The following is a 56,575-nucleotide window of genomic DNA, read 5'->3' as shown; positions in this document are numbered from 1 at the left end:
CCCGTCATCCTCAGGGTTACCCAGACTAAGGAACCGTCATGAGCGTATTTAACCCCGTCGACCATCCGCATCGTCGTTATAACCCGTTAACCGGGCAGTGGATTCTGGTATCACCGCATCGCGCCAAGCGCCCCTGGCAAGGGGCGCAGGAAACGCCGGCAAAGCTGACCTTGCCGGCGCACGATCCGGATTGTTTCCTGTGCCCGGGGAATACCCGCGTCACCGGCGACACTAACCCGAATTACACCGGTACCTACGTGTTTACCAATGACTTTGCGGCATTGATGACCGATACCCCCGATGCACCTGAAAGCGACGATCCGCTGATGCGTTGCCAGAGTGCTCGTGGCACCAGTCGGGTCATCTGCTTCTCGCCAGATCACAGCAAAACGCTGCCTGAGCTGAGCGTAGAGGCGCTGGAAGGCGTGGTTAAAACGTGGCAGGAACAGACCGCCGAGTTGGGCGAACGCTACCCGTGGGTGCAGGTGTTTGAAAATAAAGGCGCGGCGATGGGCTGCTCCAACCCGCACCCGCACGGCCAGGTCTGGGCCAACAGCTTCCTGCCAAATGAGGCCGAACGCGAAGATCGTCTGCAAAAAGCCTACTTCGCTGAACAAGGTTCACCGATGCTGGTGGATTACGTGCAGCGTGAATTAGCCGACGGCAGCCGGACGGTGGTGGAAACTGAACACTGGCTGGCGGTGGTGCCTTACTGGGCCGCGTGGCCATTTGAGACGCTGCTGCTGCCGAAAGCGCACGTGTTGCGTCTGACCGATTTAACCCCAGCGCAGCGCAGCGATCTGGCGCTGGCGCTGAAAAAGCTGACCAGCCGCTACGACAACCTGTTCCAGTGCTCATTCCCCTATTCCATGGGCTGGCACGGCGCGCCGTTTACGGGCGAAGACAATCATCACTGGCAGCTGCACGCTCACTTTTATCCGCCGCTGTTGCGCTCTGCGACGGTGCGCAAATTTATGGTCGGCTACGAAATGCTGGCCGAAACCCAGCGTGACCTGACGGCAGAACAAGCCGCCGGGAGCCTGCGGGCAGTCAGCGACGTCCATTTTCGCGAATCCGGAGAATAACAATGAGTCTGAAAGAAACCACCCAAGCCCTGTTTGCTGAAAAATTTGGCTACCCTGCCACCCACGTCATTCAGGCGCCGGGGCGCGTCAACCTGATCGGCGAACACACCGACTACAACGACGGCTTCGTGCTGCCCTGCGCCATTGATTACCAGACGGTGATCAGCTGTGCGCCGCGTACGGACCGTATCGTGCGGGTGATTGCCGCTGATTACGATAATCAGACCGACGAATTCTCCCTGGATAAGCCAATCGTCAGCCACGACAGCCAGCAGTGGTCAAACTACGTCCGCGGCGTCGTGAAACATCTGCAACAGCGTAACAACCAGTTCAACGGTGCGGATCTGGTCATCAGCGGCAACGTCCCACAGGGGGCGGGCTTAAGCTCCTCCGCATCGCTGGAAGTGGCGGTCGGAACCGTGTTCCAGCAGCTGTACCATCTGCCGCTGGACGGCGCGCAAATCGCCCTCAACGGCCAGGAAGCAGAGAACCAGTTCGTGGGCTGCAACTGCGGCATCATGGACCAGCTGATCTCCGCGCTGGGTAAGAAAGATCACGCCCTGCTGCTCGACTGCCGTACGTTAGGCACCAAAGCCGTCTCCATGCCGAAAGGCGTCGCGGTGGTGATCATCAACAGTAATTTTAAACGCACCCTCGTGGGTAGCGAATACAACACCCGCCGCGAGCAGTGTGAAACCGGCGCGCGTTTCTTCCAGCAGCCGGCGCTGCGTGACGTCACCCTTGCCGAATTCAATGCCGTCGCCAGTGAACTGGACCCGGTGGTGGCAAAACGCGTCCGCCACGTGCTGACTGAAAACGCCCGCACGCTCGAAGCCGCTACCGCGCTGGAAAAAGGCGATCTGAAGCGCATGGGCGAGCTGATGGCCGAATCGCATGCCTCAATGCGCGATGACTTTGAAATTACCGTGCCGCAAATTGACACCCTGGTAGACATCGTTAAAGCCACCATCGGTGATAAAGGCGGCGTACGCATGACCGGCGGCGGATTTGGCGGCTGCATCGTGGCGCTGGTGCCGGAAGATCTGGTGGCGACCGTTCAGCAGGCCGTGGCGCAGCAGTATGAAGCCAAAACCGGCATTAAAGAGACCTTCTACGTGTGCAAACCATCTCAGGGGGCCGGCCAGTGCTAAACCAGACAACAGACCGGGCGCCCGACGGGCAGCCGTGGAATCTGATCGTCCTGCGCAATACTGGCGGGATGGTCGTTACCCTGATGGACTGGGGCGCCACGTTGCTCTCCGCGCAGGTCCCCCTGGCCGATGGCGAAGTCCGTGAAGCGCTGCTCGGCTGTGCTGTGCCGGAAGATTACACCCGTCAGGCGGCTTATCTTGGCGCCTCCGTGGGCCGCTATGCCAACCGTATCGCCAACAGCCGCTTTAGCCTTGATGGTCAGACCGTCAATCTGATCCCCTCTAACGAGGCCGGACATCAGCTGCACGGCGGGCCTGACGGCTTTGACAAGCGTCGCTGGCAAATCGTCAGCGCCGATGAACATCAGGTGCTGTTTGCTATAACCTCCGATGACGGCGATCAGGGGTTCCCGGGCAACCTGACGGCTACCGCGCACTATCGTCTTACGGAAGATAACCGCATTGCTATCGAGTATCGTGCCACGGTTGACCAGCCCTGCCCGGTTAACCTGACCAACCACGTCTATTTCAACCTCGACGGCGGGCAAACCGACGTGCGCAACCACCTGCTGCAAATTTTCGCCGACAGCTATCTGCCGGTTGAGAGCGACGGCATTCCCGGCGGCACGTTGCGGAATGTGACCCTGACCAGCTTTGATTTCCGCACGCCGAAAGCGGTGGCGGACGATTTCCTGCGCGATGAAGATCAGCGCAAGGTGAAGGGCTACGATCACGCCTTCCTGCTGCAGGCGAAAGGCGATGCTCGCAAGGCGGCAGCCCATGTCTGGTCACAGGATCAAAAACTGCAGATGACGGTGTATACCTCCGCCCCGGCGCTGCAGTTTTATTCCGGCAACTACCTGGGTGGCACCCCGTCGCGAACGGAGCAACCCTACGCTGACTGGCAAGGCCTGGCGCTGGAAAGTGAATTCCTGCCGGACTCACCTAACCATCCGGAATGGCCGCAACCCGACTGCGTGTTACGCCCGGGCGAGGAGTATGTCAGCCTGACGGAATATCAGTTTATCGCCGGATAATCCCCCGCCCTCCTGTTGGAGGGCTTTTTTTGGCCTTTTCGTTGAAAAATACGCCACTTACCGACAAAAACATAACCGTCGATTTACAAGGATCTTACACTGAGCCACTATTTTCGCTATGGTTAGGGATAAGCGTTGCCGTGATGCAAATGACGGCAATATAATGAGAATAGTTATCAATCAATAAACATATGCACTACCGTTTTCGGGTCGCCTCAGGCGGCGCGGAGGATGGCGTGTATTGAGGAGTAAGTGTATGGCTGTAACTAAGCTGGTACTGGTCCGTCACGGCGAAAGCCAATGGAACAACGAAAACCGTTTCACCGGTTGGTACGATGTTGATCTGTCTGAGAAAGGCGTTGGTGAAGCAAAAGCCGCTGGTAAACTGCTGAAAGATGAAGGCTTCAGCTTCGATTTTGCTTATACCTCTGTGCTGAAACGTGCCATCCACACCCTGTGGAACGTGCTGGATGAACTGGATCAGGCCTGGCTGCCGGTTGAGAAGTCCTGGAAGCTGAACGAACGTCACTACGGTGCGCTGCAGGGTCTGAACAAAGCAGAAACCGCAGAAAAATACGGTGATGAGCAGGTTAAACAGTGGCGTCGTGGCTTTGCCATCACCCCGCCAGAACTGACCAAAGACGATGAGCGTTTCCCGGGTCACGATCCGCGTTACGCGAAACTGACCGATAAAGAGCTGCCGGTCACTGAGAGCCTGGCGCTGACCATCGAGCGCGTCGTACCGTACTGGAACGAAACCATTCTGCCGCGTCTGAAAAGCGGTGAGCGCGTGATTATCGCCGCTCACGGTAACTCCCTGCGTGCCCTGGTTAAATACCTGGACAACATGGGCGAAGACGAAATCCTCGAACTGAACATCCCGACCGGCGTACCGCTGGTTTATGAGTTCGACGAAAACTTCAAACCGATCAAACACTACTATCTGGGCAACGCGGATGAAATCGCCGCTAAAGCCGCTGCGGTAGCAAACCAGGGTAAAGCGAAGTAATCGTCGCTGGCTCCCATAAAAAAAGCGTGGATTCGTCCACGCTTTTTTATTTGCCCGCCGTTATTGCCGCCGGGCGATAGTCAAAACGATTAACCGCGACGGGCTTTTACCGCTTCCGCCAGCTGGCGCAGGATGGTATCGGTATCTTCCCAGCCAATACAGGCGTCGGTGACGCTTTTGCCGTAGGTCAGCGGCTCACCGCTTTCCAGGCTCTGGCTGCCTTCCACCAGGTGGCTTTCAATCATCACACCCATAATCGCCTGTTCGCCGTTGGCAACCTGCTGGCAAACGTCCGCCCCCACTTCCATCTGCTTTTTAAACTGCTTGCTGGAGTTCGCGTGGCTGAAATCGATCATGATCTGCGATGGCAGACCGGCTTTTGCCAGCCCGACTTTCACTTCAGCCACATGCTTCGCGCTGTAGTTCGGCTCTTTACCGCCGCGCAGGATGATATGGCAATCGCTGTTCCCGCTGGTGTTCACAATCGCTGAGTGACCCCATTTGGTCACCGACAGGAAGCAGTGCGGCGCACCGGCGGCGTTAATCGCGTCGATAGCGACCTTAATCGTGCCGTCCGTACCGTTTTTAAAACCAACCGGGCAGGACAGGCCTGAAGAGAGTTCACGATGCACCTGAGATTCGGTGGTACGCGCGCCGATGGCGCCCCAGCTCATCAGGTCGGCAACGTACTGCGGGGTGATCATATCGAGGAACTCACCCGCCGCAGGCAGGCCGCTGTCGTTAATCTCCAGCAGCAGCTTACGAGCAATACGCAGACCGTCGTTGATGCGGAAGCTGTTATCCATATGCGGATCGTTAATCAGCCCTTTCCAGCCCACCGTGGTACGCGGCTTTTCAAAGTAGACGCGCATTACGACTTCCAGTTCGCCTTTCAGCTCTTCCCGAAGCGCCAGCAGGCGTTCCGCATACTCTTTCGCCGCGGCGGGATCGTGAATTGAGCATGGGCCAATCACCACCAGCAAACGATCGTCATTGCCTTTCAGGATCTGATGGATCGCTTTGCGTGCGTGTGCCACGGTGTTAGCAGCATTTTCGGTAGCGGGGAATTTTTCCAGGAGCGCAACGGGAGGTAATAATTCGTTGATCTCTTTAATACGTAAATCGTCGTTCTGATAATTCATTTTATTTCCAGCTTTGCCATACTTAATCAATTGAGTGCAATGCTTTCAATCTAACTCGCCGCCAGAAAAGTGTAAACTGGATTTTACAGTCAGCACATTAATTCACTGATTAAATAGAAAAAAACAATACAAACAGTAAGAATTAGCGAAAAACAAAGCGCATAATCAGTAACAAACACTACAAATGACGCGTGAATAAATATTATATATCGCCTATTTAACGTCATCACACAATCATGCTTCCTGGCCCGCTGTTTTCACTATTTTATCGTGCCAGACTGTTCGGAAAGCCCGCCACGCATCACCGATATACCCAAAATAATTCGAGCTGCTTGTAGGCGACAAGGCCGTGAATCCTCAGGAACTTACTCAAGTAAGTGACTGGGGTGAACGGATACAGCCAACACCCAAGCAACGTGAAGAATGAAGGGGATAGTACGGGCTGATGGAATCGACGCATAATTACCGCTAATCTGTCAGCAGATCGGATACTCACTGATAACATAATGACAGGATGCTTCGATGGCCCACGCTCATACCCCTTCGCAGACCACGGATAACGGTAACGAAAAACGTCTGCTTCAGGCTTTCATCGTCACCGCCGGCTTTATGATTATTGAAGCCATTGGCGGCGTCGTTTCTGGTTCTCTGGCGCTGCTGGCCGATGCCGGTCATATGCTGACCGATTCAGCCGCCCTGCTGTTTGCGCTGCTGGCAGTGCGCTTCGCCAGTCGCCCTCCCAACACCCGCCATACCTTCGGCTGGTTGCGCCTGACCACTCTGGCGGCTTTCGTTAACGCTATTGCGCTGGTGGCGATCACCATCCTGATTGTCTGGGAAGCGATTCAGCGTTTCAACCATCCGCAGCCGGTAGCGGGCACCGCCATGATGGTGATCGCCGTGGCCGGCTTGCTGGCAAATATCCTGGCATTCTGGATCCTCCATCGCGGTAGCGAGGAGCGAAATCTCAACGTGCGCGCCGCCGCACTACACGTTCTGGGCGACCTGCTGGGGTCGGTCGGGGCCATCGTCGCCGCCATCGTGATTATCACCACCGGCTGGACGCCGATTGACCCGATACTGTCGGTGCTGGTGTCGTGTCTGGTGCTGCGCAGCGCCTGGCGGCTGTTGCAGGAAAGTATGAACGAACTGCTGGAAGGGGCGCCGCGCTCGCTGGATGTCGAGGGGCTGAAGCGGGATTTACGCCGCTCCGTTGCTGAAGTCCGCGACGTTCATCATGTTCACGTCTGGCTGGTTGGCGAAAAAACGGTGATGACACTGCATGTTCAGGTGGTTCCCCCGCACGATCACGACGCCTTGCTGAACCGCATTCAGGAGTTTTTACATCACAAATATGCGATTGAGCACGTGACCGTGCAGATGGAGTATCAGCCCTGCAGCGGCCCGGAATGCCGTCTTAACATGACGCACGCCGGGCATGAGCATCACCACCATCACTAACGAGAAAACGCGTGAGAACCTCGCTCACGCGCGCTGTTCATCCACATCCGGCTACCGTTGAGGGCAATGAAGGTCAGCAGCAGGTATTCCAGCGACATCGCGTAGACGCCCTGAAGCGCAAAGATCACCACGCTGATGATGTTGATGATCACCCACAGTAGCCAGTTCTCGACATATTTGCGGGTCATTAAAATCATTGCCGCAATCGACAGTACCATCATGCAGGAGTCCCAGAACGGGAAGGCGTCCGGCTGTAGATCCGGCATCGTAACCTGCAGCCCCAGCCCCTGCATCAGCGTGACCGCAATCCGCGTCAGGAACGCGAAGACCGGGTTAATGAATACCGTCATCAAGCCAATGGCCACAACGCAGGCCGTCAGCCAGCCCAGCGCCTTCGGCAAAGGCAGCCAGCGAATCTGCAGCTCGGCTTCATGATTGCTGGTCTGACGGGACCAGGCGTACCAGCCGTACACGTTGGCCGCGAAGAAAAACACCTGCAGCAGCAGGCTGGCATACAGCTGAATCTGGAAGAAAATAATGGCAAACAGGGTGACGTTGATCAGCCCGAAAGCATAGTTGCTGATCTTTTCCAGGCTCGCCAGCCAGATACACAGCAGCCCGGCAACCGTACCGACCGCTTCAATCCATGATAAGTCGTATCCCCCGGCACCGATGGGTATGTGCACCAGGATGTTCTGTGTACTAAAAAAGTCCATATTTTCCCCGAACCGTATTGATGATGTGTTAAACCCCTATCCCCGTAGTGTAGCGGCAAAATCCAACATTCTGTTAAGCGGAATTAATGCACCGGCGCGCAGCGTTTCATCCACATGGATTTCATGCTCCTTGCCCCCACGCTCCAGCCCTTCAGCAATGGCTTTCAGGCCGTTCATTGCCATCCACGGACAGTGGGCGCAGCTGCGACAGGTTGCCCCCTCACCTGCCGTCGGCGCTTCCAGCAGTTCTTTATCCGGGACGGCCTGCTGCATTTTGTAGAAGATCCCGCGGTCGGTAGCCACAATGAGCTGGCGCTGCGGCAGGGTTTTCGCGGCGTTAATCAGCTGGCTGGTCGAACCTACCGCGTCCGCCATATCCACGATCGACTGCGGTGACTCCGGGTGCACCAGAATAGCGGCATCGGGATACAACGCTTTCATCCGCGTCAGCGCCTGGGTTTTAAACTCATCATGCACAATACAGGCGCCCTGCCAGCACAGTACGTCGGCACCGGTCTGTTTTTGCACGTAATTACCCAGATGACGGTCCGGCGCCCAAATAATTTTTTCGCCCAAACTATCAAGATGCTCAATCAGTTCCACCGCAATGCTTGAGGTCACCACCCAATCGGCGCGTGCTTTGACCGCCGCGGAGGTATTGGCGTAGACCACGACGGTGCGGTCCGGGTGCGCATCGCAAAACGCGGAAAACTCCTCAATCGGACAGCCGAGATCCAGTGAACACTCGGCATGTAAGGTTGGCATCAGGATCGTTTTTTCCGGGCTGAGGATTTTTGCCGTCTCTCCCATAAAGCGAACTCCGGCGACCAACAGCGTTGATGCCTGGTGACGGGCGCCGAACCGGGCCATCTCCAGCGAGTCAGAGATGCACCCGCCGGTCTCCTCTGCCAGTTGCTGAATTTCCGGGTCGGTATAATAGTGGGCAACCATGACCGCATCACGTTCACGCAGCAGACGTTTAATCTTTTCACGATAAAAGTGTTTTTCGTCGCGGCTGAGTGGCAACGGTTTGGGCGGAAAAGGATAAATCGCCGTTTCAGGGTCAAACATTACGCTCATCTTGCAATCTCGTTTTACTGGCTTAACGAAAAAACCGTTAATATGCCAGAAGACGGCATAGCGACGGTTGTGGTGTTTTATATGCTAAACAAGATAACGGATTGTACAGAAAATGTCGTGTGGAATTTGCTGTCAGCCAGAGGCTACGGCAGGAGGATAAGCATGTGACGGGAGAAAGCGGCGCATAGCAAAAAGGCGCCTTTAGGGCGCCTTTTTACATTGGTGGGTCGTGCAGGATGACTCGCTATCGCTCGCCCTTCGGGCCGTCGCCGTAAACGGCTCCGTTGTCTCGCTGCGCTTGACCCGAACCTGCGGCAGGTTCGAATCTTCAAATTCTGCATATAGCAAAAAGGCGCCTTTAGGGCGCCTTTTTACATTGGTGGGTCGTGCAGGATTCGAACCTGCGACCAATTGATTAAAAGTCAACTGCTCTACCAACTGAGCTAACGACCCCTTTCGGGATTTGATGCTTTAATTATTCAGGATGGTGGGTCGTGCAGGATGACTCGGCTTTGCCTCGCCCTACGGGCCGTTGCTGTGCAACGTTATCCTTCACGTTTAACATCAACATTCGATGTTAAATTGGTGGGTCGTGCAGGATTCGAACCTGCGACCAATTGATTAAAAGTCAACTGCTCTACCAACTGAGCTAACGACCCGCTCGGGTACAACCTGAATTATTCTTCACTCGTCACCAATCAAAAATTGGTGGGTCGTGCAGGATTCGAACCTGCGACCAATTGATTAAAAGTCAACTGCTCTACCAACTGAGCTAACGACCCGAGTGGTGGGTGATGACGGGATCGAACCGCCGACCCCCTCCTTGTAAGGGAGGTGCTCTCCCAGCTGAGCTAATCACCCGATACTACGCTGGATACTGCTAATTAGTGGTGGGTCGTGCAGGATTCGAACCTGCGACCAATTGATTAAAAGTCAACTGCTCTACCAACTGAGCTAACGACCCACTTTTTTTGCCGCTTCAGGCTTGTTCGATATCCCTTGGCAACGGCGGCATATATTACTGATTTAAGAATTCAGCGCAACAAGTATTTCGATAAAAAACATCTGACTGCTTAGGATTCACGCGACAAGACCAGAAATAATGCGATTTCTGGTCATGCCATAATCATCCCAGCGCGTTAAGACGTTTCTGAGCTTGTTTTGCACCATCGGTGCCGGGAAATTTACTCACGACCTGCTGGTAGACGGCTTTTGCCTTCGCCGTATCCCCTTTGTCCTGCATGATCACGCCAACCTTAAACATCGCATCTGGCGCTTTAGGGGATTTCGGGTAATTTTTCACCACGGAAGCAAAATAGTACGCGGCATCGTCCTTTTTCCCCTTATTGTAATTCAACTGACCGAGCCAGTAGTTGGCGTTCGGCTGATATGTTGAATCCGGGTACTGTTTAACGAAAGTCTGAAATGCCGCCATCGCGTCATCCTGGCGCGAAGGATCCTTCACCAGCGCAATCGCCGCGTTGTAATCAGTATTGGCATCACCGCTCGACGCCGGAGCGCCTGAGGAGGCTGCTGGCGCCGCTGTAGCTGCTGCTGCGCCCTGATCACCCGCAGACGATGAGGTCTGGGCACCTGCTGCTGCACCGCCGCTACCAAGCGCGTCGATTTGTAGCAGGATTTGTTTCTGGCGTTCAACAACCTGATTCAACTGATACTGGCTTTCCTGAATCTGACCGCGCAGGGAATCAATATCATTTTGGTTATCGGAGAGCTGTTGTTGAAGTTGTGTTAAAAGCTGGCTGTGAGCGTTAGAAATACGCTCGAGCTGAGTGACGCGGTCTTCGACCGAGCCAGAGCCGACACTACTGATTGGCGCCTGAGCAAAAGCGGCCCAGGGGGCCGCTATGCCAACCAGTAACGACAGACTCAACAGATGATGTCTGAAGTTACTGCTCATGCAATTCTCTTAGTAAACCAGTACGGCGCGACGGTTTTTAGCGTAAGCCGCTTCGTCGTGACCCAGTACTGCAGGTTTTTCTTTACCGTAAGAAACGATGGAGATCTGGTCGGCGGAAACACCTTTGCCCTGCAGATACATCTTAACGGCGTTAGCACGACGCTCACCCAGAGCGATGTTGTATTCCGGAGTACCGCGCTCATCCGCGTGACCTTCAACAGTCACTTTATAGGATGGGTTGCTACGCAGGAAGTTAGCGTGCGCATCCAGCATTGCAGCGAAGTCAGAACGGATATCGTACTTGTCCAGATCGAAGTAAACGATGTTGTTCTGCTGCAGCTGCTGCATTTGCAGACGAGCTTGCTCTTCGGAAGACATGTTGCCACCGTTAGCGTTAGCATCCATACCAGTGCCGGCACCCAACATGCCTTCACCGCTCTGGTCGTTGCTGGCATTCTTGTTAGAAGAACACGCCGCGATTGCCATAACCGGCAGAGCGATCATCAGCCCTTTCAGCACTTTGTTCAGTTGCATTTCTTTGATTCCTTTAATAATCAATTATTTATTATCACAGATACGGAGACCAGGCAGGGAATTTGACCTGTCCATCAGTCGCCGGAAGACGCGCTTTGAAACGCCCATCTGTAGAAACCAGATTCAGCACGGATCCCATCCCCTGAGAAGAGCTGTAGATTACCATAGTGCCGTTAGGTGCCAGACTTGGCGTTTCATCCAGGAACGTTGACGACAAAACTTGTACGCCACCCGCTACCAGATCTTGTTTGGCAATGTGCTGCTGACCGCTGGCCGAGCTCACCATTACCATAAATTTACCATCGCTGCTGACATCCGCATCCTGGTTCTGAGAACCTTCCCAGGAGATACGCTGCGGAGTACCGCCGCCGATGCTGACTTTGTACACCTGCGGACGACCGGCCTGGTCAGACGTAAAGGCCAGGTTTTGGCTGTCCGGGAACCAGGTTGGTTCGGTGTTGTTGCTGCGACCGGTGGTGATCTGACGAATCTGACCAGAGCCCAGTTCCATCACATACAGCTGCAGGCTACCGGTTTTTGACAGCGCAAATGCCAGTTTAGAACCGTCCGGCGAGAAGGCCGGTGCCCCGTTATGCTGCGGGAAAGAGGCAATCTGACGCACCGCGCCGTTAGCCAGCGTCTGCACAACCAGCGCTGAACGACCGCTTTCGAAGGTCACGTAAGCCAGTTTAGAACCGTCCGGAGACCATGCCGGAGACATCAGCGGCTGCGGTGAACGGTGAACGGTGAACTGGTTGTAGCCATCGTAGTCAGAGACGCGCAGTTCGTACGGGAACTGGCCGCCGTTGGTCTGCACCACGTAGGCAATACGAGTACGGAACGCACCCTTAATAGAAGTCAGCTTCTCAAATACCGCGTCGCTGGCGGTGTGAGCCGCATAGCGCAGGTACTGTTTAGTGACCTTATAAGAGTTTTGCGCCAGAATCGTCCCCGGAGCACCGCCGGTATCGACCAGCTGGTACGCTACGTTGTACGAGCCATCCGGGTTACCAGTGACCTGACCAACCACGACTGCATCGATACCCAGCGCAGACCATGCCGCCGGCTGCACTTCTTGTGCAGTACCCGGTTGCTGAGGCAGACGCGAGCGATCCAGTGGGTTGAACTTACCGCTGTTACGCAGGTCAGCCGCCACGACACCGCCAATATCTTCAGGCGCAGCACCCGGCCCAGCCCACTGGAACGGCACAACGCCGATCGGGCGTGCCGAGTCCACCCCTTGGGTGATCTCGATACGTACTTCTGCGTGCAGCACTGCCGCCCACAGCATTAAAAAACCAAATGCTACTCGTAATGCCTGCTTCATCATATCTCCCTTATCCGGGCGGAAAGCCCACGATAATTTAGCAGAATGTTAACAAACTCAAATATACAAAACTACCAAAACCCAGTGACTACCATAGATTGTTTTGCCCCGCTTGCACGGGGAAAATCATTACAGTTTAAAGTCTAGTTTGGCATCTTTAATTTTCTCATAAACAGCCTGGCTAGGCGGTTTAGGAATTCGCGCCGTCTTCGCAGCTGTCACCGCAGCCTGGCAAAGCGCCGGATCCCCACCTTCCTGTTGAACATCAAGCAGTTGACCATCTGATCCCAGCTTAATATGCAACACGCAAGACTTACCAGCATACAGGTCCGCACCATACAATTTGCTTTGAATGGCATTTCGAATTTGCGATGCATAGGCGCTAATATCAGCCCCGGAAGCCCCACCATTACTGCCTGATGTTCCTGCCGCATTGGCAGGTTGTCCCTGACCTTTTGCACTGCCGCCTTTCGGCGCATTCTTACCTGAACTCAGGTCACCCAGTAGGTCGTCGACGCCATCAGCATCTTTCGCGGCAGCCGCTTTTTTCGCTGCTGCTGCTTTCGCTGCGGCGGCCTTAGCTGCTTTATCTGCGGCCGCTTTTTCCGCTGCTGCAGCTTTAGCTGCTGCGGCTTTTTCTGCTTTTTCCGCTGCGGCTTTCTCGGCGGCGGCGGCTTTATCTGCGGCCGCTTTCTCAGAGGCTGCCTTCTGGGCGGCGGCTTTTTCAGCCGCGGCTTTCTCGGCTGCTGCCTGCTTAGCAGCTTCCTGCTTAGCTTGCTTCTCAGCCTGCTGCTGCGCTTTTTTCGCGGCGTCCGCGGCGGCTTTCGCTGCTACGGCTTCCGCTTTCTTCTGAGCATCTGCAGCGGCTTTCGCCGCTTCGGCTTCAGCCTGTTTCTTCGCATCAGCGGCGGCTTTGGCTGCCGCAGCTTCCGCTACTTTCGCCTGAGCATCCGCTTTCGCCTTCGCATCAGCGGCAGCTTTTGCTGCAGCTTCCTGCGCTTCTTTGGCCTGAGAATCTGCTTTGGCTTTCGCGGCAGCAGCCGCTTTCTCCGCGGCTTCTTCAGCCTGCTTCTGCTGTTCTTTCGCTTCTTTAGCGGCTTCCTGCGCCTGCAGACGATCCTGCTCAAGCTGCTTCAGACGCTCTTGCTCTGCGGCCTGCTTTTCACGCAGTTCTTCCGCCTGCTGCTGAGCCTGCTTTTCGCGCTGCTCAGCGGCACGACGCGAACTGGCCTGCTGCTGCTGCTGACGGTTGTAGTTATTCACGACCGCCCCAGGATCAACCATCACCGCATCAATGGAAGAACCCCCGCCGCCACCGGCAGAGGTATCCAGATGCTCATCGAACGAACTCCAGATCAGCAGCGCGATCAGAATGATGTGCAGCGCGACTGAAACTATGATCGCTCGTTTAAGCTTGTCGTTTTGTTCGGTTGCCTTTGACACTATCGGTTCCCAAAAACTGTTCGCCTGTACCCGCTATGCTCGCCGGCAGCGAGCCAGTTACTCTCGCCGCCAACGGCCTCACGGGCGCACATATCTGAAGCGATTAAATAGGCTTGGTCATTAAGCCAACCGATTTAACCCCTGCGCTATGCAACAGGTTAAGCGCTTTAATAATTTCATCGTAAGGGACGTCTTTCGCACCGCCGATCAGGAACACCGTTTTCTCGTTCGCGTCGAGTCGGCGTTTCGCTTCAGCAATAACCTGCTCTGGCGGCAGCTGCGACAGCGTTTCCGGGCCCACTTTTACGCTGTACTGCCCGATGCCGGAAACCTCAACGATCACCGGCGGCTCATCATTGCTTTTAACCGCTTGTGATTCCGTCGCATCCGGCAGGTCGACCTCTACGCTCTGCGTAATGATCGGTGCGGTCGCCATAAAAATCAGCAACAGCACCAACAGGACATCCAGCAGCGGAACGATGTTGATCTCGGACTTCAGTTCGCGACGTCCGCGTCCACGTGCTCTGGCCATGGCTTACCCCTTATTGCTTTCGCTGCTGGTAAACGCCTGACGGTGCAGAATCGCGGTGAACTCTTCCATAAAGTTGTCGTAGTTCAGTTCAAGTTTGTTCACGCGCTGGTTCAAACGGTTATAGGCCATGACCGCCGGGATTGCCGCAAACAGGCCGATTGCCGTCGCGATAAGCGCTTCCGCGATACCTGGTGCAACCATCTGCAGTGTCGCCTGTTTTACCGCACCGAGTGCAATAAAGGCGTGCATGATCCCCCAGACGGTACCGAACAGACCGATATACGGGCTGATGGAGCCGACGGTTCCGAGGAACGGAATATGCGTTTCCAGGGTTTCCAGCTCGCGGTTCATAGAGATACGCATCGCACGCGACGCGCCCTCAACCACGGCTTCAGGCGCATGGCTGTTTGCGCGATGCAAACGGGCGAACTCCTTGAAACCGCTGTAAAAAATCTGTTCAGACCCCACCAGGTTATCGCGACGCCCCTGGCTTTCCTGATACAGGCGAGACAGCTCGATGCCCGACCAGAATTTGTCTTCAAAAGCTTCCGCTTCGCGGCTTGCCGTATTGAGGATACGCGTTCTCTGAATAATGATAGCCCAGGAAGCGATAGAAAAACCAATCAAAATCAACATGATAAGTTTAACCAGAAGGCTCGCCTTCAGGAACAAATCAAGGATATTCATGTCAGTCACTGCTTAAACTCCGCGACAATAGACTTGGGAAGCGCACGAGGCTTCATTAAGAGTGGATCAACGCACACAATGAGAACTTCAGCTTCATTCAAAACTGTATTCTCTGCGTTGACGATTCGCTGCGTGAAAACCAAAGAGGTGCCTCGCATTGAGGTGATTTCTGTCTGGATTTCGAGCATATCGTCGAGTCTGGCGGGCGCAAAATATTCCAGCGTCATTTTGCGAACCACGAAGGCAACTCGTTCAGCCAGCAGAACCTGCTGACTGAAGTGATGGTGGCGCAGCATCTCTGTGCGTGCTCTTTCATAAAAAGCGACGTAGCTGGCGTGGTAAACCACACCACCGGCATCGGTGTCTTCATAGTAGACACGTACCGGCCATCGAAACAGCGTTGTATTCACTTTACATCCCGGTAATGCAAAAAAAGAGTAGTGCTTTCAAACTTCGCTACTATACGCGCGGGGAACGTGGTTGGGAATGGGAGAAAGTAAACAGCGAGTAAATTTTTATGGGCTTATGCAAGCCCATGAGGATAACAGAGTTCTCTTATTCTCTTCTCTTTCAAAAGAAGAAGAAAAACAGCCCTGTAATGAGGACAATATCAGCGATAAGTGGACAAAAAATCCCTTTCCAGTGGACGGCTCGCGGGCTGAAACCCACACCGTGGATAACCCCGGCGCACACGGCCCACATCAGCAGGAACCCGTGCCAGATCTCCAGTGAACTGGTTTTCGCCGCGAAGCGCGACGGATCCCACATGATGCACCCTGCCAGCAGCAGAGCCATCAATAAGGAAAGCGCCCTTAACGGGCGCTTGTCCATTACCGCATACATCATTGCGATAATTTTACTCATCAATGTTCTTCTTTACCTGCTTTGGTCGCTTCAACGTGCTCAAGCGCTAACGCAGTAATCACGCCAAAAGCACAGGCAAGAAGCGTTCCCAAAATCCATGCGAAATACCACATTTATAGCTCCTTACCTTAGTACAGCGAGTGGGTGTTCTTTTCGATGTCTTCGCGAGTGATGCGGCCAAACATTTTCCAGTAACACCAGGTGGTGTACGCCAGAATAATCGGCACGAAGACAATCGCCGCGTAGGTCATCACGTTCAACGTCAGCTGGCTGGAGGTTGCATCCCACATGGTCAGACTAACGTTCATCATTGTGCTGGACGGCATGATGAACGGGAACATCGCAATCCCACAGGTCAGGATGATGCACGCCAGGGTCACGGAAGAGAAGACAAACGCCAGCGCGCCTTTTTCCAGACGTGAAGTCACAATGGTCAGCAGCGGCAGTACTACGCCCAGCGCCGGGATAATCCACAGTGCCGGCATGTTCTGGAAGTTAACCAGCCATGCACCAGCCTGACGCGCAACTTCTTTGGTCAGCGGGTTAGACGGCGCAGAGTGATCGATAGCGGTGGTCACTACGTAACCATCGATACCGTAAACCACCCACACCCCTGCCAGCAGGAAGCACACCAGGGTAACCAGCGCCGCAACCTGAGAGGTGACGCGGGCACGCAGGTGCAGTTCGCCTACGGTACGCATCTGCAGATAGGTCGCGCCCTGGGTCAGGATCATCGCCACGCTAACAATACCGGCCAGCAGACCAAACGGGTTCAGCAGCTGGAAGAAGTTACCGGTGTAGTACAGGCGCATATACTCGTCCATGTGGAACGGTACGCCCTGCAGCAGGTTACCGAATGCGACACCAATCACCAGCGGCGGTACAAAGCTACCGATGAAAATGCCCCAGTCCCACATGTTACGCCAGCGGGTGTCTTCAATCTTCGAACGATAGTCAAAACCTACCGGACGGAAGAACAAGGAAGCCAGCACCAGGATCATCGCCACATAGAAGCCGGAGAACGCCGCAGCGTACACCGTCGGCCAGGCGGCAAACAGCGCGCCGCCCGCGGTGATCAGCCACACCTGGTTTCCGTCCCAGTGCGGGGCGATGGAGTTAATCATGATTCGACGTTCGGTGTCATTGCGACCGAGGAAGCGGGTGAGCATGCCCACCCCCATGTCGAAACCATCGGTGACGGCAAAACCAATCAACAGTACGCCGATCAGCAGCCACCAGATTAAACGTAATACTTCATAATCGATCATTTCACGACTCCTGTCTTAGCGTGCCGGCTGAGTAGTCGTGGAAGACTGCTCAAAGTGGTAGCGACCAGTTTTCAGGCTGCTTGGTCCACGGCGTGCGAATTTGAACATCAGGTACAATTCAGCCACCAGGAACAGGGTGTACAGACCACAAATCAGCAGCATCGAGAAGAGCAGATCGCCCACGCTCAGCGACGAGTTTGCCACCGCAGTCGGCAACACTTCACCTATCGCCCACGGCTGACGGCCGTATTCCGCCACGAACCAACCGGATTCGATAGCGATCCATGGCAGCGGAATAGCATACAGCGCGATGCGCAGCAGCCATTTCTTCTCGCCAATCTGATTACGAAGCACCGTCCAGAAGGAAGCCGCAATGATCCCCAGCATCAGGATGCCGCAAGCAACCATGATACGGAATGCGAAGTACAGCGGCGCAACGCGTGGAATAGAATCTTTGGTTGCCTGCTGGATTTGTGCTTCCGTCGCGTCGGCAACGTTCGGGGTATAGCGTTTCAGCAGCAGACCGTAGCCCAAATCTTTCTTCACGTTGTTGAACTGATCGCGAACCGCCTGATCGGTGGAGCCAGCACGCAGCTCTTCCAGCAGACTGTAAGCTTTCATCCCGTTACGGATACGCTCTTCGTGCTGTGCCATCAGGTCCTTCAGACCGATAACCGGCTTATCAACCGAACGGGTGGCAATAATGCCCAGCGCGTAAGGGATCTGAATTGCGAAGTGGTTAGTCTGTGCATCCTGGTCAGGAATACCAAACAGGGTAAAGGCCGCCGGAGCCGGCTGCGTTTCCCATTCGGCTTCGATAGCCGCCAGTTTGGTTTTTTGCACGTCGCCCATTTCGTAACCGGATTCATCGCCGAGGACAATAACGGAGAGAATAGCGGCCATACCGAAGCTGGCTGCGATAGCAAAGGAGCGTTTAGCAAAGGCGAAGTCACGACCGCGCAGCATGTAGTAGGAGCTGATGCCAAGAATGAACATCGCGCCGCAGACATAACCGGAGGCTACCGTGTGAACAAATTTCACCTGGGCAACAGGGTTCAGGACCAGCTCGGAGAAGCTGACCATTTCCATGCGCATGGTTTCGAAGTTGAAGTCTGATGCGATCGGGTTTTGCATCCACCCGTTAGCGACGAGGATCCACAATGCTGACATGTTGGAACCCAGCGCGACCAGCCAGGTTACCGCCATGTGCTGCACTTTACCCAGACGATCCCAGCCGAAGAAGAACAGGCCGACAAAGGTAGATTCCAGGAAGAAGGCCATCAGACCTTCAATCGCCAGCGGCGCACCGAAGATATCGCCCACGTAGTGAGAGTAATACGACCAGTTTGTCCCGAACTGGAACTCCATGGTCAAACCGGTTGCCACACCCAGCGCAAAGTTGATACCAAACAACTTGCCCCAGAACTTGGTCATATCTTTATAAATCTGTTTGCCGGAAAGGACGTAAACCGTTTCCATGATGGCCAGCAGGAACGCCATACCGAGCGTCAGTGGCACAAAAAGGAAGTGGTACATCGCGGTCAAGGCAAACTGTAAGCGCGACAGTTCGACTATATCTAACATCATGACTCCTTGCTCATCGCATGAAGACTCCGAGAATGAACCCACCGCAGTAAGCTCATACGCATGCCCCAATACAAAATAACTTGCTTCCCGCTTCGTTACCGTTTCGTCACCAGATGAAACAGCTCCTCGCAAAGGTTACAAATACGTTAACGAAAAACCCAATTGATTCCCCAATATATTACGCCGCAATAACCTTACAATAAACAGGATTTTATTGAATCTGTTTTACATTTACGACAGTGATCAATATATAGCGAATTTGCCCGGTTTAGGCCAATTTGATTGGCGACAATTTAACGATTTTTTGGGATTTTTTCCAAGCTTTAAGTCTTGATATAAATCAATTTTTTCCATGCATGTTAATTATGTATCCCAACAAAGAATAATGGTGAAACTAATGTTAAATACATGTTTAAAACATGCCAACAATAGTTACCAAAAAGAGAGATATGAGAAGTACAGGTAATATGTTTTAACGTTAAGGCGAATTTCGTAAAAAAAACGCCGATCTGAATAATGTTAGACGCCTCACAGTAATTTGCCTAATAGACAGCATCAATTAAGTCATCATTTTTATCTTTTACTTTTTTCAGCAAAAATAGTCGTGTGAACCCTGCCCTCCCCCGCCTGGAAATAATAGCACGATAATTATAAAAATAAGGTGATAAATCAATACAATAGAGAGGGTTTCTCAGGGAAGAACGATAAAACCATCAGGTGAATGCTCCTGTCACGATGGCTGATGCGGGGAATCGCAGGCATAAAAAAGGCCACCTGACGGTGGCCAACCATGTCGAAATCGGACATTTAACTGCTCACAACGAGCAGAGAGGGTTTACTTGATGATGGCTTTCAGCGCTTCGCCGATATCAGCCAGGCTGCGTACGGTTTTCACACCCGCTGCTTCCAGCGCTGCGAATTTCTCATCCGCCGTACCTTTACCGCCAGCGATGATGGCGCCTGCGTGGCCCATACGCTTGCCTTTCGGCGCGGTAACGCCCGCGATGTAGCCGACAACCGGCTTAGTCACGTGATCTTTAATGTAAGCTGCAGCTTCTTCTTCAGCGCTGCCGCCGATTTCACCGATCATGACGATCGCTTCGGTCTGCGGGTCTTCCTGGAACATTTTCAGGATGTCGATGAAGTTAGAGCCTGGGATCGGGTCACCGCCGATACCGACGCAGGTAGACTGGCCGAAGCCATAGTCAGTGGTCTGCTTAACCGCTTCATAGGTCAGCGTACCGGAACGGGAAACGATACCCACTTTACCCGGCTTGTGAATGTGGCCCGGCATGATACCGATTTTGCACTCGCCCGGGGTGATAACACCTGGGCAGTTCGGACCGATCATCCGCACGCCAGCTTCATCCAGCTTCACTTTCACCGTCAGCATATCCAGAGTCGGGATACCTTCGGTGATGGTGATGATCAGCTTGATGCCCGCGTCGATCGCTTCCAGGATAGAGTCTTTACAGAACGGAGCCGGAACGTAGATAACGGTCGCCGTCGCGCCGGTCGCTTCAACGGCTTCGCGCACGGTGTTGAACACCGGCAGGCCCAGATGCGTGGTGCCGCCTTTGCCTGGCGTCACGCCGCCAACCATCTGAGTACCGTAAGCAATCGCTTGTTCAGAGTGGAATGAACCCTGGCTACCGGTGAAGCCCTGGCAGATAACCTTGGTATCTTTATTAATTAAAACTGACATTATTTCCCCTCCACTGCGGCAACAACCTGCTGTGCTGCGTCCGTCAGACTTTTCGCTGCAATAATATTCAGGCCGCTGTCAGCCAGTTTTCTCGCGCCCAGTTCGGCGTTGTTACCTTCCAGACGTACGACAACCGGTACGTTAACGCCCACTTCTTCGACCGCGCCGATGATGCCATCAGCAATCAGGTCACAGCGAACGATACCGCCGAAAATGTTAACCAGAACCGCTTTAACGTTGTCGTCAGAGAGGATGATTTTGAACGCTTCGGTTACGCGCTCTTTGGTTGCGCCGCCGCCAACGTCGAGGAAGTTAGCCGGTTCGCCGCCGTGCAGCTTAACGATGTCCATGGTACCCATCGCCAGGCCAGCGCCGTTAACCATGCAACCGATGTTGCCGTCGAGTGCAACGTAGTTCAGTTCCCACTGTGCAGCCTGAGCTTCACGCGGATCTTCCTGAGACTGGTCGCGCATTTCACGCAGATCCGGCTGGCGGAACAGTGCGTTGCCGTCAGCGCCCAATTTGCCATCGAGGCAGATCAGGTCGCCCTGCTTGGTGATAACCAGCGGGTTGATTTCGATCAGCGCCAGGTCGCGTTCCAGGAAAATGTTCGCCAGACCCATGAAGATTTTGGTGAACTGCTGAACCTGTTTACCTTCCAGACCCAGTTTGAACGCCAGCTCACGACCCTGGTACGGCATTGGGCCGGCCAGCGGATCGATGGCAATTTTGTGGATCAGGTGCGGCGTTTCTTCCGCTACTTTTTCGATTTCCACGCCACCTTCGGTGGAGGCCATGAACACCACGCGACGGGAGCTACGGTCAACAACAGCACCGAGATACAGCTCTTTCGCGATATCAGTCGCTGCTTCAACCAGGATCTGGTTAACCGGCTGACCGTTAGCATCTGTCTGGTAGGTCACCAGACGTTTACCCAGCCAATGCTCGGCAAAGGCGCGAATGTCTTCTTTACTGTTAACTACTTTCACACCGCCCGCTTTACCGCGGCCACCAGCGTGAACCTGACATTTCACTACCCACGGACCCGCACCGATTTTTGATGCAGCCTCTTCTGCTTCACGCGGAGTAGTACAGGCATAACCCACCGGCGCCGGTAAGCCATAGCGGGCAAACAGTTGTTTTGCCTGATATTCATGTAAGTTCATGTGTTCAGTCCATCCTTCAGGTAATCGTTATCATGTAGTCTGTAAAGCCCGCAGGCCCACAGCGCTGATGATGTTTTTATTGGCCCGGTGAGCTGAACGCTTCCGGGCCATTATCACTACACGTCCAGCAGCAGACGAGTCGGGTCTTCCAGCAGTTCTTTAATAGCAACCAGGAAGCCTACCGATTCACGTCCGTCAATCAGACGGTGGTCGTAGGAGAGTGCCAGGTACATCATCGGCAGAATTTCTACCTTGCCATTGACCGCCATCGGGCGATCTTTAATGGCATGCATACCCAGAATGGCGCTCTGCGGTGGGTTGATGATTGGCGTGGACATCAGAGAACCGAAGACGCCGCCGTTGGTAATGGTGAAATTACCGCCGATCAGGTCATCTACAGTCAGCTTGCCGTCACGGCCTTTCACTGCCAGCTCTTTAATATTCTTTTCGATGTCCGCCATGCCCAGCAGGTCAACATCACGCAGAACCGGTGTTACCAGACCGCGCGGCGTGGACACAGCCATGCTGACGTCGAAGTAGTTGTGGTAAACCACGTCATCGCCATCGATGGACGCGTTCACTTCCGGGTAGCGTTTCAGCGCTTCAACCACGGCTTTCACGTAGAAGGACATAAAGCCCAGACGGATACCGTGACGTTTTTCGAAGGCATCGCCGTACTGCTTACGCAGATCCATAATCGGCTTCATGTTGACTTCGTTGAAGGTCGTCAGCATGGCGGTAGAGTTTTTCGCTTCCAGCAGACGCTCGGCAACGCGTTTGCGCAGACGGGTCATCGGAACACGTTTTTCTGAACGGTGGCCCAGCTGTGCAACCGGAGCGGCCGCTGCGGCTGCCGGTGCTTTCGCTTCAGCTTTCGCCGGTGCAGCTGCCAGATGCTTCTCAACATCTTCACGGGTCAGACGACCGCCAACACCGGTGCCTTTGATCGCGTTAGCATCGAGGCTGTGCTCAGCCAGCAGGCGACGGATCGCCGGGCTGAGGGCATCGTTGCTCTGCTCTTCCAGAGACGCCTGTTGACGCTGAGCCGGGGTGGACTCTTTCGCATCGGCTTTCGCGGCGGACTCTTTACCCGCGCTGTTGCCTTCACGCAGGCGACCAAGGATCTGGCGAGAAAGCACGGTTGCGCCTTCATCTTCCAGTACTGCATCCAGAATGCCATCCGCTGAAGCCGGTACTTCCAGTACCACTTTGTCAGTTTCGATTTCTACCAGCACTTCATCACGCTGGACGCTATCGCCCGGTTTTTTATGCCAGGTCGCAACGGTCGCATCAGCGACGGACTCAGGCAGATCGGGAACCAGAATATCTACGCTACTCATTATGTATCCTTTAATTAATCGACGTTCAGCGCGTCATTGACCAGATCTTGTTGCTGTTTCTGGTGAACGGACATATACCCTACTGCCGGAGAGGCAGAGGCCGGGCGGCCTGCGTAACGCAGAGAGGCCCCAAATGGAATCACTTCACGGAAGTGATGCTGGCTGCAGTACCACGCGCCCTGGTTGAGCGGTTCTTCCTGACACCAGACAAAGTCATGGACGTGAGCATAAGGCTTCAGCGCTTCCTGTACCGCCTGATGCGGGAACGGATAGAGCTGCTCTACGCGCACGATAGCGACATCTTTTTGGTCGTTCTTACGGCGTTGTTCCAGCAGGTCGTAGTAAACCTTACCAGAGCACAGCACAACACGCTTCACGCCTTTCGGGTCGAGATCGTCGATCTCACCGATAGCCGGCTGGAAGGTGCCGTTCGCCAGTTCGTCGAGGCTGGAAACTGCCAGCGGGTGACGCAGCAGAGATTTCGGCGACATCACCACCAGTGGACGGCGCATACCGCGCAGCGCCTGACGACGCAGCATGTGGTAAACCTGAGCTGGCGTTGACGGGACGCAGACCTGCATGTTTTGTTCAGCGCACAGTTGCAGATAACGTTCCAGACGCGCGGAGGAGTGCTCCGGGCCCTGACCTTCGTAACCGTGCGGCAGCAGCATTACCAGACCGCACATACGGCCCCATTTCTGCTCACCGGAGCTGATGAACTGGTCGATAACCACCTGAGCGCCGTTGGCAAAGTCACCGAACTGCGCTTCCCAAATGGTCAGCGTGCGCGGTTCTGCAGTAGCGTAGCCGTATTCGAAGGCCAGGACCGCTTCTTCAGACAGCACGGAGTCCCAGACTTTGAAATGTTCCTGGCTGTTATGCACATGCTGCAGCGGGGTGTAGGTCGAACCGTTCACCTGGTTATGAATGACCGAGTGGCGGTGGAAGAAGGTACCGCGACCGGAGTCTTCACCGGACAGACGGATAGGGATCCCTTCATCAACCAGCGTGGCGTAAGCCAGGTTTTCCGCAGCGCCCCAGTCGAACAGCTTCTCACCGGCAGCCATTGCCTGACGATCGCCATAAATCTTCGCTACGCGAGACTGCATTTCGATGCTGTCCGGCACGGTGCTGATGCGTTTGGCCAGCTCCTGCAGACGTTTCATCTCTACGGTGCTCGGGTAGTTCTCATCCCATTCGTGGTTGAGGTACGGCGACCAGGTGAAGGAGTGCAGGTTCATCGGGCGCCACTCCTCGACCACGCATTCGCCGGCATCCAGCGCATCACGGTAGAGGTTAACCTGTTCGGTGGCATCTTCCAGCGTCGACACTTTATCCTGCTCAAGTTTGTCGGCGTAGATTTTGCGCGGCGTCGGATGCTTTTTGATTTTCTGATACATCAGCGGCTGGGTTGCACTCGGCTCATCGGCTTCGTTATGGCCGTGACGGCGGTAGCACACCAGGTCGATGAAGACATCGCGTTTGAAGGTATTACGGAAATCCAGCGCCAGACGGGTAACGAAAGCGACCGCTTCCGGGTCATCCGCGTTGACGTGGAAGATCGGTGCCTGAACCATTTTACCGATGTCGGTGCAGTATGGCGTAGAGCGCGCATCCAGCGGGTTCGAGGTAGTAAAGCCTACCTGGTTGTTGATAACGATACGCACGGTACCGCCAACTTCGTAACCACGAGCCTTGGACATGTTCAGGGTTTCCTGAACCACGCCCTGACCGGTCACCGCGGCATCACCGTGGATAGTAATCGGCAGAACTTTATTGCTGCTTGGTTCGTCGAGGCGATCCAGACGAGCGCGGACGGAACCGATAACCACCGGGCTGACGATTTCGAGGTGTGACGGGTTAAACGCCAGTGCAAGGTGCACCAGGCCACCTTCGGTCTCCATGTCGGAAGAGAAGCCCATATGGTACTTCACGTCACCGGTGCCGAGGTGTTCTTTATGTTTACCCGCGAATTCGTCAAACAGCTCCTGCGGGCGTTTACCCAGCACGTTGACCAGCACGTTCAGACGACCACGGTGCGCCATACCCAGAACCACTTCACGGGTACCGCTCTTGCCTGCGTGGCGAATCATCTCTTTGAGCATCGGGATCAGCGCATCGCCGCCTTCCAGCGAGAAGCGTTTAGCACCCGGGAATTTCGCGCCGAGATAACGTTCCAGCCCTTCCGCAGCGGTCAGCTCGGTCAGGAAGCGTTTTTTCTCGTCAGCGGTAAAGCTGGCTTTCCCTGCTACTGATTCGATGCGCTGCTGGATCCAGCGTTTTTCTTCAGTAGAGGTGATATGCATGTATTCTGCGCCGATTGCGCCGCAGTAGGTTTGCTTAAGCGCGGCGATCAGATCGCCCAGCTTCATCGTGTCTTTACCGATGGCAAAAGAACCTACGTTATAGCTTTCCTGGAAATCGGCCTCAGTCAGATCGTGGTAGGCAGGATCGAGATCCGCTACTCTGTCTTGTTTCCACAGTCCCAGCGGATCGAGATTCGCATGCTGGTGACCACGGAAGCGATATGCGTTGATGAGCTGCAGGACTTTAACCTGCTTCACATTGGTATCAGGGTCGGAAATCGAAGAAGTGTAACGTGAGGCATCCTTCGCCAGTCGACGGAAATAATCACGCGTTTTCGAATGAAATTGATCCGGTTTGACTCCGGTGCCAGGTAACTGCTGGAACATAGAACGCCAGTTGGCGTCAACAGAGTCAGGATCGGTTAAGAAGTCTTCATAGAGCTGTTCTATCCAGCTCTGGTTCGAACCAGAGAGGTAAGAAGAGTCCAGCCAGGCTTTCATTGCGCCGTTCTGCATCGTGATCCCTTAAGCATTTATATGCTTATTTCGCCGTAGAAACTACCACGCACAATAATTGTACGTGCCGGGGTTCACTTGTCGCGGACGAATTGTGGTTTCTTCCGCTAAGGAACCTTTAAAAACTGCCATTAATCTTCTGCGTTCAGGCTGCGGTTGCGTTGGCTGCCTTCGCTTACCCCGGTCACATAGTTCACTATGCTACCCGGGATGCGCTCAGTTGCCGTCTTACCTCGCTCTGAACGCCTTGATTACTGGTACATATTTGGCGGTTTTTAAAGATTTCCTGCTACCTGTCCCCTCTCCTCATTGGGAGAGGGTTAGTGGTAGCCCGGATAGCGATAGCGCCATCCGGGACAAACCTTGTTACTTACGCACTACGCTGCAGCAGCATCGACTTAATATGGCCGATGGCGCGCGTCGGGTTCAGCCCCTTCGGACATACACTGACGCAGTTCATAATGCTGTGACAGCGGAATACGCTGAAAGCATCGCTCAACCCTTCCAGGCGGCTGTCGGTTTCGGTATCGCGGCTGTCGATCAGGAAACGATACGCTGCCAGCAGACCAGCCGGGCCGATAAACTTGTCCGGGTTCCACCAGAACGACGGGCAAGACGTTGAACAACATGCGCACAGAATACACTCGTACAGGCCATCGAGTTTTTCACGCTGCTCTGGCTTCTGCAGGTGCTCGCGGGCCGGAGGATTTTGCCCATTATTCAACAAGTAAGGCTTAATCTTCTCATATTGTGCATAGAATTGCCCCATGTCCACAACCAAATCGCGGATTACCGGTAAACCGGGCAGCGGACGGATGACAATCTTCTTACCCGGCTGATTCAGCGCGGAGATCGGCGTGATACACGCCAGACCGTTTTTGCCGTTCATGTTCAGACCGTCGGAGCCACAAACCCCTTCACGGCAGGAACGACGGAAAGAGAGCGACGGGTCTTTTTCTTTCAGCTGCATCAGAGCATCGAGCAGCATCATGTCACGACCTTCTTCCGCTTCCAGGGTGTAATCCTGCATATGCGGAGCATCGTCTACGTCCGGGTTATAACGATAAACTGAAAACTCGAGTTTCATATTCCTGTCTCCGCATTAATAAGTACGAATCTTCGGCGGGAATGCCGGACGCAGTTTCGGTTCCATGTTGACGCTACGACGCGTCATGGATTCCGACTCTGGCAGATACAGGGAATGGCACAGCCAGTTTTCGTCATCGCGCTCCGGGAAGTCGAAGCGGCTATGCGCGCCACGGCTCTCGGTACGGAAGTTTGCCGACACCGCAGTGGCGTAAGCGGTTTCCATCAGGTTATCCAGCTCCAGACACTCAACGCGCTGGGTATTGAACTCGCTGGATGTGTCATCCAGACGGGCGTTTTTCAGGCGCTCGCGGATTGCTTTCAGCTGCTCAAGGCCCTTCGCCATCGCATCCCCTTCACGGAATACCGAGAAGTTGTGCTGCATACATTCCTGCAGCGCTTTGCGGATTTCGACCGGGTCTTCGCCGTTACGGTTGCCGTTCCAGCGGTTCAGACGTTCCAGAGATGCATCGATCTCTTCTTCCGTCGCGTCACGCAGAACGCCCTGCTCGGCGATAGATTCCTGCAGATGCAGACCCACCGCACGACCAAACACCACCAGGTCAAGCAGCGAGTTGCCGCCCAGACGGTTTGCACCGTGGACCGATACGCAGGCGATTTCACCGACCGCGAACAGACCCGGAATCACCACATCTTCACCCTGCTCGTTGACGGTCAATGCCTGGCCGCTCACTTTGGTCGGAATACCGCCCATCATATAGTGGCAGGTTGGGATAACCGGAATCGGCTCTTTCACCGGGTCAACGTGGGCGAAGGTACGGGAGAGCTCAAGGATACCCGGCAGGCGAGATTCCAGAACTTCTTTACCCAGATGGTCAAGTTTCAGTTTCGCATGCGGGCCCCACGGACCATCGCAGCCACGACCTTCACGGATTTCGATCATGATGGAACGCGCCACCACGTCACGACCCGCCAGGTCTTTAGCATTCGGCGCATAACGCTCCATGAAGCGCTCGCCGTGTTTATTCAGCAGATAGCCGCCTTCACCACGGCAGCCTTCGGTGACCAGAACCCCGGCGCCGGCGATACCGGTCGGGTGGAACTGCCACATTTCCATATCCTGTACCGGAACGCCGGCACGGATAGCCATCCCGACGCCGTCACCGGTATTGATGTGGGCGTTGGTGGTGGATTGATAGATACGGCCTGCGCCGCCGGTCGCCAGGACCGTTGCACGGGCTTTGAAGTAAACCACTTCGCCGGTTTCAATACACAGCGCGGTACAACCTACCACGGCGCCATCGGCGTTCTTCACCAGGTCCAGGGCATACCACTCGGAGAAAATCGTGGTGTGGTTTTTCAGGTTCTGCTGGTACAGCGTGTGCAGCAGTGCGTGACCGGTACGGTCAGCCGCCGCCGCAGTACGTGCCGCCTGCTCGCCGCCGAAGTTCTTCGACTGGCCGCCAAACGGACGCTGATAAATGGTACCGTCATCAAGACGTGAGAACGGCAGGCCCATATGGTCCAGTTCAAGAATCGCTTCCGGACCGGTTTTGCACATATATTCGATGGCGTCCTGGTCGCCAATATAGTCCGACCCTTTCACGGTGTCGTACATGTGCCATTCCCAGTTATCTTCATGGGTATTACCGAGCGCCACGGTGATGCCACCCTGCGCAGAAACGGTATGGGAACGAGTCGGGAACACTTTGGAGAGCAGCGCACAGGTCTGGCCGCTCTGGGAAATCTGCAGTGCCGCGCGCATACCTGCGCCACCAGCACCAATCACAACTGCATCAAATTCTCTGACTGGCAATTTCATCACACACCCCACACCACAACAAATCCATAAAGAACGTAAGCCACCAGCGCCGCAACGATAACCAGTTGCAGAACTAAGCGCACAGCCAGTGGTTTAACGTAGTCCGTCAATACCTGCCACATCCCAATCCACGCGTGAATCAAAATGGAGATCAGAGCCAGCAGGGTGAAGACTTTAGTGAACGCGGAGGAGAAAAAGCCCGTCCAGACTTCCCATGTAATGTCACCTGAGATGGCAAAAAAGCCGACCATATAGATGATGTAAAGGGTCAGAACGATGGCGGTAGCACGGACCAGAATGAAGTCATGTACGCCGTTACGTCCCAGTGCAGAGGCGTTGCTTACCATACGAGGACTCCTGCGAGAAGTGAAAGCACGACAGTAATAACAAAAGAAATCTTAGCGGAGCGTGTCCCTACTTCGAGGGTTTCTTCCAGATAACCAAAATCCATCATCAGGTGGCGAATGCCCACAACGGCGTGGTATGCCAGCGCGGTCAGAATGCCCCACATGATAAACTTCACGAAGAAGCTACCCATGATGGATGACGCCACGAGGAAACCTTCGGGAGAGGAAAGGCTGGTGCCCAGCAACCAAAGCAGAATTCCGACCGCCACGAAGGTGATCACACCGGAAACGCGATGGAGAATGGACGCTATCGCAGTGATTGGGAACCGGATCGTTTGCAAATCCAGATTGACAGGTCTTTGTTTTTTCACATTTCTTACCATGAATAACGCCCACATGCTGTTCTTATTGTTTCCTTCCTCCGGTCTGCTTGCGGGTCAGACAGCGTCCTTTCTATAACCTGTGGTCATGATTAAACCCTTAATTAAGAGCTAAAACGTGACCAGACAACGCTGGGTGGCTCGGGATTGCAGGGTGTTCCGGAGACCTGGCCGCAGTATAGGACGTTCACAAAATCATTACAATTAACCTACATATAGTTTGTCGGGTTTTGTCCCGAACAGTGATCAAGGTCACGATAACAACATTATTTTAAAATTTAATCACCTGATTTGACAAATATTAAACATTCTTGTTACAACCATTACCAGATAAATGCAATAATGCTCAAAAGTTATGGGGTCACTCTTTCACCTGAGAATAAGTTATGCAACAGTGTGTTGGTATTGACCGATGTAATCAGGACAGTTATTAGTGGTATACAGATTTTCAAATTCGGACTGCTAAAACGCTGATTTGCTGCTATTTCGTCGTAGACTGAAGACGTACCATCAAGCGCCTTTGCTCTGTACCCTGCCCATTTCGCTGACGCAGAGCTGTGTGCAACATAACAAACTGGTAACGTAAGCAGACGCGGGCCGAAGGCAAATCCACCCCAGGCAGTCTTAAGCAATAAAGGCGCTAAGGAGACCATAAATGTCTGATACTAAAGCAAAAATCACCCTAGGCGGTGATACTGCTATCGAACTAGATGTGCTAAAGGGCACGCTCGGTCAGGATGTAATTGATATTCGTAGTCTTGGTTCAAAAGGGGTTTTCACCTTTGACCCTGGTTTCACTTCAACCGCATCTTGTGAATCTAAAATCACTTTTATCGACGGTGATGAAGGTATCCTGCTCCACCGTGGTTTCCCGATCGATCAGTTAGCGACCGAGTCCAACTACCTCGAAGTGTGTTACATCCTGCTGAACGGTGAAAAACCGAACCAGCAGCAGTACGACGAATTCAAGACTATCGTTACCCGCCACACCATGATTCACGAGCAGATCACCCGTCTGTTCCACGCGTTCCGTCGCGACTCTCACCCGATGGCGGTGATGTGCGGTATTACCGGTGCGCTGGCCGCGTTCTATCACGACTCACTGGATGTCAATAATCCACGTCACCGTGATATCGCCGCGTTCCGTCTGCTGTCTAAAATGCCGACAATGGCAGCCATGTGTTACAAATATTCAATCGGCCAGCCTTTCGTCTATCCGCGCAACGACCTCTCCTACGCGGGCAACTTCCTGAATATGATGTTCTCCACACCGTGTGAAACCTATGAGGTTAACCCGGTACTGGAACGCGCTATGGACCGTATTCTGATCCTGCACGCTGACCACGAACAGAACGCATCGACCTCTACCGTCCGTACCGCAGGCTCATCTGGCGCGAACCCGTTCGCCTGTATCGCTGCGGGCATCGCCTCCCTGTGGGGACCGGCGCACGGTGGCGCGAACGAAGCTGCACTGAAGATGCTGGAAGAGATCAGTTCCGTTGAGCACATTCCGGAATTTGTCCGCCGCGCGAAAGACAAGAACGACTCTTTCCGCCTGATGGGCTTTGGCCACCGCGTGTACAAAAACTACGACCCGCGCGCCACCGTTATGCGTGAAACCTGCCATGAAGTACTGAAAGAACTGGGCACCAAAGACGATCTGCTGGAAGTGGCCATGGAGCTTGAGCACATTGCGCTCAACGACCCGTACTTCATCGAGAAGAAACTCTACCCGAACGTCGATTTCTACTCCGGTATCATCCTGAAAGCGATGGGCATTCCGTCCTCCATGTTTACCGTTATCTTCGCGATGGCGCGTACCGTGGGCTGGATCGCACACTGGAACGAAATGCACAGCGACGGTATGAAAATCGCGCGTCCGCGTCAGCTGTATACCGGCTACGAAAAACGCGATTTCAAATCCGACGTGGCCAAAGGCTGAGTCCGGATCGACCGATAAAAAAACGCGCCTCAGGGCGCGTTTTTTATTGGTCGTCGGGATCTTTGGCTGAGAGTTTTATGTTGCCAGGCCGAAGGGTAAGACATCTTCCACATGCGTTTCTCTTCAAAATCTTAACTGACAGACATTACACCTAAGCGGGATATTTATTACTCAACAACGAGCTTAACTTTTTTACCAATGGTGATAACCATCCCGACAAGCGCATCAATGGTGAATTTCTCTGTTTTTTTGTTCACTACATCGGAAACCCGAGGACGGGATACGTGCAAAATCTGGGCGGCTTTTTCCTGCTTGAGCCCCCCCTCCTTCATCCACGTAGCAATCTCAACCATCAAGACTTCTTTCATCGCCTTTGTGCGCTCAATCTCACCTTGTGATTTAGCTTTCAGCGCAGCTGCCTCGGCTGGCTCAAACCCGAGATCAGCAAAAATATTTCCGCCGGCACGGGTCACATGACGTGTTTTCGTGTCGATTTTATCGGTCATTACATCTTCCTCCGTTCCGCTAATACTGCTTTATAGCGGGCTTTAATAATATTGACGTCTCTGGGGCTTGTCTGTTGGGTCTTTTTGTCGAAAGCATGAAGCACGTAAATGGCTTCATCAAACTTGGCAACGTAGACGACGCGATACTCACCATCCTCACCAGTAAGCCTGATTTCGATAACCCCGATGCCCCAGGTGCTTACAGGTTTATAGTCTGTAGGCTGTAAGCCGCACTGAACCTTTCCCAGCTCATGACCGGCATCCCGTTTGACGTCATCAGGAAATGCCTTTAGATCATCAAGCGATGTTCCGCGCCATACAATGTCTTTCTCGGCCATCCTTGTGCCCCCGCCCCTATTTTTTGTATAAAATATTATACATACAACGCTTAAACGCAAGTGGAACCGGTCAAAATACCACCAAGCTTACTCAACGCAACGCTTCCAGAAAATGCTGTACGGGTACTTTTGCCGGTAAAGGGAATGTCCAGCCAGATAGTGTCCATTGGCCAGGGTTTGGGGCGCGTTTTTTATTGGCAAAAAGTGCTTAATGCTGACAGCCTGGGCACCAGTAAAATGGCCGTGACGACTGCATCGTCTTCTCAATGATGCCGCCGCAGCGCTCGCAGGCTTCCCCTTCCCGATGGAAAACCCGGAAGCGAAACAGCGCGCCATGATGCTTTTGCTCATCCACCACGCCGCGAGTGCGATAGGACAAACGAGGAATATCCAGCAACGCGTGAGCCAGCTCGTCGAGCTGCCGCGAGTCCAGTTCAGCGGCATGATGCCGCCCGGTCAGACCGACCTGCCAGAGGATCTCGACCCGCAGGTAATTTCCCAGCCCGGCCAGAAACGCCTGATCCAGAAATAACCCGGCAAACTGTCGGCGGCGAAAGGCGGTCGACAGTAAACGCGCTTTGACGGCGTCCGCCGTTAAGCGCATATCCAGCACGTCAGGCCCTACCCGCAGTAAAAACGGATGCACCGCAAGCTGCCCGGGCGTCAGCAGAGCGATATCTGACGCGCTGTAGAGCAATATCGCCTTCTCTGCAGTCTGCAACCTGACCCGCAGCACCCGCTGAGTCACCGGCTGTTCTCCGGCCTCCACCACGCGCCAGACGCCGTACAACTGATTGTGGCTGTACAGCGTCAATCCGCCGGAAAAGTGCGTCAGCAGGGCTTTCCCCCGGGTTTCTATGTGCGTCACCCGCTGGCCCACCAGCTGCGACTGATATTCCTGTAACGCGGCAAAGGCAAACCACACCTCGGTCAGCGGTTTGCCTTTGATCGCCCTCTCCAGGCTATCCGCCGCCCGGCGGATCTCCGGACCTTCCGGCATCATCTTGTCCTTTTGTTCTGCCGGTTAGTGAGTTGCCCCACCGACCGCTTTCACATCACCATCCTGCTGGAGCGAGACGGCGATTGCCATCTCCAGCGCCGCCCGTACCGTCCCGACCGCCATGCTCGCCTCACCGGGGTGGGCTGCCGCCTGTTCCGGCAGATACGGAATATGGATAAAGCCGCCTTTGGTTCCGGCTTTGCCCTGGAGCGCATCCAGCAGGCCATACATCACATGGTTGCAGACGAAGGTCCCCGCCGTTTGCGACACCGACGCCGGGATCCCCTGCTCGCGCAGCGCCGCGACAATGGCTTTGACCGGCAGGCTGCTGAACCACGCCGCCGGGCCGTCAGCGACGATCGGCTCATCGATAGGCTGCTGGCCTTTATTGTCCGGGATGCGCGCATCATCGACGTTGATCGCCACCCGTTCGACGGTAATGTCGACACGACCACCCGCCTGCCCTACGGCAATCGTCAGCCGCGGTTGCTGGGCCGCTAACGCGGCGTTCAGCACCGTCAGCGCCTCGCCAAAGACGCAGGGCAGCTGCAGCGCCACCACGGGCTCGCCGGCAATGGTGACGCCATCCAACTGGCGAACCACCTCCCACGAAGGGTTAACGGCCTCGCCGCCAAACGGTTCAAATCCGGTAATTAATACGCCCGCCATCTCCCCTCCTTACAGGAACATCAGGAAATAAAGTAAGAATACGTTAACGATCAGCAGCAGTATGCCGGTTGGGATCTGCGCCTTAATGACCGCGTTTTTATCCGGCAGCTCCAGCAGGGCCGCCGGCACGATATTGAAGTTGGCCGCCATCGGCGTCATCAGGGTGCCGCAGTAACCAGAGAACATCCCGATAGCCGCCATCACCGCCGGGTTACCGCCGTGCTGGAGCACCAGAATCGGAATACCGATACCCGCCGTGACAATCGGGAACGCCGCGAAAGCATTGCCCATCACCATCGTCAGCAGCGCCATGCCGAGGGTATAGACCACCACCGCGATAAAGCGGCTATCCACCGCCAGGTAGTGTTCGGTCAGCCAGGCAATGCTGCTGCCCACTCCGGCCGAGGTAAACAGCAATCCCAGCACCGCGAGGATCTGCGGCAGGATAAAGGCCCAGCCGACCGAATCGAGCAGACGACGCGCCTCCTGCAGCGGCTGCGTCACTCGCTCATGGGTCATGCGGATCGCCATAATCAGACCAATCAGTGTGCCGGCAGTCATCGAGAACAGCGTAATCAGCGTGGCATGGTTGCCAGGGCCAAACACCCAGTGCTGCCACGATGGGATATTGTTAAACAGCAGGACGCCAACCACCGTGACCACCGGGATGGCCAGCGCCGGATAAAACAAGCGGTTGCCCAGACGGACCGCGCTGGCGCTGCGCTCTTCCTGAGTGCGCTGGTGATAGCTGCCCAGCCGCACGCCGCCAAAGCCGGCAATCAGCGCCAGCACCACCACCGCCACGCCGACGGCGATATGAATGGTGCGCTTATCACCCACCAGTTGCCAGGTCCAGTCGCCCAGCAGGAACAGCACGCCATACAGCCCCCAGAACAGGCCGGTAGTCAGGCGACGAGGGTTGCTTTTGTCGCGCCATGACATCACCGCGACCGCCAGCAGCACCAGTCCTGCCAGCCAGTAAAGCCAGGTTTGTTGGAAATTCATACCGCACCGCCTTTCGCCTGTCCGGCGTTAACCTTATCCAGTTCACGCTGAAGATGACGATCGAGGCGCCACAGACGGGCGGCATGGATCAGGAAGGCGCAAATGGCGGTCGGGATCCCCCACAGCGCAATATGCAGCGGTTCGGTCTGAATGCCGCCGGACTCCAGCATAAAGTTGTGCATGAAGATGATCGCCCCGAAAGCGACAAAAATATCCTCACCGAAGAACAGGCCAACGTTGTCGGTCGCCGCCGACATCGCCCGCAGGCGGTAGCGCACGCTACCGGGCAGTGGACCAAAGGTTTTTTCCGCCGCCCCTTCCGCCATCGGCGCCAGCAGCGGACGTACCATCTGCGGGTGGCCCCCCAGGCTGGTTAAGCCCAGCGCGGCGGTCGCTTCACGGACAAACAGATAAACGATCAGCAGGCGTCCGGCGGTGGCGCTGTGGATCTTCGCGATCCACGCCTGGGCGCGTTCTTTCAGACCGTGTCGTTCCAGCAGGCCGATAACCGCCAGCGGTAGCAGCAGAATAAACGGCAGGTTACGGGTGTTGAGAAACCCCTCCCCCAGCTTTTCCAGAATGGTAGCGAGCGGCATATGCGCCGCCACACCGGTGACGATCCCGGCGACAATGACCACGAGCACCGGATTAAAACGTAGAATAAACCCGACCACAATCACGGCAATGCCGATCAGTGGCCAGAGAGATATTGCGTCTCCCATAATAACGTCCTGTTGGTTGTTGTGTTGGTTGTGTTGTTAACGACTTAATAATTATTGTTTTATGCTGTTGTTTCCGCGCTGACCTGAATGTTGCGTCCGGCAAACGCTGCCCGTAGACGACGGGCAAAATCCAGCGCGTGTGCGCCATCGCCATGCAGACAGACGGTTTGCGCAATCACCGGCGCCCATTCCCCGGTGATGCTGCGTACCCGGTTGTGCTGGACCATTTCCAGAGTCTGCGCCAGCGCCTGCTCTTCGCTGTCGATCAGCGCGCCGGACTGCGAACGCGGCACCAGACTGCCATCGGCCTGATATCCGCGATCGGCAAATACCTCCTGTCGCGTGGTCAACTGGTAGTGCTGGCCCGCGCGAATCAGCTCGCTGCCCGCCAGCCCCACCAGGATCAGCGCGGGGTCAAAATCGCGCACGGCTCGGGCTATCGCCTCGGCCAGCGGCACCTCTTTCGCCGCCTGGTTGTAGAGCATGCCGTGCGGCTTGACGTGTTTCAGCTCGCCGCCTTCAGCGCGGACGATCGCCGCCAGCGCGCCAATCTGATACAGCGTCTGGGCATAAACCGTTTCCGGCGGCAGCTGCATCGCCGTGCGGCCAAAGTTTTCCCGGTCGGGAAAACTGGGGTGGGCGCCGACGGCGACGCCGTTTTTCAACGCCTCACGGACACACTGATGCATCAGCATCGCATCGCCGGCGTGGAAGCCGCAGGCGATGTTGGCCGAGGAGACCAGCTGTAACAACGCGCTGTCGTTCGCGCAGCCCTCTCCCAGATCGGCATTTAAATCAATGATCATCGCTCAGCCTCCACGCCAGTTGTTCCAGATAACGCTGCTGGTCAGCACGCGCTTTCAGTGCCTCTTCCAGAGTGCAGGGGACAAAATGAATCGGCTGCCCCAGCGGAATTTGCGCCAGCTGGTACATATCGGCGTCGATAATGCAGGCAATACGCGGATAGCCCCCGGTGGTCTGCGCATCGTTCATCAGCACGATCGGCTGACCGTTGTGCGGAACCTGCACCACGCCCGGCAGCAGGCCATGCGAGAGCATCTCGCGATCGGTGGTGCGTTTGAGCGGCTGGCCCTGAAGACGGTAGCCCATCCGGTTACTCTGGGGGCTCAACTGCCAGGGTGAACGCCAGAACGAACCCTGAGACGCCGTATCAAACTCCTGGTATTCTGGCCCCGGTAACGCACGGATACGGTTACTCAGCGGCAGCTGTTTAACGCCGCGCGCCGCCTTGAACTGGCGGGACGTTTTACCCAGCTTCAGCCGGTCGCCATCCTGCAGGCGTCGCCCTTCGAAGCCGCCAATGCCCACTTTCAGATCGGTACTGCGTGACCCCAGCACCACCGGCACATCGATGCCGCCGGCCACCGCCAGGTAGCTACGGATACCGTACTGCGGAGTTTTCAAAACCAAATGCTGGCCGGCCTTCGCCGCCATTCGCCAGCCCACCCACACCGGTTTATCGTCAAGCAGCGCCTCACAGGCGGCACCGGTTAACGCAAACCAGCAGTCACGTTCGAACTGGATATCCACCTGACCGAGCGTGATCTCCAGCGCAGCCATGTTGGGGTCATTCCCCACCAGCAGGTTGGCGGTCACCAGTGAGGGAGTATCCAGAGCGCCGCAGAGGCTGATCCCCGACTGTCGTTGTCCTTCGCGCCCGCCGTCCTGTATTGACGAATACATGCCGGCGCGGATCATCTTCAACATACCCCCTCCTTTTGCGGTACAAAGCGAACTTTATCGCCGGAACGTAGCAGCACCGGCTCCTGTCGCCTGGGGTCAAACAGCGCCAGCGGCGTGCGGCCCAGCAGCTGCCAGCCGCCAGGGGTGGCCAGAGGATAAACCCCGGTTTGCACGCCACCGATCCCCACAGATCCTGCCGGAACCAGCAGCCGCGGCTCCGCCCGACGCGGCGTCGCCAGCTGTTCAGGCAGTCCGCCCAAATAGGGGAATCCCGGCTGGAAGCCGAGGAACCACACCACGTATTCGACTGAGGAGTGCAGTTCAACCACCTGTTTCTCACTCAGTCCGCAGTGGCGCGCCACTTCTGCTAAATCTGGCCCGTCTTCGCCACCGTAGATCACCGGGATCGTCATCTCCCGGGACTCCGGCTCCAGCGCTTCGCTCTCTTCCCACCAGCGTTGCAGCTGCTCAATCGCATCCCACGCCATCGTCTGCGGATGACGCAGGACGACGGTGATATTGTTCATCCCCGGAATCGCATCCAGCGCCTCTTCATGATCCGCCAGTCGCTGGGCCAGGCGCCAGATGCGCTTTTGGCTCTCCAGCGTCACCGGAGGTTCAAGTTCGAGGACGACGGCGGTTTCGCCTAACATATAACAACGCGCTCGCTGCACTTTTTTCTCTCTCATCAGGCCGGGTTAGGGATATCAATAAAGGTCACATCCAGATCGCTGTTTTCCGACAGCCATTCGCTTAAGGCGCGAATACCGCCGCGTTCGGTGGCATGGTGCCCGGCGGCATAAAAATGCAGGGACTGCTCGCGGGCGGAGTGAATGGTTTGTTCCGACACTTCACCGGTGATAAAGGCATCGACCCCGAAACGGGCGGCGCTATCAATAAAGCCCTGGCCGCCGCCGGTGCACCAGGCAACCCGCGCGACTTTATCCGGCCCGGTATCGCCGCACCACAGCGGTTTACGCCCCAGGCGCGCCTCAATCCACGAGGCCAGCTCCAGCCCGGAAACCGGCATCGACAGTTCGCCCCACGGCACCAGCGGTTCAATTTCGCCCATGATATTGATACCGAGAAGTTGCGCCAGCTGGGCGTTATTGCCCAGCTCCGGATGGGCGTCCAGCGGCAAATGCCAGCTATAGAGGTTGATATCATTCGCCAGCAGCGTTTTCAGACGCTGGCGTTTCATGCCGCGAACGATCGGCGATTCACCCTTCCAGAAGTAACCATGATGGACAATCACCGCATCCGCCTGCAGGCGCACGGCTTCATCCAGCAGCGCCTGGCTGGCGGTCACGCCAGTGACAATCTTTTGCACCGTTTCACGCCCCTCGACCTGCAGGCCGTTTGGCCCGTAGTCGCTGAATGTCGCGCTGTTAAGCTTTTCGTTAATCAGTTGTTCCAGTTCGCTATTTTTCATTGTCGCTCCATCAGGTCATCATCGTGTGCACAGGCATAACATAACGGGATCCGCGGAGGTCGTCGATAGCACCTGTGCAACCCGCGCTATGTTGACTTTTAGCGTAAACCCGCAATTTGTCTACCCACCCCATAACGCATTCGTGTATATTTATGCACTATTAAAGCATATTAAATAATCAGAAAGCCTGGTAAGCCATGAATATCACTACGAAATCGCTATTCATGCAGAAAGATCGACTTTCTTTTTTTGGCAGGAATTAAACGTTACATGAACAGACAATCATCGCAGCCGCGGGCGATTTATTACGTTGTCGCGCTGCAAATCTGGGAGTATTTCAGTTTCTATGGCATGCGGGCGCTGCTGATTTTATATCTCACCAATCAGCTCAAGTATGACGATAACCACGCCTATGCCCTGTTCAGCGCCTATTGCTCGCTGGTTTACGTCACGCCAATTCTCGGCGGCTTTTTGGCCGACAAGCTGCTCGGCAACCGAATGGCGGTGATGCTCGGCGCCCTGTTGATGGCGATCGGCCATCTGGTACTGGGCGCCAGCGAAATTGCCCCGACCTTCCTCTATCTGTCGCTGGCGATCATCGTCTGCGGTTACGGCTTGTTTAAATCCAACGTCAGCTGCCTGCTGGGCGAACTGTATGAACCGACCGATCCGCGCCGCGATGGCGGCTTCTCGCTGATGTACGCCGCGGGCAATATCGGTTCGATCGTCGCCCCAATCGCCTGTGGCTATGTGCAGGAAGAGTACAGCTGGGCCATGGGCTTCGCCCTCGCCGCCATCGGGATGATTGCCGGGCTGGTGATTTTCCTCTGCGGCGGTCGCCATTTCCGTCATACCGCCGGCGTCAATCGCGCAGCCCTGCGCGCGCGCCACTTTCTGCTGCCGAACTGGGGCTGGTTGCTGGTGCTGCTGGTCGCCGCGCCGCTGCTGATTACCGTTCTGTTCTGGAAAGAGTGGTCGGTCTATGCGCTGATTGTCGCCACCGTCATTGGTCTGCTGGTGCTGGCCCGTATTTATCGCCGGGCAGAAACGGCGAAACAACGCAGCGATCTGCGGCTGATTATTGTCCTGACCGGCTTCAGCCTGCTGTTCTGGGCCTTCGCGCAGCAGGGTGGCAGCTCTATCAGCCTGTATATCGACCGCTTCGTTAATCGTCATGTCATGAGCTACGAAGTGCCGACGGCGATGTTCCAGTCGGTGAACGCCTTCGCGGTGATGCTCTGCGGAATGGTGCTGGCGTGGCTGGTGAAAGAGACGGTTAGCAGGAACAGAACCGTGCGGATCTGGGGTAAGTTTGCGCTCGGTCTCGGCCTGATGAGCGCCGGATTCTGCATTCTGACCTTAAGCGCCCGCTGGTCAGCGACCTACGGCCAGTCATCGATGCCGTTAATGGTGTTGGGTCTGGCGGTGATGGGCTTTGCCGAGCTGTTTATCGACCCGGTGGCGATGGCGCAAATCACCCGCATCGAGATCCCCGGCGTGACCGGCGTGCTGACCGGCATCTATATGCTGCTGTCCGGGGCCATCGCCAACTATCTGGCGGGAGTGATTGCTGACCAGACCGCCCAGGGGTCCTTTGATGAAGCCGGTGCAGCTGGTTACGCCATTGATGCCTACATTAATGTTTTCAGCCAGATAACCTGGGGCGCCTTAGCCTGCGTCGGCCTGGTGCTGGTTATCTGGCTGTACTCTGCCCTGCGCGTTAAGACTCGCGCGCTGGCGGTGGAGTAGACCCTTTGCTGGCGGCCTCCCAGGCTGCCAGCGTCTCCAACCGCGCCTGCTTGTGATCGACCAGCGGGCGCGGATACGTCAGCATCACGCCTTGCTTATCGGCCCACAGCCACGGCTGATGCAGCGCCTTCTCCGGCACGCCCGCCAGCTCGGGCAGCCATTGACGAATAAACGCTCCCGCCTTATCAAACTTCTCCCCCTGCGTGGTGGGATTAAAAATTCGAAAATAGGGCGCGGCATCGGTGCCGGTCGACGCGGCCCATTGCCAGCCGCCGTTATTGGCCGCAAGGTCGCCATCAATCAACTGGTTGATAAAATAGCGCTCGCCCGCGCGCCAGTCGACGCGCAGGTCCTTCACCAGAAAACTGGCGACAATCATCCGCAGACGATTATGCATCCAGCCCGTGGCGTTGAGCTGACGCATGGCGGCATCGACAATCGGGAAACCAGTCTGGCCGTTTTGCCATGCCTGTAGCCCCTGCTCATCGTCCCGCCACGCGACCTTATCGGTCCACGCGATAAACGGTCGACCTTTGCATAGCCGTGGGTGGAACACCATTAAATGGCGGTAAAACTCACGCCAGATGAGCTCGTTCAGCCACACTGCCCCCGCCCCACCGTCGAGCGCGGCGGGCTGTTCCACCAGCAGACGATGCAGGCACTGACGCGGAGAAAGCACGCCAGCGGCCAGACAGGGCGACAGCCGGCTGGTGCCTTCCCGAGCGGGAAAATCACGCTGCTGGTCATAATCGGCGACCTGCTGCTGGCAGAAAGTGCGTAGCCGGGCAATGGCCGTTTTTTCGTCGGCGGCAAACAGCTGTGCATCAAACGCCTGCTGCGGGTAGCGGATCTCCGGCAGCGATGTTGGTTGCAATGGCCCGTCGGGACGAACTCTTGGCGCGGCCACGCATTCCGGTAGCGCCTCGCGCAGCCGGCGCAGGAAGGCATTTTTGAATGGCGTAAAGACCTTGTACATCTCGCGATTGCCGGTCAACACGCTGCCGGGAGGCAGCAGCAGCGCATCGTCAAATCCCTGACACACCAGGCCGCTCAGCCTTTTTTCCACCTGCGCATCGCGCTGCCGCTCATTAATTTCGTACTGGTAGTTATAAAACAGGTGGCTCACCTGCCGCTGCGCGCAGTATTCCGCCAGCCGTTCGCCGCTGACAGCGAAGTCGTCGGCCTCAATCACCTCAAGCGGAATACCGCGTTCGGCCAGTGCCAGCTGCAGACTGTGCAGGTGCTGAGCGATAAAAGCCGCCTGACGCGGCGCCATGCCATGCTGGCGCCATTGTTCCGGCGTGGCGATAAACAGCGCCAGCACCGTCGCGTGGGGATCGCGACAGGCTGCAGCCAGCGCGAGGTTGTCATGGATACGTAAGTCCGCGCGAAACCAGACCAGATGAGTGGCCATAAAACTCCTGCAATCAGTGACGTCGTGTTAAACCGATGCTTCCGGCCAGGGGTTAAAATAACGCTGCCCGGCAAGGTAAGTATCAGGAAATTCAGTCATATAGTGTTGCAGGAGGCGCACCGGCGCAAGCAGAGGCTGTCGGCCCAGGCGATAGTCATCGATCAAGGCGACCAGCTCCTGCTTTTGCGCCGCGCTCAAATGCTCACGGAAATAGCCCTGAACATGCATCAGCACGTTAGTATGATTGCGGCGGGTTGAGGGGTGCGCCAGCAGGCTCACCAGACGTTCACGGTAGGCGACAAAAAAGGCCTCCAGCGACGGCCATTGTGCGATATCGGCAACAAACGGGCCGATTTTGCGGTATTCAGGCTGTGAATGGGCCAGCAGGATAAGTTTATAGCGACTGTGGAAGTCGATCAGCTTGCCGCGGGTCAGGCCCTCACGATGCAGCGTATCCAGTTCATGCAGGGTGTACAAACGGGTTTTATCATCGTCCTCTAACCAACTCTCACTCATTGCGGCTCCTTAGGGTTGCACGCCATAAGTGTAGATCAGAAGCGATAAAAAAAACCGCCGGAAAACCGGCGGTCGTGGTGTCTGGCAGAGACGATCAGTAAAAATCAGCGGCGGCTTTTTCAGCCTGGGCCATCCACACCGGCTGCTCGCTGGTTTTCGCCCAGACGCGGTGCAGCCAGCTGTAATAGCGGGCGCGATCTTTCCAGAACAGCATCAGCGGAAATGCCGCTACGCCAGCCACAACGGCGAAGGCACGACGTAAAAAGATTACGTGAGCAGGATAATTTTTGTACAACGTCATAATTTCTCTCCCCTTTGTCAGGCCGGCAATCGACGCCGGTAAAGTTACAATGTCTTTCTGGCTAAAATAATACCGCTTTGCTTGTAATTTTACTACTCATCCGACCACTAAAAGCTGACGATTTAGCCTTTATTTACATTCATCCGGTAAATAAGTTACGAAACAGTTAAATTAATACTAACCATTGGTTAAATTGTGGTTTTTGCGATTTTTATATTTTTTTTACACCGCCGATTCTGATTTTTGCAAAATCTTTGCACCAAAATTCCTATCCTCCGGGTAAATCGTAAAGACACCCGGAGGTGGATTGTGAGTGCAGGCGTCATTGCTGGCGTTACGCTGGTATTCCTGTTGCTGGCTTATTTGGTCTACGCCTTGATAAATGCGGAGGCATTCTGATGGCCGCACAAGGATTTTTACTTATCGCCAGTTTTCTTTTACTGCTGATGGTGCTGGCACGCCCCACGGGGACGCTGCTGGCCAGGATGATCAACGATACCCCGCTCCCGGGTCTTGCCGGTGTTGAACGTGGAATATGGCGGGTTGCCGGTATCAATACCCAGGAGATGAACTGGTGCCAGTATCTGCTGGCCATTTTGCTGTTCAATGCGCTCGGGCTGTTGGTGCTGTTCGTTCTGTTGTTGTGTCAGGGGTCGCTGCCGTTCAACCCGCAGCATCTGCCCGGGCTCTCCTGGGATCTGGCGCTGAACACCGCAGTGAGCTTTATCAGCAATACCAACTGGCAGGCCTACGCCGGGGAAAGCACCATGAGTTACCTCAGCCAGATGGTCGGGCTGACGGTGCAGAACTTCCTCTCAGCGGCGACCGGCATCGCGGTGATTTTTGCCTTTACTCGCGCCTGGTCTCGTCAGCAGGTCACGACCCTGGGCAACGCCTGGGTCGATCTCACCCGCATCACCCTGTGGCTGCTGTTGCCGATCGCTCTGCTGATTGCTGTGTTCTTTATTCAGCAAGGTGTGCCGCAGAACCTCCTGCCGTATCAGGCTTTCACCTCGATCGAGGGCCTGCATCAGTCGCTGCCCATGGGGCCGGTCGCCTCGCAGGAAGCGATCAAAATGCTCGGCACCAACGGCGGCGGTTTCTTTAATGCCAACTCCGCCCACCCGTTTGAGAACCCCACCGCGCTGAGCAACATGGTGCAGATGCTGGCGATCTTCTTGATCCCCGCGGCGCTGTGCTTTGCCTTTGGCGACGTGGTCGGCGATCGCCGCCAGGGACATGCGATTTTGTGGGCCATGACCCTGATCTTTATCGTCTGCGTGGCGGTGGTGATGTGGGCGGAAACCCAGGGTAACCCGCACTTGCTGGCGCTGGGCGCGGACAGCAGCATCAATATGGAAGGTAAAGAGAGTCGCTTTGGCATCTTAACCAGCAGCCTGTTTGCGGTTATCACCACCGCCGCCTCCTGTGGCGCGGTGAACGCCATGCATGACTCGTTTACCGCCCTCGGCGGCATGGTCCCGATGTGGTTGATGCAGATCGGCGAAGTGGTCTTCGGCGGCGTGGGCTCCGGGCTGTATGGCATGCTGCTGTTTGTCATGCTGGCGGTGTTTATCGCCGGGCTGATGATCGGCCGTACGCCGGAGTATCTCGGTAAGAAGATCGACGTGCGTGAGATGAAGATGATCGCTCTGGCGATTCTGGTGACCCCAACGCTGGTCCTGCTGGGCACCGCGCTGGCGATGATGACCGACGCCGGACGCGCGGGGATGTTCAATCCCGGCCCTCACGGCTTCAGCGAAGTGCTGTACGCCGTGACCTCCGCCGCCAACAACAACGGTAGCGCCTTTGCCGGTCTCGGCGCGGCTACGCCGTTCTGGAACCTGCTGCTGGCATTTTGCATGCTGGTCGGTCGGTTTGGCGTCATCGTGCCGGTGATGGTGATCGCCGGGTCATTGGTGAAGAAGAAAATCCAGCCCACCGGCGCCGGTACCCTCGCCACCCACGATGTGCTGTTTGTCGGTCTGCTGATTGGCACCGTGCTGTTGGTCGGCGCCCTGACCTTTATTCCCGCACTGGCGCTCGGCCCGTTGGCGGAACACTTTTCCTTACTGTAAGTGATGCGGAGCAATCTGTTATGAGTCGCAAGCAATTAGCCCTGCTGGAGCCGACGCTGGTGCGCCAGGCGCTGCTGGACGCAGTGAAAAAACTCAGCCCGATGGTTCAGTGGCGCAACCCGGTGATGTTCATCGTCTGGATCGGCAGCCTGATCACCACCCTGCTGGCGGTGGCGATGGCCAGCGGGCATCTCACTGGCAGCGCCGGGTTTACTGCCGCCGTGAGTATCTGGCTGTGGTTTACCGTGCTGTTCGCCAACTTCGCCGAAGCCATGGCCGAGGGCCGCAGTAAAGCCCAGGCCAATAGCCTCAAAGGGGTCAAAAAGACCTCCTTTGCCCGTAAGCTGCGCGCGCCGCAGCATGACGCCCCCATCGACCATATTCCGGCCGATGATTTACGCAAAGGCGACATCGTGCTGGTGGAAGCCGGCGATATCATCCCTTGTGATGGTGAAGTCATTGAAGGCGGCGCCTCGGTGGACGAAAGCGCCATTACCGGTGAGTCCGCGCCGGTGATCCGCGAATCCGGCGGCGACTTTGCCTCGGTGACCGGCGGGACGCGCATTCTCTCCGACTGGTTGGTGATCCGCTGTAGCGTCAATCCAGGGGAAACTTTCCTCGACCGGATGATCGCCATGGTGGAAGGCGCGCAACGCCGTAAAACCCCCAACGAAATTGCGCTGACGATCCTGTTGATCGCCCTGACGCTGGTGTTCCTGCTCGCCACCGCCACCATCTGGCCGTTCTCGGCCTGGAGCGGAAGCGCGGTCAGCGTCACGGTGCTGGTCGCCCTGCTGGTGTGCCTGATCCCTACCACCATCGGCGGTCTGCTTTCCGCCATCGGTGTCGCCGGGATGAGCCGTATGCTGGGCGCCAACGTTATCGCCACCAGCGGGCGGGCGGTGGAGGCGGCGGGTGACGTCGACGTACTGCTGCTGGATAAAACCGGCACCATTACCCTCGGTAACCGCCAGGCCTCGGCCTTCCTGCCGGCTCAGGGAGTAGAAGAAAAAACCCTCGCCGATGCCGCTCAGCTCTCCTCGCTGGCGGATGAGACACCGGAAGGTCGCAGCATCGTGATACTGGCGAAACAGCGCTTTAACCTGCGCGAACGGGATCTGCAGTCGCTGCACGCGACCTTTGTCCCCTTCACTGCCCAGACCCGCATGAGCGGTATTAACATCGATAGCCGCATGATCCGTAAAGGCTCCGTCGATGCCATTCGCCGCCACGTTGAGGCCAATGGCGGGCACTTTCCGGCGGATGTTGATAAGCAGGTGGAGGAAGTTGCCCGTCTGGGGGCGACGCCGCTGGTGGTGGCCGAAGGTGAACGCGTGCTGGGGGTCATTTCGCTGAAAGACATCGTCAAAGGCGGGATTAAAGAGCGCTTTGCTCAACTGCGTAAGATGGGCATCAAAACGGTGATGATCACCGGTGATAACCGCCTGACCGCCGCGGCGATTGCCGCCGAAGCGGGCGTCGATGACTTCCTTGCCGAAGCGACTCCGGAGGCAAAACTGGCGCTGATTCGCCAGTATCAGTCCGAAGGCCGACTGGTAGCGATGACCGGCGACGGCACCAATGACGCCCCGGCGCTGGCGCAGGCGGATGTGGCGGTAGCGATGAACTCCGGTACCCAGGCGGCGAAAGAGGCCGGCAACATGGTGGACCTCGACTCGAACCCGACCAAGCTGATTGAAGTGGTCCATATCGGTAAGCAGATGCTGATGACCCGTGGTTCGTTAACCACCTTCAGTATCGCCAACGACGTGGCGAAGTATTTCGCCATTATCCCGGCCGCCTTTGCCGCGGTTTACCCGCAGCTCGCGATGCTGAACGTCATGCACCTGCACTCGCCGGCGTCGGCCATTCTGAGCGCGGTTATCTTTAACGCGCTGATTATCGTCTTCCTGATCCCGCTGGCGCTGAAGGGGGTGAGCTATCGCCCGCTGTCCGCGTCGGCCATGCTGCGACGCAACCTGTGGGTCTATGGCCTCGGCGGGTTGCTGGTACCGTTTATCGGCATCAAAGCTATCGATCTGTTACTGACCCTGACCGGGCTGCTGTGAGGAAATGACCATGACATTGATTCGACCGGCACTTGTGCTATTTATTCTGTTAATGCTGATCACCGGCGGCGTCTATCCCCTGCTGACCACCGCGCTCGGGCAGTGGTGGTTCCCCCAGCAGGCTAACGGTTCGTTGATCCGCATCGCCGGTGAAGTGCGCGGCTCCAGCCTGATTGGCCAGAACTTTACCGACGCGGGCTATTTCCAGGGACGCCCGTCGGCAACGGCAGAGACGCCGGATAATCCGCTGGCCTCCGGCGGGAGTAACCTCGCCGCCAGTAACCCGGCGATGGATAAGGCTATCAGCGAGCGCGTCGCCGCGCTGCGTCAGGCCAATCCGGATGCTGACCCACGCGTTCCGGTAGAGCTGGTCACCGCGTCGGCGAGCGGGCTGGATAGTCATCTTACGCCGCCGGCGGCGCTCTGGCAGGTGCCGCGCATCGCCAAAGCCCGCGGCCTCAGCGCTGAACAGTTGACCCGAATGGTCAATGAAGCAACCGAAAAACCGCTGGTCAGTTTTCTCGGTCAACCTGTGGTAAATATAGTGCAACTGAATATGGCACTGGATGCCCTGAAGGATAAGTAACATGAGTGACGAGCCGCTGCGCCCTGACCCGGACCGCCTGTTGCAACATACCGGCGAGCCGCATCGTGGCAAGCTAAAAGTGTTCTTTGGCGCCTGTGCCGGGGTCGGAAAAACCTGGGCCATGTTAGCCGAAGCGCAGCGGCTCCGCGCTCAGGGGCTGGATATTCTGATCGGCGTGGCGGAAACCCACGGGCGCAAAGAAACCGCGGCGATGCTCGAGGGGCTCAGCACCCTCCCCCAGCGTCGCCTTTCTCATCGTGGGCGCTACGTCCACGAGTTCGATCTCGACGCCGCGCTGGCACGCCGCCCGGCGCTGATCCTCGTCGATGAACTGGCGCACAGCAATGCCCCGGGATCGCGCCACCCCAAACGCTGGCAGGATGTCGAAGAGCTGCTTGATGCCGGGATCGACGTCTTTACCACGGTAAATGTCCAGCACCTGGAGAGCCTGAACGATGTCGTCAGCGGCATTACCGGCGTGCAGGTGCGCGAAACCGTCCCCGATCCTTTCTTTGATGCCGCCGACGACGTGGTGCTGGTCGACCTGCCTCCCGACGATCTCCGCCAGCGTCTGAACGAGGGCAAGGTCTATATTGGCGGCCAGGCCGAGCGGGCTATCGAGAACTTTTTCCGCAAAGGAAACCTGATCGCCCTGCGCGAGCTGGCTTTGCGGCGCACCGCCGACCGGGTAGATGAGCAGATGCGCGCCTGGCGCGACCACCAGGGCCAGGAGAAAGTCTGGCATACCCGCGATACCATTTTGCTGTGCATCGGCCACAACACCGGCAGTGAAAAGCTGGTGCGCGCCGCCGCGCGTCTGGCCGCCCGACTCGGCAGCATCTGGCACGCGGTGTACGTCGAAACCCCGTCCCTGCACCGCCTGCCGGAAGCCAAACGCCGGGCGATCCTCGCGGCCCTGCGGCTCGCACAGGAGCTGGGGGCGGAAACGGCAACCCTCTCCGACCCGCACGAAGAAAAGGCGGTGCTGCACTACGCCCGGGAACATAACCTCGGCAAAATCGTCATCGGTCGCCAGGGCAAGCGCCGCTGGTGGAGCCGTACCGGGTTTGCCGACCGCCTTGCGCGCTACGCGCCAGACCTCGATCTGGTGGTCATCGCCCTCGATGAAAAAAGCGCCCCCCTGCCCGCACGGGCGAACGATACCCGAACCACCATGGAAAAGTGGCGCCTGCAGATCCAGGGCTGCTGTGTGGCACTCGCGCTGTGCGCGGTCATTACGTTGGTGGCGATGCAATGGCTGGTTGGTTTCGAAGCCGCCAACCTGGTAATGCTCTATCTGCTCGGCGTGGTGATCATCGCCCTGCTGTACGGCCGCTGGCCGTCGGTGCTGGCGACGGTAATTAACGTGGTCAGCTTCGACCTGTTCTTTGTCTCGCCGCGCGGTACCCTTGCGGTCTCCGACGTGCAATACCTGCTGACCTTCGGGGTGATGCTGACCGTCGGCCTGCTGATCGGGAATCTCACCGCCGGCGTCCGCTACCAGGCGCGCGTGGCGCGCTACCGCGAGCAGCGCACCCGTCATCTGTATGAGATGTCAAAAGCGCTGGCGGTCGGGCGCAGCGAGGATGATATTGCCGCCACCAGCGAGCGCTTTATCGCCTCGACCTTTCAGGCCCGCGGCCAGCTACTGTTGTCCGACGCCAGCGGCAAGTTGCATCCGCTGACCCAGCAGCCCGGCCTGACCTCGTGGGATGATGCCATCGCCCACTGGAGCTTCGATAAGGGCCAGCCGGCCGGAGCCGGTACCGACACGCTGCCCGGCGTTCCCTATCAAATTTTACCGCTGAAAAGCGCCACCCGTACCTGGGGGTTGCTGGTGGTTGAACCGGATAACCTGCGTCAGTTGATGATCCCCGAACAGCAGCGCCTGCTGGAGACCTTTACGCTGCTGGTCGCCAGCGCGCTGGAGCGCCTGACGCTGACCGCCAGCGAGGAGCAAGCGCGCCTCAACAGCGAGCGGGAAAGCCTGCGTAACTCGCTGCTGGCGGCCCTCTCCCATGATTTACGTACCCCGCTGACCGTGCTGTTCGGCCAGGCGGAGATCCTGACCCTCGACCTTGCCAGCGAAGGCTCGAAACATGCGCCCCAGGCCAATGAAATTCGTCAGCACGTGCTCAACACTACCCGGCTGGTGAACAATCTGCTGGATATGGCGCGCATCCAGTCCGGCGGCTTTAACCTGCATAAAGAGTGGCTGACCCTCGAAGAGGTGATTGGCAGCGCCTTACGGATGCTGGAGCCGGGCCTTGGCGGGCAACATATTCAGCTGGCGCTACCCGACCCGCTGCTGTTGGTTCACGTCGATGGCCCGCTGTTTGAACGGGTGTTGATCAACCTGCTGGAGAATGCCTGGAAATATGCCGGTTCCCAGGCGCAGATCGGCATCAGCGCGCAGGCCGATGACAACCAACTGCTGTTGAGCGTGTGGGATAACGGCCCTGGGATCCCGAGCGGCAAGGAACAGGCTATCTTTGATAAGTTCGCCCGCGGGCATAAGGAGTCGGCGATCCCGGGCGTTGGGCTGGGGCTGGCCATCTGCCGGGCAATTGTCGAAGTGCACGGTGGAACCATCAGCGCCTACACGCGACCAGAAGGCGGCGCCTGCTTCCGTGTTACACTGCCGCGAGAAACGCCCCCGGCGCTGGATGAGTGGCATGGCGCTGCCTGACCCGGCAGCGTGTTTATCCTGGGCGTTTCAGGCGCAGTATCGCTTATCTGTCTGAACGGGAAGAACTGGTGATTAACGTACTCATTATCGAAGATGAACATGCCATCCGCCGCTTTCTGCGCACCGCGCTGGAAGCCGACGGCATGCGCGTATTTGAAGCCGATACCCTGCAACGGGGCCTGATTGAAGCCGCTACCCGCAAACCTGATTTAACGATCCTTGACCTTGGCCTGCCCGATGGCGACGGCAATGAATTTATCCGTGAGGTGCGCCAGTGGAGCCAGATGCCGATTCTGGTGCTGTCGGCCCGCACCGAGGAGCACGATAAAATCGCGGCGCTGGATGCCGGGGCCGATGACTATCTCAGTAAACCTTTTGGTATTGGTGAGCTGCAGGCCCGGCTACGGGTGGCGTTGCGCCGCCACGGCGGGACACAGGCGGATGAGCCGGTAGTGCGTTTCGCGGATATCCAGGTCGATATTCCGGCCCGGCGAATTGTTCGCGGCGAAGAAGAGATCCACCTGACCCCCATTGAGTTTCGGCTGCTGACCGCCCTGCTGAGTAATCCCGGCAAAGTGCTCACCCAGCGTCACCTGCTCAATCAGGTGTGGGGACCGAATGCGGTGGAGCACAGCCACTATTTACGTATTTATATGGGGCACCTGCGGCAAAAGCTGGAGGTCGATCCGGCGCGCCCGCAGCATCTGCTGACCGAAACCGGCATCGGTTATCGCTTTATGCCGTAACCCGGTACAACAAAAAAGGGCTCCATGAAGATCATGGAACCCTTTTATCACGATCTGCCGCTTAACCCATGCGCCAGATTGTCACCTGACTCAGGCGTTTTTCAGCACTTCGCTGACGATCTCAACCGCTTCTTTCTCGATCTGCTTGCGGTGGGCTTCGCCAAGGAAGCTCTCGCAGTAAATCTTATAGGCATCTTCGGTACCTGACGGACGCGCGGCAAACCAGCCGTTGTCGGTCATCACTTTCAGACCGCCAATCGAGGCGCCGTTACCCGGTGCCGCAGTCAGGCGGGCGGTGATCGGGTCGCCTGCCAGCTGGCTGGCGCTGACCATTTCCGGCGACAGTTTCGACAGCGCCGCTTTCTGTGCGGAGGTTGCCGATGCCTGCAGACGGTTGTAGCTCGGCGCGCCGAAGCGGGCAGCCAGTTCGTCATAGTGCTGCTGCGGGTTTTTACCGGTGACCGCGGTGATTTCAGCGGCCAGCAGGCACATGATAATCCCGTCTTTGTCGGTCGACCACGGCGTACCATCGAAGCGCAGGAACGATGCACCGGCGCTCTCTTCGCCGCCGAAGCCGAAGCTGCCGTCGAACAGACCGTCAACAAACCATTTGAAGCCAACCGGCACTTCCACCAGCTTGCGGCCCAGGTCGTTTACCACCCGGTCGATCATCGCGGAAGAGACCAGCGTTTTACCGACGGCCACATCCTGTCCCCACTGCGGACGGTGCTGGAACAGGTAATTGATCGCCACCGCCAGATAGTGGTTCGGGTTCATTAGACCAGCCGGCGTCACGATACCGTGGCGGTCATAATCCGGATCGTTGGCAAAGGCCAGATCGAACTTATCGCGCAGCGCCAGCAGGCCCGCCATTGCACACTCAGAGGAGCAGTCCATACGGATAGCGCCGTCTTTATCGAGGTGCATGAAGCGGAAGGTTTGATCGACATGATCGTTAACGATGGTCAGATCAAGCTTGTAGAATTCTGCGATGCGTTTCCAGTATTCGATACCGGAGCCGCCGAGCGGATCGACGCCGAGCTTCAGGCCAGCTTTCTGGATTGCCGCCATATCGACGATATCCGCCAGCCCTTCGATAAACGGCTGCACCAGGTCCTGCTCTTGCACATGACCAGATGCCAGCGCCGCGTCGAGAGAGATACGTTTGACGCCCTGCAGGCCGGCAGCCAGCAGTTCGTTGGCACGGTTCTCAACCACTTTGGTGACGTTGGTATCAGCCGGGCCACCGTTTGGCGGATTGTATTTGATACCACCATCTTCCGGCGGGTTGTGGGACGGCGTAATCACGATGCCATCCGCCAGCGGGCCACCTTTTTTATTGTGCACCAGAATAGCGTTGGAAATGGCCGGTGTCGGGGTGAAACCGTTGTTTTCCTGCACGATAACATCAACACCGTTCGCCGCCAGCACTTCCAGTACGGAAATGAAAGCAGGTTCAGAGAGCGCGTGGGTGTCTTTACCAACGTAGCATGGACCGGTGATACCGTTCTTCGCGCGATCTTCCGCAATCGCCTGAGCGATCGCCAGAATGTGCTGCTCATTGAAGTTATGGCGAGCCGCACTGCCGCGATGGCCTGAGGTCCCGAACTTCACTGCATGCTCCGCATTGCCCACTTCCGGCTTCAGTACATAGTACTGCGCGGTCAACTGAGCGACGTTAATCAAATCACTCTGTTGTGCAGGTTGCCCCGCACGCTTATCGATTGCCATTGCCTGATCCTTCTGATGCAAGGTGAATAAAACTAGATCGTGCCGCAGACTTTCTCAATTAATTCCGCAGGGAACTGCATCGACTGCATGATGTGTTCAATCATGCTGCATTTGCGGCCGGTATTGGTATTGGTGATGACCCACCACGGCGTACCCGGAACCTGTTTCGGCTTGGTCTGGTTGCCGCTTTTCAGCAGGATCCGTGAATCTTCTGCAAAGTAGACGCGGGTACGTCCGTGCAGAGACTCGGTCGCCTCGGAAAACGCTTTATTGTCGAGAGAATAGAGCGTCGTCAGGATCAACATAAAACGGTTAACCGCACGTTTTTGTTCGGCGTACTCATCTGATAACAGCAGCTCGCGCATGGCGCGGACTTTATCTTTCGCCGGGTTCGCGGGTTTAACCTCAACGACAGGGGTCGCTGACGGTGCCGGAGCCGCTTTCGCGATCGGTGCGGTAGTCTGGGAAGCGGCGGAAAATTTCAGCATGCGCCGTAAAATGTCGGATGCACTCTCACCAATATGCTGGGTGTGGCTGGCAATATAGCGATAGAGATCATCATCAACTTCAATTGTTTTCATCTTAATCCAGTGCGATATCTTATTCTGAATACAAGTTGTCAGGATTATAAGGACAAATCCTGACCGCGAATAGCGTCAAACCAGGATGGCGGTAAAACTCAGATAGCTCTGGGTCTTGCAGCCGGATGGCAGAATGTCCAACATAATACCCTAACCCGACGAAGCGAAAAAAAGAACTTTGCCATGAAATTAAATAGCCGCGCGCAATCTGCACAAAATCCGCACAATAATTCTCCTGTCATCCTCGTCCACGGCCTGTTCGGCAGTCTCGACAACCTCGGGATCCTCGCTCGCGATCTGGTCAGCGACCACGATGTTGTGCAGGTTGATATGCGCAATCATGGGCTTTCCCCTCGTTCGCCAGAGATGAGCTATGCGGCGATGGCGCAGGATCTGATCGATACGCTGGACGATCGGCAGATTGAGAAAGCCACGTTTATTGGTCATTCGATGGGTGGTAAAGCGGTGATGGCGCTCAGCGCCGTAGCCGCCGATCGCATTGATGGCCTGGTCGCTATCGATATTGCCCCTGTGGATTACCACGTGCGTCGCCACGACGAAATTTTTGCCGCCATTAACGCCGTCACCGAAGCCGCCGCGACCTCTCGCCAGCAGGCAGCCGCCGTGATGCGCGAACATCTGCAGGAAGAAGGCGTGATTCAGTTCCTGCTGAAATCCTTCGTCGATGGCCAGTGGCGCTTTAACGTGCCGGTGCTATGGGAGCAGTACCCGCATATTGTCGGCTGGGAACCTGTTCCGGCGTGGCCGCATCCGGCGCTGTTTATCCCCGGCGGGAATTCACCTTACGTCACCGATGCCTATCGTGACACCCTGCTCGCCCAGTTCCCGCAGGCGCGGGCGCATGTGATTGCCGGGGCCGGCCACTGGGTCCATGCCGAGAAACCGGAGGCCGTTTTGCGCGCAATTCGCCGCTATCTGAGCACACGACAGGCCTAACTGGCTAAAAACTGCCCGACCGCGCAGCAGAATGCCCGCGGTCGTTGGCGCAGCGGTTCGCCTGATGTATTATGGCGCGCTATCTGTGTCGGCTATAGCCCGACAACCTGTTTCCCCGAAGTCACTCAGAATCATGGCAAAAGAACAAACGGACCGTACGACATTAGATTTGTTCGCAACCGAGCGGCGCCCGGGAAGACCAAAGACCAATCCGCTTGCGCGCGATGAACAACTGCGCATCAACAAACGTAATCAGCTCAAACGCGATAAAGTTCGCGGGCTGAAGCGTGTTGAGCTAAAACTCAACGCGGAGGCAGTAGACGCACTCAATGAGCTGGCGGAAGCACGCAATATGAACCGCAGCGATTTGATCGAAGAGATACTCATGACTCAGCTGGCTGCCCTGCATCGCCAGGATAAAGCCTGAAAATCCTCAAAAAAACGCTTTCATGTAGCAGAGTGTGCAGTCGGGCGTGATTGCTGTTTCCGCGCCCTCGCCTGTTCTGCTATGATTGCCGTTATCTGCGGGCATTACGCCACTACCACATTATTAAGTTTCAAGAGGTTATTTTACTCATGGCAATCATCGGCATCTTTTTTGGCAGCGACACGGGCAACACCGAGAATATTGCAAAAATGATTCAGAAGCAGCTTGGTAAAGATGTTGCTGATGTTCACGACATTGCCAAGAGCAGCAAAGAAGATCTGGAAGCCTACGACATTCTGCTGCTCGGCATTCCAACCTGGTACTACGGTGAAGCGCAGTGCGACTGGGACGATTTCTTCCCGACGCTGGAAGAGGTCGACTTCAACGGTAAACTGGCTGCACTGTTTGGCTGCGGCGACCAGGAAGACTATGCAGAATATTTCTGTGATGCATTAGGCACCATTCGCGACATTATCGAGCCGCGCGGCGCCACTATCGTGGGTCACTGGCCGACGGCGGGCTACCATTTTGAAGCCTCTAAAGGCCTGGCGGATGACGACCATTTCGTCGGTCTGGCTATCGATGAAGATCGCCAGCCTGAATTGACCAACGAACGTGTCTCTCAGTGGGTGAAGCAGGTTTCTGAAGAGCTGCACCTCGAAGAAATCAAAAACGCATAATGATCAAACGGCGCTACCTTATGGTTTCGCCGATTTGATAGGTAAAAGCAATAAAACTAATAGCTACAAGTTTTTAACTTTTAACCACATATCTGTACAATGTCCTCTGATTCGATGAGGTCAGGTGACGCAGTTTGTAACTGGCACCTCGTTTTTAACAGCATACAAGGCACGATGCTTGCGGTTTTCATTTCAACATGGCAGTTCTATAATGAGACGCATTACATCGGGTGATTCTCTGTATTACTTCCGCTGATGGAAGTAGATCGATTAGCAACAGGACAGATTCCGCATGACTGACAACAATACCGCATTAAAGAAGGCTGGCCTGAAAGTCACACTTCCACGATTAAAAATCCTGGAAGTTTTACAGGAACCGGATAACCATCACGTCAGTGCGGAAGATTTATACAAACGCCTGATCGACATGGGTGAAGAAATTGGTCTGGCTACCGTATACCGCGTACTGAACCAGTTTGATGATGCTGGCATTGTTACCCGCCATAATTTCGAAGGCGGTAAATCTGTTTTCGAACTGACGCAGCAGCATCATCACGATCACCTTATTTGCCTCGATTGTGGCAAAGTGATCGAGTTCAGTGATGACTCTATTGAAGCGCGCCAGCGTGAGATCGCTACCCGTCACGGCATCCGTCTGACCAACCACAGCCTGTACCTGTACGGCCACTGTGCAGAAGGCGACTGCCGCGAAGATGAGCATGCACACGACGCGGTGGAAAAATAAGTTCCCGCCGCGCAAACAGCAAAAAGCCAACCGTCAGGTTGGCTTTTTTTATGCGCTGATGGCTGAAGGCTATCAGGGTTTAGTATTGTTGCTGCGGATCTCTTTCCAGATTTGGTCGCAACGCGCTTTCACGGCCTGATCGTTGCCGGTGCGGGTCGCCAGAATGCACTGCTGGTAATCGAGGACGCGCACGCTTTCCTGATTTGCGAACTGCTGATGCTGCTTATCTTCTTTCAGCACATCCAGCACGCTCTGGCAGGCCTGGACCTTGTCCGGGTTGCCTTCTGCGGTATTAATGCAGGCGCTGTAGGCATCTTTCAGTTTTGCATCTTCTTTTGGCGCGGGAGACTGCGTACAGGCTACCAGCCCTGATGCCATTATCGCGATGAGCAATAGTTTTTTCATCATTAACCTCTCAGAGTTGCGGCAGGTTCAGGCCTGCCGCGACGGCATCAGAAAATAGTGAACGGGGCAATAACCATGAATTTCACGTCACGCTCATCCTGGAAGATGTTGCC

The 56,575-nt window shown here is 56.0% G+C and carries 56 protein-coding genes, 5 tRNA genes, 1 other RNA gene and 1 pseudogene (2 of these 63 running past the window's edge); 18 read left to right on the top strand and 45 right to left on the bottom strand.

Translation table 11 applies throughout. From position 1 onward, the window contains the following. The 5 genes from galE to gpmA all read left to right on the top strand — a co-directional run. Positions 1-29 carry the 3' end of a UDP-glucose 4-epimerase GalE gene (galE, locus tag EDF82_RS13400; RefSeq protein WP_123756016.1) on the top strand. 988 nt of this gene lie to the left of the window's left edge, so only the last 29 of its 1,017 coding nucleotides appear in the window; its start codon lies beyond the left edge, outside the window; the stop codon is at positions 27-29. A gap of 9 nt (positions 30-38) precedes the next feature. Beyond that, positions 39-1,085, top strand: coding sequence for a galactose-1-phosphate uridylyltransferase (gene galT, locus EDF82_RS13395; protein ID WP_123756015.1), 1,047 nt, complete (start codon positions 39-41; stop codon positions 1,083-1,085). A 2-nt stretch (positions 1,086-1,087) separates the two neighbouring features. Next, positions 1,088-2,236: a galactokinase gene (gene galK, locus EDF82_RS13390; protein WP_123756014.1), complete on the top strand. Its 1,149-nt coding sequence runs from the start codon at positions 1,088-1,090 to the stop codon at positions 2,234-2,236. Next, positions 2,230-3,273, top strand: coding sequence for a galactose-1-epimerase (galM, locus tag EDF82_RS13385; protein ID WP_123756013.1), 1,044 nt, complete (start codon positions 2,230-2,232; stop codon positions 3,271-3,273). Before galK ends, galM begins: the two co-directional genes overlap by 7 nt. Before the next feature lie 256 nt (positions 3,274-3,529). Continuing rightward, on the top strand, positions 3,530-4,282 hold the full coding sequence (gene gpmA / locus EDF82_RS13380) for a 2,3-diphosphoglycerate-dependent phosphoglycerate mutase (protein ID WP_123756012.1): 753 nt from the start codon (positions 3,530-3,532) through the stop codon (positions 4,280-4,282). Positions 4,283-4,371: 89 nt separating this feature from the next. On the opposite strand, the gene aroG is transcribed toward gpmA, so the two are convergent. Next, positions 4,372-5,424 carry a 3-deoxy-7-phosphoheptulonate synthase AroG gene (gene aroG, locus EDF82_RS13375; RefSeq protein WP_123756011.1) on the bottom strand — a complete coding sequence of 351 codons (1,053 nt, stop codon included), beginning with the start codon at positions 5,422-5,424 and terminating at the stop codon, positions 4,372-4,374. Between the two features lie 522 nt (positions 5,425-5,946). On the opposite strand from aroG, the gene zitB reads away from it, so the two are divergent. After that, positions 5,947-6,885, top strand: coding sequence for a CDF family zinc transporter ZitB (gene zitB / locus EDF82_RS13370; protein ID WP_123756010.1), 939 nt, complete (start codon positions 5,947-5,949; stop codon positions 6,883-6,885). Here zitB and pnuC read toward each other — a convergent pair. The 27 genes from pnuC to sdhC form a co-directional block, all read right to left on the bottom strand. Further along, a complete protein-coding gene (pnuC, locus tag EDF82_RS13365) occupies positions 6,882-7,601 on the bottom strand; it encodes a nicotinamide riboside transporter PnuC (RefSeq protein ID WP_123756009.1) in 720 nt (239 codons plus the stop codon). The two genes, zitB and pnuC, sit on opposite strands and share 4 nt — an antisense overlap. A gap of 36 nt (positions 7,602-7,637) precedes the next feature. After that, complete coding sequence (nadA, locus tag EDF82_RS13360; protein WP_123756008.1) at positions 7,638-8,681, bottom strand: quinolinate synthase NadA; 1,044 nt, start codon at positions 8,679-8,681, stop codon at positions 7,638-7,640. 220 nt (positions 8,682-8,901) lie between these two features. Beyond that, positions 8,902-9,036, bottom strand: a non-coding RNA gene (locus EDF82_RS13355) — RtT sRNA. A 22-nt stretch (positions 9,037-9,058) separates the two neighbouring features. After that, positions 9,059-9,134 (bottom strand) — tRNA-Lys (locus EDF82_RS13350). Positions 9,135-9,264: 130 nt separating this feature from the next. Next, positions 9,265-9,340 (bottom strand) — tRNA-Lys (locus EDF82_RS13345). 47 nt (positions 9,341-9,387) lie between these two features. Then, positions 9,388-9,463: transfer RNA gene (locus EDF82_RS13340), tRNA-Lys, on the bottom strand. Between the two features lie 3 nt (positions 9,464-9,466). Further along, positions 9,467-9,542 (bottom strand) — tRNA-Val (locus EDF82_RS13335). Between the two features lie 27 nt (positions 9,543-9,569). Beyond that, a tRNA-Lys gene (locus EDF82_RS13330) sits at positions 9,570-9,645 on the bottom strand. A 162-nt stretch (positions 9,646-9,807) separates the two neighbouring features. Further along, positions 9,808-10,599 (bottom strand): cell division protein CpoB, encoded by a 792-nt coding sequence (cpoB, locus tag EDF82_RS13325; RefSeq protein WP_123756007.1) that lies wholly within the window; start codon positions 10,597-10,599, stop codon positions 9,808-9,810. Positions 10,600-10,608: 9 nt separating this feature from the next. Next, positions 10,609-11,133 (bottom strand): peptidoglycan-associated lipoprotein Pal, encoded by a 525-nt coding sequence (pal, locus tag EDF82_RS13320; RefSeq protein ID WP_004859700.1) that lies wholly within the window; start codon positions 11,131-11,133, stop codon positions 10,609-10,611. A gap of 34 nt (positions 11,134-11,167) precedes the next feature. Then, positions 11,168-12,460, bottom strand: a complete 1,293-nt coding sequence (tolB, locus tag EDF82_RS13315) for a Tol-Pal system beta propeller repeat protein TolB (RefSeq protein ID WP_123756006.1) — start codon at positions 12,458-12,460, stop codon at positions 11,168-11,170. 129 nt (positions 12,461-12,589) lie between these two features. Then, the gene (gene tolA, locus EDF82_RS13310; RefSeq protein WP_123756005.1) at positions 12,590-13,903 is read right to left on the bottom strand and encodes a cell envelope integrity protein TolA; all 1,314 of its coding nucleotides are present in this window, start codon (positions 13,901-13,903) and stop codon (positions 12,590-12,592) included. A gap of 103 nt (positions 13,904-14,006) precedes the next feature. Further along, positions 14,007-14,435: a colicin uptake protein TolR gene (gene tolR / locus EDF82_RS13305; RefSeq protein ID WP_123756004.1), complete on the bottom strand. Its 429-nt coding sequence runs from the start codon at positions 14,433-14,435 to the stop codon at positions 14,007-14,009. A 3-nt stretch (positions 14,436-14,438) separates the two neighbouring features. After that, the gene (tolQ, locus tag EDF82_RS13300) at positions 14,439-15,131 is read right to left on the bottom strand and encodes a Tol-Pal system protein TolQ (RefSeq protein WP_123756003.1); all 693 of its coding nucleotides are present in this window, start codon (positions 15,129-15,131) and stop codon (positions 14,439-14,441) included. After that, complete coding sequence (ybgC, locus tag EDF82_RS13295) at positions 15,128-15,532, bottom strand: tol-pal system-associated acyl-CoA thioesterase (RefSeq protein ID WP_004859689.1); 405 nt, start codon at positions 15,530-15,532, stop codon at positions 15,128-15,130. Before ybgC ends, tolQ begins: the two co-directional genes overlap by 4 nt. 160 nt (positions 15,533-15,692) lie before the next feature. Further along, entirely contained in the window at positions 15,693-15,986 is a 294-nt protein-coding gene (ybgE, locus tag EDF82_RS13290; protein WP_123756002.1) for a cyd operon protein YbgE, read from the bottom strand. Continuing rightward, complete coding sequence (gene cydX / locus EDF82_RS13285) at positions 15,986-16,099, bottom strand: cytochrome bd-I oxidase subunit CydX (protein ID WP_004100325.1); 114 nt, start codon at positions 16,097-16,099, stop codon at positions 15,986-15,988. The genes ybgE and cydX overlap by 1 nt, the downstream gene beginning before the upstream one ends. A gap of 15 nt (positions 16,100-16,114) precedes the next feature. After that, positions 16,115-17,254: a cytochrome d ubiquinol oxidase subunit II gene (cydB, locus tag EDF82_RS13280; RefSeq protein ID WP_123756001.1), complete on the bottom strand. Its 1,140-nt coding sequence runs from the start codon at positions 17,252-17,254 to the stop codon at positions 16,115-16,117. A gap of 15 nt (positions 17,255-17,269) precedes the next feature. After that, positions 17,270-18,838 (bottom strand): cytochrome ubiquinol oxidase subunit I, encoded by a 1,569-nt coding sequence (gene cydA, locus EDF82_RS13275; protein ID WP_123756000.1) that lies wholly within the window; start codon positions 18,836-18,838, stop codon positions 17,270-17,272. Positions 18,839-19,676: 838 nt separating this feature from the next. Further along, the gene (sucD, locus tag EDF82_RS13270; RefSeq protein ID WP_123755999.1) at positions 19,677-20,546 is read right to left on the bottom strand and encodes a succinate--CoA ligase subunit alpha; all 870 of its coding nucleotides are present in this window, start codon (positions 20,544-20,546) and stop codon (positions 19,677-19,679) included. Further along, positions 20,546-21,712 carry an ADP-forming succinate--CoA ligase subunit beta gene (sucC, locus tag EDF82_RS13265; RefSeq protein ID WP_123755998.1) on the bottom strand — a complete coding sequence of 389 codons (1,167 nt, stop codon included), beginning with the start codon at positions 21,710-21,712 and terminating at the stop codon, positions 20,546-20,548. The genes sucD and sucC overlap by 1 nt, the downstream gene beginning before the upstream one ends. Before the next feature lie 116 nt (positions 21,713-21,828). After that, a complete protein-coding gene (gene odhB, locus EDF82_RS13260) occupies positions 21,829-23,052 on the bottom strand; it encodes a 2-oxoglutarate dehydrogenase complex dihydrolipoyllysine-residue succinyltransferase (RefSeq protein WP_123755997.1) in 1,224 nt (407 codons plus the stop codon). 14 nt (positions 23,053-23,066) lie between these two features. Beyond that, positions 23,067-25,874: a 2-oxoglutarate dehydrogenase E1 component gene (gene sucA / locus EDF82_RS13255; protein WP_123755996.1), complete on the bottom strand. Its 2,808-nt coding sequence runs from the start codon at positions 25,872-25,874 to the stop codon at positions 23,067-23,069. A gap of 370 nt (positions 25,875-26,244) precedes the next feature. Next, a complete protein-coding gene (sdhB, locus tag EDF82_RS13250) occupies positions 26,245-26,961 on the bottom strand; it encodes a succinate dehydrogenase iron-sulfur subunit SdhB (RefSeq protein WP_123755995.1) in 717 nt (238 codons plus the stop codon). A gap of 15 nt (positions 26,962-26,976) precedes the next feature. Further along, entirely contained in the window at positions 26,977-28,743 is a 1,767-nt protein-coding gene (gene sdhA, locus EDF82_RS13245; protein WP_123755994.1) for a succinate dehydrogenase flavoprotein subunit, read from the bottom strand. Beyond that, positions 28,743-29,090 (bottom strand): succinate dehydrogenase membrane anchor subunit, encoded by a 348-nt coding sequence (sdhD, locus tag EDF82_RS13240; RefSeq protein WP_123755993.1) that lies wholly within the window; start codon positions 29,088-29,090, stop codon positions 28,743-28,745. The genes sdhA and sdhD overlap by 1 nt, the downstream gene beginning before the upstream one ends. After that, the gene (gene sdhC, locus EDF82_RS13235) at positions 29,084-29,488 is read right to left on the bottom strand and encodes a succinate dehydrogenase cytochrome b556 subunit (RefSeq protein WP_187042985.1); all 405 of its coding nucleotides are present in this window, start codon (positions 29,486-29,488) and stop codon (positions 29,084-29,086) included. The genes sdhD and sdhC overlap by 7 nt, the downstream gene beginning before the upstream one ends. 637 nt (positions 29,489-30,125) lie before the next feature. On the opposite strand from sdhC, the gene EDF82_RS13225 reads away from it, so the two are divergent. Continuing rightward, positions 30,126-31,412: a citrate synthase gene (locus EDF82_RS13225; protein WP_123755991.1), complete on the top strand. Its 1,287-nt coding sequence runs from the start codon at positions 30,126-30,128 to the stop codon at positions 31,410-31,412. A gap of 167 nt (positions 31,413-31,579) precedes the next feature. Here EDF82_RS13225 and EDF82_RS13220 read toward each other — a convergent pair whose 3' ends face one another. The 10 genes from EDF82_RS13220 to EDF82_RS13175 form a co-directional block, all read right to left on the bottom strand. Beyond that, positions 31,580-31,918: a helix-turn-helix domain-containing protein gene (locus EDF82_RS13220; protein ID WP_123755990.1), complete on the bottom strand. Its 339-nt coding sequence runs from the start codon at positions 31,916-31,918 to the stop codon at positions 31,580-31,582. Continuing rightward, complete coding sequence (locus EDF82_RS13215) at positions 31,918-32,256, bottom strand: type II toxin-antitoxin system RelE/ParE family toxin (RefSeq protein ID WP_123755989.1); 339 nt, start codon at positions 32,254-32,256, stop codon at positions 31,918-31,920. The genes EDF82_RS13220 and EDF82_RS13215 overlap by 1 nt, the downstream gene beginning before the upstream one ends. Before the next feature lie 208 nt (positions 32,257-32,464). Further along, a complete protein-coding gene (nei, locus tag EDF82_RS13210) occupies positions 32,465-33,256 on the bottom strand; it encodes an endonuclease VIII (protein WP_123755988.1) in 792 nt (263 codons plus the stop codon). Between the two features lie 24 nt (positions 33,257-33,280). Next, the gene (gene pcp, locus EDF82_RS13205; protein ID WP_123755987.1) at positions 33,281-33,925 is read right to left on the bottom strand and encodes a pyroglutamyl-peptidase I; all 645 of its coding nucleotides are present in this window, start codon (positions 33,923-33,925) and stop codon (positions 33,281-33,283) included. 9 nt (positions 33,926-33,934) lie between these two features. Next, on the bottom strand, positions 33,935-34,930 hold the full coding sequence (locus tag EDF82_RS13200; RefSeq protein ID WP_123755986.1) for a DUF979 domain-containing protein: 996 nt from the start codon (positions 34,928-34,930) through the stop codon (positions 33,935-33,937). After that, a complete protein-coding gene (locus EDF82_RS13195; RefSeq protein ID WP_123755985.1) occupies positions 34,927-35,652 on the bottom strand; it encodes a DUF969 domain-containing protein in 726 nt (241 codons plus the stop codon). The genes EDF82_RS13200 and EDF82_RS13195 overlap by 4 nt, the downstream gene beginning before the upstream one ends. Positions 35,653-35,711: 59 nt before the next feature. Then, positions 35,712-36,458, bottom strand: a complete 747-nt coding sequence (gene pxpA / locus EDF82_RS13190) for a 5-oxoprolinase subunit PxpA (protein ID WP_123755984.1) — start codon at positions 36,456-36,458, stop codon at positions 35,712-35,714. Further along, positions 36,448-37,380, bottom strand: coding sequence for a 5-oxoprolinase subunit PxpC (pxpC, locus tag EDF82_RS13185; protein WP_123755983.1), 933 nt, complete (start codon positions 37,378-37,380; stop codon positions 36,448-36,450). The genes pxpA and pxpC overlap by 11 nt, the downstream gene beginning before the upstream one ends. Next, on the bottom strand, positions 37,374-38,030 hold the full coding sequence (pxpB, locus tag EDF82_RS13180) for a 5-oxoprolinase subunit PxpB (RefSeq protein ID WP_123756235.1): 657 nt from the start codon (positions 38,028-38,030) through the stop codon (positions 37,374-37,376). Before pxpB ends, pxpC begins: the two co-directional genes overlap by 7 nt. A 14-nt stretch (positions 38,031-38,044) precedes the next feature. Next, positions 38,045-38,788 (bottom strand): type 2 GTP cyclohydrolase I, encoded by a 744-nt coding sequence (locus EDF82_RS13175; protein ID WP_123755982.1) that lies wholly within the window; start codon positions 38,786-38,788, stop codon positions 38,045-38,047. Positions 38,789-39,058: 270 nt separating this feature from the next. Between EDF82_RS13175 and dtpD the strand changes: the two genes are divergently transcribed. After that, positions 39,059-40,537 (top strand): dipeptide permease DtpD, encoded by a 1,479-nt coding sequence (gene dtpD / locus EDF82_RS13170; protein WP_123755981.1) that lies wholly within the window; start codon positions 39,059-39,061, stop codon positions 40,535-40,537. Here dtpD and phrB read toward each other — a convergent pair. The 3 genes and pseudogenes from phrB to EDF82_RS13155 form a co-directional block, all read right to left on the bottom strand. Then, positions 40,509-41,951 carry a deoxyribodipyrimidine photo-lyase gene (phrB, locus tag EDF82_RS13165; protein ID WP_123755980.1) on the bottom strand — a complete coding sequence of 481 codons (1,443 nt, stop codon included), beginning with the start codon at positions 41,949-41,951 and terminating at the stop codon, positions 40,509-40,511. The two genes, dtpD and phrB, sit on opposite strands and share 29 nt — an antisense overlap. Positions 41,952-41,978: 27 nt before the next feature. After that, positions 41,979-42,452 (bottom strand): annotated as a pseudogene (locus EDF82_RS13160) (YbgA family protein); the annotation flags it as partial. Positions 42,453-42,561: 109 nt separating this feature from the next. Further along, complete coding sequence (locus EDF82_RS13155; RefSeq protein WP_123755978.1) at positions 42,562-42,768, bottom strand: DUF2517 family protein; 207 nt, start codon at positions 42,766-42,768, stop codon at positions 42,562-42,564. Between the two features lie 309 nt (positions 42,769-43,077). Here EDF82_RS13155 and kdpF point away from each other — a divergent pair, with 309 nt between their 5' ends. From kdpF to kdpE, 6 genes are all read left to right on the top strand, one after another. Further along, entirely contained in the window at positions 43,078-43,167 is a 90-nt protein-coding gene (kdpF, locus tag EDF82_RS13150) for a K(+)-transporting ATPase subunit F (protein WP_123755977.1), read from the top strand. Then, entirely contained in the window at positions 43,167-44,846 is a 1,680-nt protein-coding gene (kdpA, locus tag EDF82_RS13145; protein WP_123755976.1) for a potassium-transporting ATPase subunit KdpA, read from the top strand. Before kdpF ends, kdpA begins: the two co-directional genes overlap by 1 nt. 20 nt (positions 44,847-44,866) lie before the next feature. Further along, entirely contained in the window at positions 44,867-46,915 is a 2,049-nt protein-coding gene (gene kdpB / locus EDF82_RS13140; protein WP_123755975.1) for a potassium-transporting ATPase subunit KdpB, read from the top strand. A 10-nt stretch (positions 46,916-46,925) separates the two neighbouring features. Then, positions 46,926-47,501, top strand: coding sequence for a potassium-transporting ATPase subunit KdpC (gene kdpC, locus EDF82_RS13135; RefSeq protein ID WP_123755974.1), 576 nt, complete (start codon positions 46,926-46,928; stop codon positions 47,499-47,501). 1 nt (position 47,502) lies between these two features. Beyond that, a complete protein-coding gene (gene kdpD, locus EDF82_RS13130) occupies positions 47,503-50,190 on the top strand; it encodes a two-component system sensor histidine kinase KdpD (protein WP_123755973.1) in 2,688 nt (895 codons plus the stop codon). A gap of 68 nt (positions 50,191-50,258) precedes the next feature. Next, on the top strand, positions 50,259-50,936 hold the full coding sequence (kdpE, locus tag EDF82_RS13125; RefSeq protein WP_123756234.1) for a two-component system response regulator KdpE: 678 nt from the start codon (positions 50,259-50,261) through the stop codon (positions 50,934-50,936). A gap of 90 nt (positions 50,937-51,026) precedes the next feature. Here the strand turns inward: kdpE and pgm are convergent, their stop codons facing one another. Together pgm and seqA are read right to left on the bottom strand one after the other, a co-directional pair. Continuing rightward, the gene (pgm, locus tag EDF82_RS13120) at positions 51,027-52,667 is read right to left on the bottom strand and encodes a phosphoglucomutase (alpha-D-glucose-1,6-bisphosphate-dependent) (RefSeq protein ID WP_123755972.1); all 1,641 of its coding nucleotides are present in this window, start codon (positions 52,665-52,667) and stop codon (positions 51,027-51,029) included. Between the two features lie 32 nt (positions 52,668-52,699). Continuing rightward, a complete protein-coding gene (seqA, locus tag EDF82_RS13115; protein WP_123755971.1) occupies positions 52,700-53,248 on the bottom strand; it encodes a replication initiation negative regulator SeqA in 549 nt (182 codons plus the stop codon). 183 nt (positions 53,249-53,431) lie between these two features. Between seqA and ybfF the strand changes: the two genes are divergently transcribed. The 4 genes from ybfF (at position 53,432) to fur (ending at position 56,057) form a co-directional block, all read left to right on the top strand. Beyond that, positions 53,432-54,205 (top strand): esterase, encoded by a 774-nt coding sequence (gene ybfF, locus EDF82_RS13110; protein ID WP_123755970.1) that lies wholly within the window; start codon positions 53,432-53,434, stop codon positions 54,203-54,205. A 133-nt stretch (positions 54,206-54,338) separates the two neighbouring features. Continuing rightward, positions 54,339-54,632 carry a LexA regulated protein gene (ybfE, locus tag EDF82_RS13105; protein ID WP_174508396.1) on the top strand — a complete coding sequence of 98 codons (294 nt, stop codon included), beginning with the start codon at positions 54,339-54,341 and terminating at the stop codon, positions 54,630-54,632. Positions 54,633-54,781: 149 nt separating this feature from the next. Next, positions 54,782-55,312 (top strand): flavodoxin FldA, encoded by a 531-nt coding sequence (fldA, locus tag EDF82_RS13100; RefSeq protein ID WP_174508395.1) that lies wholly within the window; start codon positions 54,782-54,784, stop codon positions 55,310-55,312. A gap of 292 nt (positions 55,313-55,604) precedes the next feature. Beyond that, complete coding sequence (fur, locus tag EDF82_RS13095) at positions 55,605-56,057, top strand: ferric iron uptake transcriptional regulator (protein WP_123755968.1); 453 nt, start codon at positions 55,605-55,607, stop codon at positions 56,055-56,057. A 72-nt stretch (positions 56,058-56,129) separates the two neighbouring features. Here the strand turns inward: fur and chiQ are convergent, their stop codons facing one another. Both chiQ and chiP read right to left on the bottom strand, forming a co-directional pair. After that, entirely contained in the window at positions 56,130-56,462 is a 333-nt protein-coding gene (gene chiQ, locus EDF82_RS13090; RefSeq protein ID WP_123755967.1) for a ChiQ/YbfN family lipoprotein, read from the bottom strand. Between the two features lie 47 nt (positions 56,463-56,509). Then, positions 56,510-56,575: the 3' portion of a chitoporin gene (gene chiP / locus EDF82_RS13085; protein WP_123755966.1), read on the bottom strand. It continues 1,338 nt past the right edge of the window; 66 of the gene's 1,404 nt are visible here — the last part of the coding sequence; its start codon lies beyond the right edge, outside the window; its stop codon occupies positions 56,510-56,512.

This window comes from Klebsiella sp. BIGb0399 (assembly GCF_003752615.1).
Lineage (GTDB): Bacteria > Pseudomonadota > Gammaproteobacteria > Enterobacterales > Enterobacteriaceae > Klebsiella > Klebsiella lignicola.
This window is presented reverse-complemented; position numbering and strand designations above follow the sequence as displayed.

Excerpts from the sequence above, each read along its gene's own strand:
- fldA (WP_174508395.1), top strand. The coding sequence starts at position 54,782 with ATGGCAATCATCGGCATCTTTTTTGGCAGCGACACGGGCAACACCGAG.
- cpoB (WP_123756007.1), bottom strand. The coding sequence starts at position 10,599 with ATGAGCAGTAACTTCAGACATCATCTGTTGAGTCTGTCGTTACTGGTT.
- kdpD (WP_123755973.1), top strand. The coding sequence starts at position 47,503 with ATGAGTGACGAGCCGCTGCGCCCTGACCCGGACCGCCTGTTGCAACAT.
- kdpA (WP_123755976.1), top strand. The coding sequence starts at position 43,167 with ATGGCCGCACAAGGATTTTTACTTATCGCCAGTTTTCTTTTACTGCTG.
- seqA (WP_123755971.1), bottom strand. The coding sequence starts at position 53,248 with ATGAAAACAATTGAAGTTGATGATGATCTCTATCGCTATATTGCCAGC.
- sdhD (WP_123755993.1), bottom strand. The coding sequence starts at position 29,090 with ATGGTAAGCAACGCCTCTGCACTGGGACGTAACGGCGTACATGACTTC.
- sucA (WP_123755996.1), bottom strand. The coding sequence starts at position 25,874 with ATGCAGAACGGCGCAATGAAAGCCTGGCTGGACTCTTCTTACCTCTCT.
- sdhB (WP_123755995.1), bottom strand. The coding sequence starts at position 26,961 with ATGAAACTCGAGTTTTCAGTTTATCGTTATAACCCGGACGTAGACGAT.
- pxpA (WP_123755984.1), bottom strand. The coding sequence starts at position 36,458 with ATGATCATTGATTTAAATGCCGATCTGGGAGAGGGCTGCGCGAACGAC.
- nadA (WP_123756008.1), bottom strand. The coding sequence starts at position 8,681 with ATGAGCGTAATGTTTGACCCTGAAACGGCGATTTATCCTTTTCCGCCC.
- EDF82_RS13195 (WP_123755985.1), bottom strand. The coding sequence starts at position 35,652 with ATGGGAGACGCAATATCTCTCTGGCCACTGATCGGCATTGCCGTGATT.
- pnuC (WP_123756009.1), bottom strand. The coding sequence starts at position 7,601 with ATGGACTTTTTTAGTACACAGAACATCCTGGTGCACATACCCATCGGT.
- chiQ (WP_123755967.1), bottom strand. The coding sequence starts at position 56,462 with ATGAAAAAACTATTGCTCATCGCGATAATGGCATCAGGGCTGGTAGCC.
- phrB (WP_123755980.1), bottom strand. The coding sequence starts at position 41,951 with ATGGCCACTCATCTGGTCTGGTTTCGCGCGGACTTACGTATCCATGAC.
- pcp (WP_123755987.1), bottom strand. The coding sequence starts at position 33,925 with ATGGCGGGCGTATTAATTACCGGATTTGAACCGTTTGGCGGCGAGGCC.
- tolR (WP_123756004.1), bottom strand. The coding sequence starts at position 14,435 with ATGGCCAGAGCACGTGGACGCGGACGTCGCGAACTGAAGTCCGAGATC.
- EDF82_RS13200 (WP_123755986.1), bottom strand. The coding sequence starts at position 34,930 with ATGAATTTCCAACAAACCTGGCTTTACTGGCTGGCAGGACTGGTGCTG.
- pxpC (WP_123755983.1), bottom strand. The coding sequence starts at position 37,380 with ATGTTGAAGATGATCCGCGCCGGCATGTATTCGTCAATACAGGACGGC.
- fur (WP_123755968.1), top strand. The coding sequence starts at position 55,605 with ATGACTGACAACAATACCGCATTAAAGAAGGCTGGCCTGAAAGTCACA.
- EDF82_RS13175 (WP_123755982.1), bottom strand. The coding sequence starts at position 38,788 with ATGAAAAATAGCGAACTGGAACAACTGATTAACGAAAAGCTTAACAGC.
- ybfF (WP_123755970.1), top strand. The coding sequence starts at position 53,432 with ATGAAATTAAATAGCCGCGCGCAATCTGCACAAAATCCGCACAATAAT.
- sucC (WP_123755998.1), bottom strand. The coding sequence starts at position 21,712 with ATGAACTTACATGAATATCAGGCAAAACAACTGTTTGCCCGCTATGGC.
- cydB (WP_123756001.1), bottom strand. The coding sequence starts at position 17,254 with ATGATCGATTATGAAGTATTACGTTTAATCTGGTGGCTGCTGATCGGC.
- kdpC (WP_123755974.1), top strand. The coding sequence starts at position 46,926 with ATGACATTGATTCGACCGGCACTTGTGCTATTTATTCTGTTAATGCTG.
- tolB (WP_123756006.1), bottom strand. The coding sequence starts at position 12,460 with ATGAAGCAGGCATTACGAGTAGCATTTGGTTTTTTAATGCTGTGGGCG.
- EDF82_RS13215 (WP_123755989.1), bottom strand. The coding sequence starts at position 32,256 with ATGGCCGAGAAAGACATTGTATGGCGCGGAACATCGCTTGATGATCTA.
- gpmA (WP_123756012.1), top strand. The coding sequence starts at position 3,530 with ATGGCTGTAACTAAGCTGGTACTGGTCCGTCACGGCGAAAGCCAATGG.
- sdhA (WP_123755994.1), bottom strand. The coding sequence starts at position 28,743 with ATGAAATTGCCAGTCAGAGAATTTGATGCAGTTGTGATTGGTGCTGGT.
- nei (WP_123755988.1), bottom strand. The coding sequence starts at position 33,256 with ATGCCGGAAGGTCCGGAGATCCGCCGGGCGGCGGATAGCCTGGAGAGG.
- EDF82_RS13220 (WP_123755990.1), bottom strand. The coding sequence starts at position 31,918 with ATGACCGATAAAATCGACACGAAAACACGTCATGTGACCCGTGCCGGC.
- zitB (WP_123756010.1), top strand. The coding sequence starts at position 5,947 with ATGGCCCACGCTCATACCCCTTCGCAGACCACGGATAACGGTAACGAA.
- galK (WP_123756014.1), top strand. The coding sequence starts at position 1,088 with ATGAGTCTGAAAGAAACCACCCAAGCCCTGTTTGCTGAAAAATTTGGC.
- EDF82_RS13225 (WP_123755991.1), top strand. The coding sequence starts at position 30,126 with ATGTCTGATACTAAAGCAAAAATCACCCTAGGCGGTGATACTGCTATC.
- galT (WP_123756015.1), top strand. The coding sequence starts at position 39 with ATGAGCGTATTTAACCCCGTCGACCATCCGCATCGTCGTTATAACCCG.
- kdpB (WP_123755975.1), top strand. The coding sequence starts at position 44,867 with ATGAGTCGCAAGCAATTAGCCCTGCTGGAGCCGACGCTGGTGCGCCAG.
- sdhC (WP_187042985.1), bottom strand. The coding sequence starts at position 29,488 with ATGTGGGCGTTATTCATGGTAAGAAATGTGAAAAAACAAAGACCTGTC.
- ybgE (WP_123756002.1), bottom strand. The coding sequence starts at position 15,986 with ATGAGTAAAATTATCGCAATGATGTATGCGGTAATGGACAAGCGCCCG.
- EDF82_RS13155 (WP_123755978.1), bottom strand. The coding sequence starts at position 42,768 with ATGACGTTGTACAAAAATTATCCTGCTCACGTAATCTTTTTACGTCGT.
- cydX (WP_004100325.1), bottom strand. The coding sequence starts at position 16,099 with ATGTGGTATTTCGCATGGATTTTGGGAACGCTTCTTGCCTGTGCTTTT.
- odhB (WP_123755997.1), bottom strand. The coding sequence starts at position 23,052 with ATGAGTAGCGTAGATATTCTGGTTCCCGATCTGCCTGAGTCCGTCGCT.
- pgm (WP_123755972.1), bottom strand. The coding sequence starts at position 52,667 with ATGGCAATCGATAAGCGTGCGGGGCAACCTGCACAACAGAGTGATTTG.
- sucD (WP_123755999.1), bottom strand. The coding sequence starts at position 20,546 with ATGTCAGTTTTAATTAATAAAGATACCAAGGTTATCTGCCAGGGCTTC.
- cydA (WP_123756000.1), bottom strand. The coding sequence starts at position 18,838 with ATGTTAGATATAGTCGAACTGTCGCGCTTACAGTTTGCCTTGACCGCG.
- pal (WP_004859700.1), bottom strand. The coding sequence starts at position 11,133 with ATGCAACTGAACAAAGTGCTGAAAGGGCTGATGATCGCTCTGCCGGTT.
- ybfE (WP_174508396.1), top strand. The coding sequence starts at position 54,339 with ATGGCAAAAGAACAAACGGACCGTACGACATTAGATTTGTTCGCAACC.
- aroG (WP_123756011.1), bottom strand. The coding sequence starts at position 5,424 with ATGAATTATCAGAACGACGATTTACGTATTAAAGAGATCAACGAATTA.
- dtpD (WP_123755981.1), top strand. The coding sequence starts at position 39,059 with ATGAACAGACAATCATCGCAGCCGCGGGCGATTTATTACGTTGTCGCG.